Origin of the sequence: Sporosarcina sp. FSL K6-1508 (genome assembly GCF_038007465.1) — a bacterium.
GTDB classification, from domain to species: Bacteria; Bacillota; Bacilli; order Bacillales_A; family Planococcaceae; genus Sporosarcina; species Sporosarcina psychrophila_B.
This window is the reverse complement of the sequence record NZ_JBBOXF010000001.1, coordinates 4,172,360-4,230,030: the sequence shown is the minus strand read 5'-3', so window position 1 is coordinate 4,230,030 and position 57,671 is coordinate 4,172,360. Positions and strand designations below refer to the sequence as shown.

Below are 57,671 nucleotides of genomic sequence, written 5' to 3'. Positions count from 1 at the left end.
ATGATGACTTAGGAAGAACACAGCGGGGAGGCAAAGCGCATGACGCTTGCAAAAACGACACGCATCAACTTCCTCTTCGATTTTTATCAGTCACTTTTGACTGATAAACAGAGACTTTATATGCAACTTTACTATTTAGAAGATCTTTCGCTCGGTGAAATTGCCGGGGAATACGGCGTATCGCGTCAGGCTGTCTATGACAATGTTCGCCGGACGGAAGCAATGCTCGAAGACTATGAAGAGAAGTTGAATTTATTTTCGGAATTCCAGAAACGAGCGGAAATTGTAGATTATCTTGAACAGCTCATAACCGATTCAGATGAAAAGTCGGAAACAATTAGAGAATTGTTAAGTGGATTAAGAAATCATGAGTAGGAGGCTCTGTGCATGGCATTTGAAGGTTTAGCCCAGCGCCTGCAAGGGACGCTACAGAAAATTAAGGGCAAAGGAAAAATCGACGAAGCTGATGTCAAGGAAATGATGCGCGAAGTACGTTTTGCGCTGATTGAGGCTGACGTCAACTTAAAAGTTGTGAAAGAGTTTGTCAAAACAGTAAGCGAACGTGCTGTAGGTCAGGACGTCATGAAAAGCCTTACGCCGGGCCAGCAGGTTGTCAAAATCGTTAAAGATGAACTGACGAATCTGATGGGCGGCGAACAAAATCCCATTCAGTTTGCAAGGAAGTCTCCGACCGTCATAATGATGGTCGGCCTACAAGGTGCAGGGAAAACGACGACTACGGGGAAACTGGCAAGTGTGCTTCGGAAGCGGCACAATAAAAAGCCGCTTCTTGTTGCGGCAGACGTTTACAGACCTGCTGCGATTCAGCAATTGGAAACACTAGGCAAGCAGTTGACAATGCCTGTATTTGCACTTGGAACAGACATTTCACCAGTTGAAATTGTCCGTCAGGCACTTGCAGAGGCAGAGAAAGAACATCACGACGTCGTTATCATTGATACTGCCGGAAGATTGCATGTCGACGAAGAACTGATGCAGGAACTGAAAGATATTCGAGACCTCAGTAAGCCGGACGAAGTGTTCCTGGTTGTTGATGCAATGACAGGGCAGGATGCGGTGAATGTCGCAAAAAGTTTCGATGATACTGTAGGTATAACAGGCGTTGTCCTGACGAAACTTGACGGTGATACACGAGGCGGAGCCGCACTTTCAATCCGTGCTGTTACAGCCAAACCAATTAAATTTGTCGGGATGGGCGAGAAAATGGACGCACTTGAACCATTCCATCCGGAGCGTATGGCATCCCGGATTCTTGGTATGGGTGATGTTATGTCTCTTATTGAAAAAGCGCAAGAGAACGTCGATGAAGAGAAGTCGAAAGAACTTGAACAAAAGTTCCGGACGCAATCATTTACACTCGACGATTTCCTTGACCAGCTTCAGCAAGTCAAAAAGATGGGACCGCTCGACGAACTCTTGAAAATGATGCCGGGTGCCAATAAAATCAAAGGGCTCGATAATGCAAAAGTTGACGAGGGCCAGATGGGTCGCGTTGAAGCGGTTATACAATCGATGACAAAGTCGGAGCGCAATACACCTGAAATCATCAATTCAAACCGCCGCAAGCGGATTGCTAAAGGCTCAGGAACGACCATCCAAGACGTCAATCGGTTGTTAAAGCAATTCGAAGACATGAAAAAGATGGTTAAACAAATGACCGGCATGCAGCAAAAAGGTAAAAAGAAGATGAAAATGCCCGGATTGGATTCGTTTTTTAAATGAAAAGTGCAAAGCGTTCTTTATAAATGAATGCATCTTAATTGCTTCATTTCCTGGGGCAACTGCCTGTGTAGATTACGGTATGCACGAGATTAGATGTGCGTCTCAGTTGAGAATTTAATCATTTATGTACTGAAAATCCGGTTTTTTAGAAAGAATTTTAAGGTGTTAAGAAAAAACACTTTACAAACAACAGAAAGCTTGATAATATACTATCTTGTGTGAAACTATTCGGAGGTGCAAGTAAAAATGTCAGTAAAAATTCGTCTTAAACGTATGGGAGCAAAGAAAACTCCTTTCTATCGTATTGTAGTAGCAGATTCACGTTCACCACGTGATGGTCGTCAAATCGAAACGGTTGGTACTTACAACCCACTTACAAAACCAGCTGAAGTAAAAATTAACGAAGAGCTAGCTCTTCAATGGCTTCAAAATGGTGCTAAACCATCTGATACTGTCCGTAACCTGTTTTCCGACAAAGGCATCATGGAAAAATACCATAACGCTAAACTCGGTAAGTAATCAGGAGGGGTGTACATGAAGCAGCTGATTGAGACAATCGTTAAACCGTTAGTCGATTATCCAGAGGATGTCCGGGTTGCAATGGATGAGCACGATAATCGTGTCATCTATAAACTATCCGTAAATCCCGAAGATATGGGAAAAGTTATCGGAAAGCAGGGACGTGTTGCGAAAGCGATACGAACCATTGTTTATTCAGCAGCAGGCAGTCACCACGGCAAGAAGGTTTATATCGATATTATAGATTGATGCAAAAAAAGGAGGGAGCCTATGTTCCTTCCTTTTTTGTCTATTTAAGTTGAACACATGAATGCCTATATTAATTGAGCGTAGGCGCCTCAAAGGGGTAGCCGTAGCCATAAGACTGGTAGAGAAGCTGCTTGGCTTATGGTGGGAGGTATCCCCGAGCGCCGTAGCGGATTTAATGGAATTCTTTATTTCGGCATATATAAGTTATTCTTATTTAAAATAATGGAAGGTGTGATTTTTATGCAATGGTTCAACGTTGGTACAATTGTTAATACGCACGGTATTCGTGGAGAAGTACGTGTTATTTCACGTACTCATTTCCCGGAAGAACGTTATACGGTGGGCAACAAGCTTGCTTTGTTTATGCCGGATAGTAAGACGCCGATCTACTTGACTGTGGCAAGTCATCGTCAGCATAAGAACTTTGATTTGCTGACGTTTGAAAATCATCCGAATCTTAATGATGTTGAAAAGTATCGGAACGGTATTTTCATGATACCGGAAAACCAACTTGGTGATCTGGATGAAAACGAATTTTACTATCACGAAATTGTTGATTGTACAGTGTTCACGACCGAAGGGATCGAACTGGGTAAAGTAACAGAGATTCTTGAAACTGGTGCAAATGACGTGTGGACAGTAACGCCGGAAAAGGGCAAGCCGCATTACATTCCTTATATCGAAGACATCGTGAAAGAAGTCGATATAGCTAGCAAAAAAATCATTATCGATCCAATGGAAGGACTTCTTTCATGATGAAAATCGATGTCCTTTCGTTATTTCCTGAAATGTTCGAAGGTGTCCTCCATTCCTCGATCATGAAAAAAGCGCAGGCGAATGGTGCAGTCACATTTGGAGTAACTGATTTCCGTGAATACTCTACAAACAAGCACCATAAAGTTGACGATTATCCTTACGGCGGCGGGGCGGGTATGGTCCTTAAACCAGAACCGCTCTTTGCGGCAGTTGAAGCGATATCGGAGGGGGTTGAAAAACCGCCGCGTGTCATTTTGATGTGCCCTCAGGGAGAACGATTTACACAAAAGAAAGCCGAAGAACTTTCTGCTGAAGACCATGTAGTATTCATATGCGGTCATTACGAGGGGTACGATGAGCGTATACGTCAATATCTTGTTACGGACGAGTTATCCATCGGTGACTTCGTTCTGACAGGTGGAGAGATTGCTGCAATGGCTGTGATTGACAGTGTCGTCCGGCTATTGCCAAATGTCTTGGGCAATGTTGATTCACCTGTTCTCGATTCATTTTCGACGGGTTTGCTCGAGTATCCTCAATATACACGGCCATCAAATTTTAACGGGATGGAAGTACCGGATGTACTTTTGTCCGGGAACCATGCGGAAATTGATAAATGGCGTGAAGAACAGTCGCTACTCCGGACATTTGAGCGGAGAAAGGACTTGCTTCAAGACGCGCCACTTACCGATCATCAACGCAAATTGCTGCACCAACTAAATCAAAGAAAAAAATAGTCAGATGACCTTGCGTCGACTTGCACTTTGTGGTACTATCTACTATGTACTTCTATGTTAAGTACATACTTACTGGTGTTCCGCTGCAAAGGCAAGAAGTGTAAGAACATCTGTGGATAGGGAGAGGTTAATTATGCAACATATCATTTCAGAAATCACAAAAGATCAGCTTCGTTCTGATCATCCAGCGTTTCGTGCAGGAGATACAGTTCGTTTGCACGTTAAAATTGTAGAGGGAACGCGCGAGCGTATTCAGCTATTTGAAGGAATTGTTATTAAACGTCGTGGAGGCGGAATCAGTGAAACTTTCACAGTCCGTAAAATCTCTAACGGTGTAGGTGTTGAGCGTACATTCCCTGTACACACACCGAAAATTACTCTACTTGAAGTGACACGCCGTGGTAAAGTACGCCGTGCGAAGTTGTACTACCTTCGCAGCCTGCGCGGAAAAGCTGCACGTATCAAAGAACTTCGATAAAAAATGCAGGAGGCCAACAAACGGCCTCCTTTCTTTTTGCCTCAAATATGAATAGACTGTACAATAAGGACAGAAATATGCGGGAGGCGCTTTGCACATGAATGAAGGAAAAAAGAAAAATGAAACGTGGGAATGGGTAAAGGCGCTTTTAATCGCGTTCGGACTAGCAGCAATTATTCGGGTATTTCTTTTTACACCAATTGTTGTAGATGGAGTATCAATGATGCCGACACTTGAAAATGGGGATCGAATGATTGTCAACAAAATTGGTTATACAATCGGAGAACCAAAACGGTTTGATGTTGTTGTCTTCCATGCACCCGAAGAGAAAGATTACATAAAAAGAGTAATCGGATTACCTGGCGACGAAGTGGAGTATCGTGATGACATTTTATATGTTAATGGCGAGCCGTTCGAAGAACCTTATCTTGACCAATACAAATCGGAAATTGTGGATAGTCCGCTTACTGAAGATTTCAACCTTGAGGAGAAGATTGGGAGCAAGACTGTCCCAGCAGATCATGTATTTGTTATGGGGGACAACAGAAGAAAAAGTAAAGACTCCAGACATATTGGAGCCGTTGCAATCGATGAAATCATCGGCAGCACAAAAGTAGTTTTCTGGCCAATTAAAGATTTTGGATTTATTGACTGACGGGAGGAAATTACAACATGACAATTCAATGGTTTCCCGGACATATGGCGAAAGCGCGCCGAGAAGTAACTGAAAAACTGAAGCTTGTTGACATCGTTTTTGAATTAATCGATGCGAGGCTTCCACTGTCCTCTAGAAATCCGATGATTGACGAAGTCATTCATCAAAAACCAAGACTTCTTATCCTCAATAAGATGGATCTTGCGGATGAAACGGAAACAGCACGCTGGATCCGCTATTTTGAAGCGAGAGGAATTCGTGCAGTAGCCATCAATTCATTTGAAGGAAGAGGGCTTCAAACTGTTATAAAGGCAGCAAAAGAGATTTTGGAACCGAAGTTGGCGAGAATGCGTTCGCGAGGTATTCGGCCAGGCGCGATGCGTGCGATGATTGTAGGGATACCGAACGTTGGAAAATCAACACTTATCAACAGACTTGCAAAGAAAAATATTGCTAAAACGGGTAATACACCGGGCGTTACAAAAGCTCAGCAATGGATTAAATACGAAAAAGAGCTCGAACTTCTCGATACACCAGGTATTCTATGGCCTAAATTTGAAGATAAAGAAGTTGGCTTCAAGCTTGCGCTGACAGGAGCCATTAAAGATACAATCGTCAACATGGAAGACTTGGCAGTGTACGGTCTCCGTTTCTTGGAAGCGAATTATCCGGCTCGGCTTACAGACCGATACGGGCTGACAACCATCGGTGATGAAATACGTCCAATTTTTGATCAAATTGGTGCACTCCGCAAAGTGTACGCTACAGGCGGAGAAGTCGATTATGATAAAGTGGCAGAGCTGATTGTCAGGGATATCCGAAATGAATACCTAGGAAAACTGACATTCGATTTCACAGCACAGCAAGCACAAAACGAGTAGGCCGATGCCGGCACGGAATTCTTTCCGCGGCAATCGGCTTTTTTTTTTTTATGGGTCAGTGTCTTGGCCCTGGGCGCCTTGTGCTTTTCCTTTGTGTCTCAAAAAGTATCGATAGTGGCCGATATAATAGAAAAGAACAGATAAATTGGCAGTTAGCGGAAGGTGATCAATTTGAAAACGATAAAAGAAATCACGGAGCTGTTGAAAACGGTTGACGAACCCGAGTACTGGATGGAAGAACTTGTGCAAGATACAAGGTTGGGCGTGAAAAATGCACTTGCCCGCTGGCAACGCCAGTACGATAAACGAAAAGGCGTAGAGCGGAATCATATGATGAAAATAACGTTTGACGCGTCGTTTGAACCGTTTGAAAGCGCTCTGGTTGCTGGAGTCGATGAGGCAGGAAGGGGGCCTTTAGCGGGCCCTGTGGTCACTGCGGCGGTCATTCTGCCGAGAGAAACACCGGAGCTTGTCGGATTAGATGATTCGAAGACCATTTCAAAAGTGGAAAGAGAGCGGCTTGCAGCACTGATAAAAAGCGTAGCAATCGCTTATTCGGCACACATTCAGCCAGCGGATGTTATAGATAAAATGAATATCTATGCGGCAACAAGAGATTCAATGGAGACAGCGGTGAAGGGGCTTACAGTCAAACCTGATTTCGTCTTAGCGGATGCTATGGTACTCAACACGGATTGTCCCGCAGAATCCATTATAAAAGGCGATGCAAAGAGCTTGGCAATTGCCGCAGCTTCTATCATCGCAAAGACGACGCGAGACGCTATCATGGATGAATTACATGGTGATTTTCCACTTTATAATTTCGCGAAAAACGCGGGGTATGGAACTGTCGAGCATATGCAGGCGCTTGAAAAATACGGTCCGTGCGAACATCACCGTTCAACTTTCGAACCTGTTAAGTCGCTATTGAAAGAAAGGAGAGGGGACCTATGAGTGTTCCTCCTGCGCTAGTATCAGCAGGCCAGTTGACGGCAGGCGCTGTCCAGAACAGACCGCTTGTCTTGAATGAAGGCCAACTGTTTCACGGGCAGATTAAGCAACTTTTCCCGGGACAAATGGCTGAAGTCCAGATTGGCGGCCAAAAGATGATTGCCAAACTAGAAGTGCCCATGAAAGCTGGTGACTCCTATTATTTTCAAGTCAATGCAGTGAAGCCGGAATTGCAGTTGAAAATCATTTCAGGACCGCTTCAAACTGCAGAAGGGCAGGCACGTCAGCTGGGCGGACTTATGGACGCAATGCAATTGCCGAAGACGCAAGAAATGCAATCGCTGCTTGCGTTCGTCATGAAAAATAGGATTCCGATGACAAGGGAGGGCCTGCTGGAGGCCGAATCGTTATTGAAAGGCGTATCACCAGCAGCGTGGAATGAAGCTCTCGCATCGCTTCAGAAAATAATTGAATTGAAATTACCTCTAAATGAAAATATCTTCCGGTCATTTATGGGAGTCGAAACGAAAGAAGGGCTGCATAGCGTTTTAAATTCATTGCGAAATGTGCTGGCTTTTGATAATACGGTTGCCCCGCAGGTCAAGGAAGCCATTCTATCTGCATTGGAGAAGATGGCCAAGCCCTTTGCGCAGGCAACAGGTGGTGCACTTTTAGGCCAATCCATCTTGACATTGCTCGATCGTGCGGAGCCTGCTGAAAACCGTTTTGCTACCCTGCAACTATTGAAAAATGCTGGTGTTTTACCCGATCGGACATCCCTCGCAAACCTGCCGCAAGTGCTAGCTTCATTGCCGTCAAGCGTAAGTGGCAATGCATTACCGACATCACAGCCTGTTCAAACAGGATCACAGGATATTCCCGCTAAAAACATGAACAGGCAGTCTGCTGTTGCACCTCAAGCCACTTCGGTGTCATCGCCAATTGTGTCGCAACTGTTGGCGACGCTCAAACAAATTGGTGATACTCCGACAGCCCAGCAGAAAGTTCCGTTGGAAAGTTTAAAAGCATTGATTTCAGTAGAAACAGGGATGAATACGCAACAAAAGACGCTGCTTACAACAATTATTGACCGTGCAGTAAATACTCAGCCGATAGTTGAATCGCCAACGAAATTCCTTCAGGAGTTCAGTCAGGCATTTACACGGATAACTGCAGAAAATACAATTTCTGCACCCTTCCAGACAACTTCCTCAGCGGATGGTCCCAAAGAACAATTACTTACTTTGCTTGGTCAGCAAGGGACTGATAAGTTGGCGGCCTTCCTGCAGACAGCAGAGCGATCCGACAACCTGTCCATCCAAAAGGCGGTGCAAACGGCAGAAGGTGCAGTGGCTGCAATGATTGACGGAAAAGCTGTAAAAGACGCTTTGCAAACGGTCATTCGTTCATTCGGACTTAACTATGAAGCGGGTTTACTTGGTAAAGAACCGGATTTCGGACGTCTTGCGGAAACCTTAAAACCGCAATTACTCGCCCTTATGCATGATCCATCAGTCTCTGCGGCTCTTCGGGACGCGGCTGAGACGGTCGTCACGAGGATGAACGGACCGCTGTTACAGTCGGGGGAAAATGGCGTGCAACATCAGTTGGTCATGCAAGTGCCGCTAGAGTTTTTTGGCAAGCGTATCGATACGACGTTAGAGTGGAATGGACGAATGAAAGAAGATGGGAAAATTGATCCCGACTTTGCTCGGATTCTTTTTTACCTCGAACTAGAATCGATTGAGAAAACAGTTATTGATATGCAAGTCCAGAACAGGGTTGTAACGGTTACTGTCTTTAATGCAGATGATACGCTTAAGTCGATTGGAGGAGGAGGCATTCTCCAGGAAAAGCTGAAAGAAGGGCTTAAGTCTGCCGGGTACAAATTGTCGGGTGTATTTTTCAAAAATTTTAACGAAGAAGAGAAAACGCTGCTGAAAAAGAACAGTTCCATGAAAGTCGATGGGCAAGGAGTTGACTTCCGTATATGACAGAAGAGCATCATACCCGAAAAGAGGCGGTCGCCCTTTCGTATGAACCGTTTGCGAACGGGGCTCCGAAAGTAGTCGCTAAAGGAAAAGGGAAAATTGCCGAAAATATATTGGAAAAAGCGAAAGTGAATAATATCCCCATTCAGGAAGATCCCAGCCTAGTTGAAATTTTAGGACAATTAAATGTAAATGAATCGATACCTGAAGAATTATACAAAGCAGTATCTGAAGTGTTCGCTTATATTTATCAGATGGATCGTGAACATGCAAAAAAAGGGAAATCTAAAATTTGACATAGATTCGACAAATGTCTACATTCGGCATTCAATTGTGGACATTGTTTGACAAGTTTACTACAATGGATAAGGCAGTAAATTAAAAGAGTTAGAAGTTCGAATGGAGGATGTAAGATGAATATCCATGAATATCAAGGTAAACAGTTGCTAAGAGAATATGGTGTAGCTGTTTCTAACGGTCTTGTTGCTTTCTCTCCTGAGGAAGCGGTAAAAGCTGCAAAGGAACTAGGTACAGACATTATCGTAGTTAAAGCACAAATCCACGCGGGTGGACGCGGGAAAGCGGGCGGCGTTAAGATTGCAAAAAATCTTGATGAAGTTCGTGCTTACGCAAAAGAATTGATTGGTAAGACACTTGTGACTCACCAAACAGGTCCTGAAGGCAAAGAAATTAAACGTCTTCTTATCGAAGAAGGATCTGACATCAAGAAAGAGTACTATCTTGGACTTGTCCTCGACAGCGCAACAGACCGTGTAACGCTTATGGGATCTGAAGAAGGCGGAATGGACATCGAGGAAGTTGCAGAAGCAACACCAGAAAAGATTTTCAAAGAAGTCATCGACCCAGTTGTTGGTTTGACTGGATTCCAAGCACGCCGCATGGCATATAACATGAACATCCCTACACATCTTGTAAACAAAGCTGCGAAATTCATGCTTGGACTTTACCAGGTATTCGTAGAAAAAGACGCATCCATTGTTGAAATTAACCCGCTAGTTGTAACAGCTGGTGACGATGTACTTGCTCTTGATGCGAAATTTAACTTTGACGACAGTGCACTATACCGTCACAAAGACATCTTAGAACTTCGTGACTATGATGAAGAGGATCCAAAAGAAATCGAAGCTTCGAAGTATGACCTTAGCTATATTTCCCTTGACGGAAGTATCGGCTGTATGGTTAACGGCGCAGGTCTTGCGATGGCTACAATGGATACAATCAACTACTACGGCGGATCACCTGCCAACTTCCTTGACGTTGGCGGCAGTGCGACAGCTGAAAAAGTTACTGAAGCATTTAAAATCATCCTTTCTGATAAAAACGTCAAAGGGATTTTCGTCAATATTTTCGGCGGAATTATGAAATGTGACGTTATTGCTGAAGGTGTTATTGTTGCATCAAAAGAAGTGGGTCTTCAAGTACCGCTTGTCGTTCGTCTAGAAGGTACAAATGTCGACAAAGGTAAAGCGCTATTGAATGAATCAGGCTTGAACATCATCGCTGCTGATACTATGGCAGACGGTGCGAAAAAGATTGTAGAACTCGTAGGCTAAGAAAGGCAGGGACAATCGATGAGTATTTTCATTAACAAAGATACAAAAGTTATCGTACAAGGAATTACAGGTGCTACAGCACTTTTTCATACAGAACAAATGCTTGAGTATGGAACGAAAATCGTCGGCGGAGTAACGCCTGGTAAAGGCGGAACAGAAGCGGCGGGTGTTCCTGTTTTCAACACAGTTGAAGACGCAGTTAAAGCAACTGGGGCAAACGTTTCAGTTATTTATGTTCCAGCTCCATTTGCAGCAGATGCGATTATGGAAGCAGTAGAAGCAGATCTTGACATGACAATCTGTATTACAGAACATATCCCGGTACTTGATATGGTCAAAGTGAAGCGCTACATGGAAGGCAAGAAAACACGTCTTGTGGGACCAAACTGCCCTGGCGTTATCACGGCAGACGAATGTAAAATCGGCATCATGCCTGGCTACATTCATACAAAAGGCCACGTCGGAGTTGTTTCACGTTCTGGTACACTGACATATGAAGCTACTCACCAATTAAGCCAAGCGGGCATCGGTCAAACGACTGCTGTCGGTATCGGTGGAGACCCGGTGAACGGCACGAATTTCATCGACGTACTTAAAGAATTCAACGAAGATCCTGAGACATACGCTGTTGTGATGATCGGTGAAATCGGAGGAACTGCTGAAGAAGAGGCAGCTGCTTGGATTAAAGCGAACATGACGAAGCCTGTTGTCGGCTTTATCGGTGGACAAACAGCTCCTGAAGGAAAACGCATGGGCCACGCTGGTGCAATCATTTCCGGCGGTAAAGGGACAGCTGCAGAGAAAATCAAAGCGTTAAATGCAGCGGGTGTTGAAGTTGCGGATACGCCTTCTGTAATTGGTGAAACGTTAATTAAAGTAATTAAAGAAAAAGGTCTGTACGAAAAGTGTAAAACACATTAATATGAGAGATGCAGCGTGCTAGTTTATGCGCTGCATCTTTTTTTAAAATGTATTCAGGGAGGAATTTGATGGAATTGACAGATGCTGAAAGGCGATTGCTGGCGCTCCACTATATGTTTCCGGTGCCTTTGAACAGATTAAAAAGACTTTACGAGACAGACCCCGCTCTCGAAAAGTTGTACATGTACAAAGCAATTGAACTTGCTCAAATTTTAAAAATCTCACTTACAAAAGCAAGTCAATTAAAAGAAAAATTGCTCCGAAACGCCGATACCCCCTATGAAAAGTTATATGAACGGCATGCAATTACCCCAATCCCATTCTCAAATCCCTTATATCCCGACCAGTTGCAACTACTTATCGATCCCCCAGCAGTTTTGTACGTAAAAGGTGATTTCGCATTACTTGCCGAAAAGTTCAAAGTAGCAATCATTGGATCCCGTAAAGCAACAGTGTATTCAAAAGAAGCGCTCCAGCTAATCGTGCCACCGCTTGTGGAAAATAAGGCTGTTATCGTATCTGGACTAGCCAGGGGTGCTGACACGATGGCGCACGAAGCGGCTCTCGAATTTGGCGGCAAGACAATTGCAGTACTGGGGCATGGATTATTCCACCTTTATCCAAAAGAAAACCATGCGCTTGCAGAGAAATTAGCCCTAAATCATCTTCTTGTTACGGAGTATCCACCGTATGTAAGCCCTGAACGTTGGACTTTTCCGATGCGTAATCGTATCATAAGCGGGTTATCAAGCGCAGTCGTTGTCACTGAAGCCGCAGATAAAAGCGGGACAATGAGTACGGTTGAACACGCACTCGATCACGGGAAAGATATCTATGCGGTTCCCGGCTCCATCACATCACTTTTGTCGGCTGGTCCGAATAAGTTGCTGGATGAAGGTGCAAAACCAGTTTGGAACGGGTTCCAAATCGTTGGATCTCTCGTTATCGACGGTTAAATAAAATCCTTTTCTATTGAAAAGGTTGCAATAAAATGAAATGTGGTATACATTTTGCAACAGATATTCTTTTGAGTAAACGTTCAAAAAGAAAGGCGAAAAAGCCGAGGAGTACTAAGAAGCTTTGCCTCCGAGCACCGTAGCGTATTTTTAATACATGAGGAGCATAGGGACAAGTTGACAAGAACGCAGCTTAAGCTCGCCGCGTCCTATGGTAACAACCGTAGGATCCAAATCGAGTATGGCTTCCGACAGCTATTTATGAACTTCTGCTATAGGCGAGATGTCCTGTGCAGGTCCGGACTTTTTGAATTACCTCTTTTGATGAATAAATACGGAACCTCTCTAAGGAGGCAAACACTTAATGGCAGACTACCTAGTAATTGTTGAATCACCTGCGAAAGCAAAAACAATTGAACGCTATCTCGGAAAAAAATATAAAGTGCGTGCATCTCTCGGACATTTGCGTGATCTTCCGCGCAGTCAGATGGGTGTAGACACCGAAAATAATTTTGAACCGAAATACATTACAATTCGCGGCAAAGGCCCGATTCTTCAAGAATTGAAAAAAGAAGCAAAAAAAGCTAAAAAAATCTTTCTCGCAGCTGACCCCGACAGAGAAGGGGAAGCGATTGCATGGCATTTGGCAAACCAGCTCGGTGTAGATATCGAATCAGATTGCCGAGTCGTCTTCAATGAAATTACTAAAGAAGCGATTAAAGAATCATTTAAGAATCCGCGGCCAATTGATATGGATCGTGTCGATGCGCAACAGGCTCGACGTATATTAGATCGTCTTGTTGGTTATAACATTAGTCCGATTCTCTGGAAAAAAGTGAAAAAGGGTTTATCCGCCGGCAGGGTCCAATCTGTAGCACTTCGGATGATTATCGACAGGGAGAATGAAATCAATGCATTTATCCCTGAAGAATACTGGAGTATTTCGGGCCAATTTGAAAAAGACGATACTGTATTTGAAGCGGAGTTCTTTGGCGATGCCAAGAAAAAAGTGAAGCTTACAGACAAAAAACAGGTCGATGCAATTCTAAGTCAATTAGACGGAGATAAATTCGATATTGCAAATGTTGTTAAAAAAGAACGCAAACGAAATCCGGCACTCCCGTTTACAACTTCGTCATTGCAACAAGAAGCGGCGAGGAAGCTGAACTTCCGCGCGAAAAAAACAATGATGCTTGCACAGCAGCTTTATGAGGGAATTAACTTGGGCAAAGAAGGACAAGTCGGTCTGATTACTTACATGAGAACTGACTCAACCAGAATTGCTGATAGCGCAAAAGAAGAAGCGAGATCATTCATTGAAACAATGTATGGCAAAGAATTTGTCGCGACATCTAAGCCGGCATCTAAAAGTACTGCGAAAACGCAGGACGCACACGAAGCAGTGCGCCCGACATCCATCATGCGACCGCCGGCTGCTATGAAAACAGTATTGTCAAGGGATCAACTGCGCCTTTATAAGCTCATATGGGAACGGCTCGTCGCCAGTCAAATGGCGCCAGCTATACTTGACACGGTCGCAGTCGATCTTGTGAACGGCGATGTCCGTTTCAGAGCGAACGGTTCGCAAGTGAAATTCCAAGGATTTATGAAAGTGTACGTTGAAGGCAATGACGATAAAGAAGAAGAGAAAGACCGTATCCTTCCGGCACTTGAAGAAGGGGAGCAAGTGAAGTTTAGTGAAATTGATCCTAAACAGCACTTTACTCAACCACCGCCAAGGTATTCAGAAGCGAGGTTGGTTAAAACGCTTGAGGAGCAGGGCATAGGTCGTCCCTCTACGTACGCGCCGACACTCGATACAATTCAAAAACGCGGATATGTGACACTCGATGCAAAAAGATTCATCCCAACAGAGCTAGGGGGTATTGTCCATCAAGCAGTAGACCAATACTTCCCGAATATTATCGATCTTGAATTTACGGCTCAAATGGAAAAAGAACTCGATGATGTTGAGCATGGCCAGACTAAATGGGTGGAAGTTATCGATAACTTCTATGGCGATTTTGAAAAGCATGTGCAAGTAGCGGATGCTGAAATGGAAAAAATCGAAATCAAGGATGAACCTGCAGGTGAAGACTGTGAAAAATGCGGTTCTGCTATGGTTTATAAATTGGGTCGTTACGGCAAGTTCATGGCTTGTTCCAATTTTCCGGAATGTCGTAATACGAAAGCTATTATTAAGCCAATCGGCGTTACTTGTCCAACTTGTAAAGAAGGACAGGTCGTCGAACGGAAAAGTAAAACGAAGCGTATTTTCTATGGCTGTGACAGGTACCCGGAATGTGAATACGTTTCATGGGATAAACCCATTGCGAGACCGTGTCCAAAATGTGAAAGTACGTTAGTTGAAAAGAAACTGAAAAAAGGTGTACAAATCCAATGTACAGAATGCGATTATAAAGAAGATACACAGTAACAAAGAAAAGCGGAAGCGCCTGTTTAGCCCCGAAAAGCGCTGGAAGGCTTGTGATAAAGGCGTACTTTACCTTTATCAGCAAGACTGAAGCGACTCGAGAGGCTAGGCGCTGGAGTCTGGACAATGGGAAAAGCGTAGGGCGTCGATTGAAAATGAACACAGCCTAAGTTCGCCACATCGTGTGGCAACGGCTGTGTAATCCACTTCCTATGGGCCCGCGACAGGCATAAGGCGGTTTGGCGAAGCGGCGGTTCTTTGCCCGGGAAGGATGCAGTTCAATCCTTTCTAGCCGAAACGACTTATGACCCGAGCATCTGGCGCCCGGAGTCTGGACAATAAGAAAAGCGGAAGCGCCTTGGTCTAGACAAACAGAACTGAAGAAAGAAGGTGTCGGGATGACAACCATTGTAAATGTGATAGGTGCAGGCCTTGCTGGGAGCGAGGCTGCATGGCAAATTGCCAGCCGTGGAGTGAATGTCCGTTTATATGAGATGCGACCTGTAAAACAAACGCCAGCGCACCACACGGACAAATTTGCAGAGCTTGTATGCAGCAATTCATTGCGTGCTAACAACTTGACGAATGCGGTCGGTATTATCAAGGAAGAGATGAGAAGACTCGATTCCCTGATCATACGTGCAGCAGACGCTTGTGCAGTCCCGGCTGGAGGAGCGTTGGCGGTCGACCGTCATGAGTTTGCCGGTAATGTTACAGATACGATTCGAAATCACCCACTAATCGAAGTTATCAATGAAGAAGTGACTGAACTGCCGGATGGCATAACGATTATTGCGACGGGTCCTTTAACTTCTCCAGCACTCGCTGAAGAAATTCGTAAACTAACAGGCGAGGAATATCTATATTTCTACGATGCGGCAGCACCTATCATTGAAAAAGATTCAATTGATATGGACAAAGTTTACTTGAAATCCCGTTATGATAAAGGGGAAGCGGCTTATTTAAACTGTCCCATGAATGAGGAAGAGTTTGAGAGATTCTACAATGCGCTTGTCGCGGCAGAGATTGTACCTTTGAAAGAATTTGAGAAAGAGATCTATTTCGAAGGATGCATGCCGGTGGAAGTACTTGCACAGCGCGGGGCGAAGACACTGTTATTTGGTGCACTTAAACCAGTGGGTCTTGAACATCCTGAAACAGGAGAACTTGCAAAAGCGGTCATTCAGCTTCGTCAAGATGATGCGGCAGGTACTTTATATAACATTGTAGGATTTCAAACGCATATGAAATGGGGCGCACAAAAGGAAGTCATCAACTTAATTCCTGGTCTTGAAAACGTTGAAATCGTTCGCTATGGTGTTATGCATCGCAATACATTTATTAATTCACCGCGTGTTCTGAACGCGACTTACCAGTTAAAGGCGAACCCAAATGTCTTTTTTGCTGGACAGATGACTGGTGTCGAAGGATATGTCGAATCAGCAGGCTCAGGCCTAATTGCAGGCATTAACGCCGCTAATCTTGCACTTGGTAAAGAGCTAATCCATTTCCCACATGAAACGGCGCTCGGAAGCATGGCACGATATGTTACGGAAGCCAATCCCGAAAACTTCCAGCCAATGAACATCAACTTTGGCCTTTTCCCGGAACTCGGCAAACGTGTCCGCACAAAACTAGAACGGGCAGAGCAGCATGCGGAACGTGCTCTAAAAGCAATTGGTGAATTTCAATCAGTGTCATTAACTTGAATAGTTTCTTGCTGAAAGAAGAAGACTGGGGGTAGTCCTCCTAGGCTTCTTCTTTTTATGGTCAAGGAAATTAGTAAGTGTAGTAATAAGAATAAGTTATGATTTTGTTTTGGGGTGGTCGATGCAGATGGATGTGATTGGCATATGGTCGGTCAGTCGCAGTATATGGACGCTTAGCTATGGGATATAATCAGTTCCTAGTTGAATCTTAAATAACACCTCTTTATGCTTGTCAGTTTCTTATGGATATGGACAAATTGTGTCAGAAATACGAACAAATTAAAAGAGGTCAGACTTCTGGTGATTAGAAGGTTGCCGGACGAACATCATTTATTGTATAGTGAATCGTGGATGACTTTCGAATTTCTGAATTAGTCGCTATTTTTTGGTTATTAGTTGACGCGCTTCACTGTAGCATTTTACGTATAATGTGTTATTATTCAAATGACTCATAATATTGTTATTACTTAGCGACTTTCCAAGTAGGGGTGAGTGTATGACAGTACAACCTTCTAGCGTCCGTGATGAATATATTTCATATGTGCGTTTGGAAAAGAACTATTCATTTTACACAGTATTGGAATATGAGAAAGATGTAGATGCATTTTTGTCATTTCTCGAAGTTGAAGGTATAACAGATTTGAATGATGTGGCTTATCCGGAAGCAAGGCTTTATGCCACTGAACTGTATGACCTAGGGTTATCGAGAGCATCGATTTCTAGGAAAATCTCTTCTATTCGTTCCTTTTTTAAGTTTTCGAATGCCCGGTATGGCATTGATGATAGTGCGTTCCGTTCCCTTCATCATCCAAAGAAGGAAGGACGGTTGCCAGCTTTTTTTTATGAAGAGGAACTGGAAGTACTATTTTCCTCCTGTGAGGGAGAAGATAGAAAGTCTCTACGTGACTATGCCCTCCTTGAATTACTCTACGCAACAGGCATAAGGGTCAGTGAGCTGACAGCTATCAAAATGCAAGATATCGATGACCACCTTGGCATTGTTTTGGTCATGGGAAAAGGTCGTAAAGAACGCTATGTGCCGTTCGGAAGTTTTGCTCAATCCGCGCTTGATGCCTATCGTGATAATAGCCGGCTGGATTTGATGAAACAGAAAGACCATGACATGCTGTTCGTCAATTTACGGGGCGATCCTCTGACTGACCGGGGTGTACGCCATATCTTAAGCATGATGATGGAACGCGCGTCACTCCACTCGAAAATCTATCCGCATATGATTCGTCATTCTTTTGCAACTCACCTTCTGGCAGGAGGCGCCGACATGAGAACCGTTCAGGAGCTACTTGGACACAGTCACTTATCTTCAACGCAAGTGTATACACATATAACAAAAGAGCATTTAAGAAAAACATATATGAATACGCATCCGCGAGCATAGGAGGATGATCTGATGGAATTCCATGCAACGACAATCTTTGCCATTCGCCATGAAGGGTCTTGTGCCATGTCAGGCGATGGGCAAGTGACGGTAGGAAATGCAGTCGTTATGAAACATACTGCAAAAAAAGTACGCCGAATCTTTGGCGGTAAAGTACTGGCGGGTTTTGCTGGTTCTGTAGCAGACGCATTCACGTTATTTGAATTATTCGAAGCCAAGTTGATGGAGTACAACGGCAACCTTCAAAGGGCTTCCGTTGAACTTGCGAAAGAATGGCGCGGTGACCGGATTCTAAGGAAGCTTGAGGCGATGTTACTCGTAATGGACAATGAGCAGTTGTTGCTCGTTTCCGGAACTGGAGAAGTGATTGAGCCCGATGATGGCGTTCTGGCAATTGGTTCAGGAGGTCATTATGCGCTTGCAGCCGGACGGGCATTGAAAAAGTATAGTGGGCATTCGCTCACTGCTGCTGAAATTGCCCAAGCGGCACTGGAGACTGCTTCGGAAATATGTGTCTATACAAATGACCATATTATTGTGGAGGTACTCGAATGACAAAGAGACAAGAACTGACACCCAAAGAATTGACTGCTCATCTTGACAGGTACATCATTGGCCAAGACAAAGCCAAGCGTGCAGTGGCAGTGGCAATCCGTAATAGATACAGAAGAAGTCTGCTCTCTGATGAAGAAAAAAGTGAAATCATACCAAAAAATATTCTTATGATTGGCCCGACAGGAGTCGGAAAGACTGAAATCGCGAGAAGAATTGCAAAGCTGGTAAATGCGCCATTCCTTAAAGTGGAAGCGACGAAGTTTACAGAGGTAGGCTATGTAGGGCGAGATGTCGAGTCAATGATAAGAGATTTAACTGAAGCGGGCATTCGGATCGTTAAGGAAGAACAGCGTGAAGCTGTGAAAGAACATGCGGTTATTCTTGCAGAAGAACGGCTTATTGAATTACTTGTTCCTGAAAAAAAGAAAATGGGCGGTATGCAAAATCCGTTCGAAATGCTTTTTGGCCAAAAAGTGGAACAGGAAGAGCCTGATTATGCAGAAGTAGCCGAAGTGAAGCGTAAACGTTCTGAGATTGCGACAAGCCTTAAAGCAGGGGAACTTGAAGAGCACATGGTCACTGTTGAAGTTTCTGCGCAGCAACCATCTATGTTTGACGCATTACAAGGTTCGGGTATGGAACAAATGGGCGCGAATATGCAAGACGCACTTTCTTCTCTTGTGCCAAAAAAGACCATCAAGCGGAAGATGAAAGTGAAGGAAGCCCGAATTGCACTTGAAGCAGAAGAGGCTGACAAACTGATTGATCATGATGAAATTTCAAGGCGGGCCATCGAATTGACAGAGCAGTCCGGAATCATCTTTATTGATGAGATGGACAAAATCGCTAGCCGTGGCGGCAGTTCGTCAACAGATGTTTCTCGCGAAGGTGTACAGAGGGACATTTTACCAATCGTTGAAGGCTCGACTGTGTCGACGAAGTACGGTACAGTTAAGACCGATTTCATCTTGTTCATTGCGGCTGGGGCTTTCCATATGTCAAAACCTTCCGATATTATTCCTGAGTTACAGGGACGATTTCCGATTCGGGTGGAACTGGAAAAGCTTACAAAGAACGATTTTGAACGCATATTAAAAGAACCTGATTTTTCTCTTATCCGTCAATACGAAAAATTGCTCAATACGGAAGAAGTCGTTTTGGATTTTACTGAAGAGGCAATCAGCAGACTTGCTGAGATAGCATTCGAAGTGAATGATGATACTGAGAACATTGGGGCTAGACGGCTTCATACAATTCTGGAGAAGTTGCTTGAAGAGCTTTCGTATGAAGCGGCTGACATTGGGCCGGCAACGATCAAAATAACACCAGCTTATGTCGATGAGAAGTTGAAAAGTATCGCAAAAAACAAAGATTTGTCACAATTTATCCTGTAATTGAAACGTTTTAGTTTATTTAATGATTAAAAACCTTTAGAATATTCTTTAAACGATTAGCAAGTATCTTGAGGAGGAAAAAAGAAAATGAATTTATTATCAAAAACACGTCAAATTAACGCAATGCTACAAGAATCAGCAGGTAAACCGGTAAACTTTAAGGAAATGGCTGAAAAGCTTAGCTCCGTTATTGATTGTAATGCGTTTATCGTAAGCAGAAAAGGGAAATTACTTGGTTTGGAAATACATCACCAAATTGAAAATGAACGCATGAAACAAATGTTCATAGACCGCAAATTCCCTGAAGAATATACAAACCGCTTGTTTGAAGTGAGAGAGACTTCTTCTAACTTGGATGTGGACAGCACGCATACTGTTTTCCCGGTTGAAAATCGTGAGCTATTCAAAGAAGGCTTGACAACGATTGTTCCAATCATCGGCGGCGGTGAACGTCTTGGTACACTAATCTTGGCAAGACTTAAAGATGAGTTCCAAGATGATGATTTGATCCTTGCGGAATATGGCGCAACAGTTGTTGGAATGGAAATCCTACGTGAGAAATCCGAGAAAATTGAAATCGAAGCACGCAGTAAAGCAGTTGTTCAAATGGCTATCAATTCACTTTCTTACAGTGAACACGAAGCGATTGAGCATATTTTTAATGAACTTGACGGCAATGAAGGCTTGCTAGTCGCTTCTAAAATTGCAGACCGTGTTGGCATTACGCGTTCGGTAATCGTGAATGCGCTACGTAAACTAGAAAGTGCTGGCGTTATCGAATCTCGTTCACTTGGAATGAAAGGGACGTATATCAAAGTCCTAAACAATAAATTCCTTGAAGAGCTTGAAAAACAAAAATCATAAGTGTATAATAGGCATTTCGACACCTCTTCCGGTTTCAGGAAGAGGTGTTTTTGTATGTGGAGTAAAAAATAATAGCAGAAAACGGACTTGGATTGAGTGAGAATACACAGAAATTATAGTTGAATAGTGACTTTGGTAGTAGAAAGGGGGTTTTAAATACTTTTTAATAATAAAATGGGTTATTTTGGACTAACGGATATTATTCTTCTTATATAGACAAGAATCACCAAAATCCGATACAATGAGAGTATTGATTTAAAACGCTAGTTTAATACTTTTTAAGAATATAACAGTTTTGTTTCATCAATAGAGGGAATAAGAGGTGGAAACAATGAATATATTTGGATCGACAATTACGCAATTGGAGCGAGGACTAGATTTTTCTGCTACTAAAGGGAAAGTGATTTCGCAAAATATAGCAAATATCGATACTCCTAATTATAAGGCGAAAAATGTCAGTTTCGAAGAAGTTTTTGCAAATGCTAAAGCGAATACGTTAGAAGCCTACAGAACAGACAAGCGACATATCGATTTCAAATCAACCACGACACAACCCGGAGTTTTCAATTACTCGAATCTGCGTTATCGGCAAGATGGAAACGGTGTGGATATGGATAAGGAACAGGCTGATCTTGCAGCTAACCAAATTTACTATAACGCGGTTGTAGACCGTATTAACGGGAAGTTCAGTACACTGCAAAATGTTATTAAAGGAGGTCGGTGACGATGACGATTTTTCATAGTTTGAACACGTCCGCATCTGCATTGACCGCTCAACGCATGCGGATGGACGTCATTTCATCCAATATGGCGAACATTGATACAACACGCGGAAAAATGGTTGACGGGGAATGGCAGCCGTATCGACGTAAATCTGTTACTTTTCAACCGCAAGAAGGGCAATTCTCATCCATGTTAAACGCTGCGATGGGTAATCAGGTAAAAGGATCGGCAGGATATGGTGTGACGGTTTCGAGCATTAAAGAAGATACCGAAACACCATTTAATCTTGTCTTTGATCCTTCACATCCAGATGCAAATGATGAAGGATATGTTTCAATGCCGAATGTCGACCCACTGCGGGAGATGATTGACCTTATGTCTGCTACACGTTCTTATGAAGCGAATGTTACGGTGATCAATGCCAATAAATCAATGTTGATGAAAGCTCTTGAAATCGGTAAATAATGATTCTGGAAGGAAGTTACTTAAATGGCCATACAATCAATTTTTAATCCTACGCAATCAGCAGGGATGCTTAAGATAGAAAATCAAGTGAAAACAGTGCCAACACCATATGAGGCACAGCAAACTTTTGGTAGCTTTTTAAAAGATGCTATTCAAGAAGTGAATAATAAGCAGTATGAATCGGATGTAATGACAGAGAAATTAGTACGCGGCGGAGACATCGAACTTCATGATGTCATGATTGCTTCTCAAAAGGCTTCGATTGCGTTAAATGCAACGATGGAAGTGCGGAACAAAGTAATCGAAGCATATCAAGAAATCATTAGGATGCCTGTTTGATTGCATACGCCATTCAAGTTGGACCGCATTTTTGAATTACGTAAGCTGACCGGGGGATTACAATGAATGAAAGATTGACGAAGATCAGGGCGGATATTCAAACGTATTGGTCAAGTCGTACCAAAAAGCAAAAAGTTACTTATATCGGATCTGCAGTAGCTGTTATTCTAATCGCGGCTTTACTGACTATCTATCTATCTAGGACGGAATATGTACCGCTCTATTCGGATGTATCCCGGGCAGAGATTGGGCGAATTAAAGAACAGTTGGACTCCCAAGGGGTGAAAAGTAAGGTTGCGCCAGGTGGGACATCGATACTAGTGCCTAAAGAAAATGTGGATTCCTTACTTGTCTCCCTTGCGGCAGAAGGCTTTCCGAACTCTGGCATGATTGATTACTCATTCTTTGCTCAAAACGCGGGATTCGGAACGACGGATAACGAGTTCAATATGATTAAACTCGCTTCGATGCAAACCGAGCTTGCGAACCTGATTAAAGGGATCGAAGGCGTGAAAGATGCAGATGTGATGATCACATTGCCTACAGAGAGCGTTTTCTTGAACGAAAACACTCAACAGGCAAGTGCATCAATCATGTTGAAAACTGACGCGGGACATACATTCACTGAACCACAAATTACTGCACTTTATAAACTGGTATCAAAAAGTATGCCGAATCTGTCGACGGATGATATTGTCATCATGAACCAGTACTCCGAGTATTTTGATTTGAAGGCTACCGATACTGCGTATGGACCAAGCATAACGGACCAGATGACGCTCAAAAAAACGATCGAACGAGATTTACAACGTCAAGTACAGATGATGCTTGGAACAATGATGGGACAAGATAAAATTGTAGTCTCGGTCACAACGGATATCGACTTCCAGCTTGAAAACAGGGAAGAAAATCTTGTGACGCCTGTTGACGAGGAAAGTATGGAAGGAATCGCACTTAGTGTGCAACGCCTCACTGAATCATTTACAGGAAACGGCCAAGCAGCAGGTGGGACTCCGGAAGCGGAGGATCCTACAGATAATAGAACGGGTTACGTAGAAGGGCAATTTTCAAACGGTGATTATGAAAAAATCGAAGAAACGGTTAACAATGAAGTTAATCGAATTCGCAAGGAAATTGTCGAAAGCCCGTATAAAATACGTGATATCGGAATCCAGGTAATGGTGGAACCGCCTATAGCAGACGATTCAACGTCAATGCCGCAAGGATTGCAAGAGGATGTCCAACGCATCCTTGAGACAATAATTCGGACTTCCATTGACAAAGAGGCTGCTGGAGAACTGACCCAAGCGGAACTTGGTGATAAAATCGTCGTTTCGGTTCAGCCTTTCAATGGGAAAATGGTCGACGTATCTGAACCGAAGTCTGCAATACCATGGTGGATTTACGTGATTGGTGGGGTACTTCTTCTTGTCATCGGAATTCTTATATTTATGTTCTTCAGAAGTCGACGGAATGCAGAAGAGCTGGAAGAAGAACTGATTATGGAAGAGCAACTCGTATCGTTTGATGTGAATGATATTAATACAGAGCTGGAAACAGAAGGAACTGTCCGCAGAAAACAACTCGAGAAGATGGCAAAAGAAAAACCAGAAGAGTTTGCCAAACTATTGCGTACATGGATAGCCGAGGAATGACGGAGGGATGAACTGTGGTTAAAAAAGAAAAAGGCATGACAGGAAAACAAAAAGCAGCACTTCTGCTCATTTCCCTCGGCCCGGAAGTATCGGCGGCAATCTATAAACATTTGAACGAAGATGAGATTGAACGGCTAACGCTTGAAATCTCAGGTGTTAAAAAGGTTGAATCCTCCGTAAAGGAAGAAATCATCGAAGAATTCCATAACATCGCACTTGCTCAAGATTATATCTCGCAAGGCGGTATTGGTTATGCGAAGACGGTTCTTGAAAAAGCACTTGGCAAGGAACATGCGCAAGCAATTATTAATCGTTTGACATCTTCGTTACAAGTGCGGCCTTTTGATTTCGCAAGGCGAGCAGATCCATCACAAATTCTAAATTTCATTCAAAACGAGCATCCGCAAACCATTGCGCTTATCTTGTCATACTTAGAGGCCGAACAGGCTGGAATGATTTTATCATCATTACCCCAAGAAGTGCAGGCGGATATTGCGAGAAGAATCGCGACGATGGATTCAACTTCACCGGAAGTAATCAGTGAGATCGAAGCTGTACTTGAGCGGAAGCTGTCTTCAACGGTAACGCAAGACTACACAGAAACAGGTGGCGTTGATGCAGTCGTCGAAGTGCTTAACGGAGTCGACAGAACAACTGAGAAAACGATTCTTGATGCACTTGAGATTCAAGATCCTGAACTTGCCGAAGAAATTCGCAAACGGATGTTTGTCTTCGAAGATATTGTTACATTGGACAACCGTTCGATTCAACGTATTATTCGTGATTGTGAGAATGAAGATCTCATTCTTTCATTGAAAGTTTCCAGTGAAGAAGTGAAAGAAGTTTTGTTCAGGAATATGTCCCAACGGATGGCCGAATCATTCCAAGAAGAAATGGAAGTCATGGGACCTGTCCGATTGAAGGATGTGGAGGAAGCCCAATCTCGTATTGTAGGCATTATTCGAAGACTTGAGGAAACTGGTGAAATCATAATCGCTCGTGGCGGAGGAGATGACATCATTGTCTAATGTATTTCGTTCTTTGAATACGATATTGGAAAATGGAGAAACGAAAGAAATATCCATACGCAGCCTTTCTGTTTCACAGGAGGTCAATAAGGAAGCGAGTTTATCACTAGATTCCGTCCTTGCTGAACGGGACCGCTTGTTGAAAGAGACCAAAACGATAAATGAGCAAGAGAAAGCGGCAATTGAACAATTGAGACAAACGGCAACAGAAGAGATTTCAGTCATGCAAGCCGCTTGGCAAAATGAAAAAACGATACTTCAGCAACAAGCATACGACGAAGGGTTTCAAATCGGTTACGAAGAAGGTCACAACAAATCATTGTCGGATATGACAACTTCTATTACCGCTTCAAATGAAACAACGGAGCTATCAATTCAAAATGCACGCCAATATCTTGAGAGTCAAGAACGAGTCATCCTTGATCTTGCAATGCTTTCTGCTGAACGGATTATTGGAGAAATACTTCAAGATGATGAGGAAGTTTATTTATCGGTTGTTAAAAGAGCCTTAAAAGAAACACGTGAAATGAAAGAAATTAAACTGTATGTATCTCTCGACTATTTTCAACTTGTTTCCGATAATCGAACTGAACTCGCATCGATATTCCCACCAAATGTGCCATTTCTTATTTTTGTAAATGAAGAATTTGAAACCACTGAGTGTTATATCGAAACAAATCATGGACGTATTGTTGTCAGCATTGATGACCAGTTAAACGAATTAAGGGAGAAACTCATCGGTATCATGGAAAGTGGTGATTGACGATGAAAAAAGCGGAGGAATTGATGACTGTCATTCCCAATGTTAAGACTTTCAAGAAACTTGGACGTGTTGTCCGCGTTGTCGGTCTAATGATCGAGTCACAAGGACCTGAAAGTTCAATCGGGGATGTTTGTCATATCCATTTAAATAATACTGGCCGAGAAGATTCGGTTATTAAAGCGGAAGTTGTCGGATTCAAGGAAGAAATCGTCATTCTGATGCCCTATACAAACATTCGTGATATATCCAGCGGATGTCTTGTCGAAAGTTTAGGGAAACCTCTTGAAATCAAAGTGGGCATGAGTTTAATGGGGAAAGTACTTGATTCGATGGGCAACCCAATTGATAATAGTATGCTTCCAAGAGGGTTGACTACTGTAAGAACTGAACAAGACCCACCTAATGCGCTCACTCGTCCACCTATCAGCGAGAAGTTATCTGTAGGCGTTAAGGCGATTGATGGAATGTTGACAGTCGGAAAAGGCCAGCGTGTCGGAATTTTCGCTGGCTCTGGCGTTGGGAAAAGTACATTGCTTGGAATGATTGCTCGCAATACAACAGCTGACTTAAACGTCATTGCACTTATCGGGGAGCGTGGGCGGGAAGTCCGCGAATTTATCGAACGTGATCTCGGACCTGAAGGAATGAGCAGATCGATTGTTGTTGCGACAACGTCTGATCAGCCTGCACTTATGCGTATTAAAGGAGCCTTTACCGCAACTGCAATCGCAGAGTATTTCAGGGACAAAGGGATGAACGTCATGTTGATGATGGACTCTGTCACTCGTGTTGCAATGGCCCAGCGCGAAATAGGACTTGCCGTTGGAGAACCACCGGCTACACGGGGGTATACCCCTTCAGTCTTTGCTATCCTGCCGAAATTATTGGAGCGTACAGGTACCAATGAGTATGGTTCCATTACGGCATTCTATACGGTTCTTGTAGACGGTGATGATATGAATGAACCAATTGCCGATGCGGTCCGGGGAATCTTAGACGGACATATTGTACTCGATCGGACACTTGCGAACAAGGGACAATATCCCGCAATCAACGTATTGAAGAGTGTTAGTCGGCTTATGAACCATATTGCAGAGCCCGAACACGTAAAATCAGCAGAAAGATTGCGAGAGCTTTATTACACGTATGATAAATCCGAAGATCTTATCAATATCGGGGCTTATAAGCGCGGGACTTCAAAAGAAATTGATCAAGCGATTGAATTCGAACCGCTTATCACAAATTTTTTGAAACAAGGTTTTAAAGACAATATCTCAATAGAAGATAGTATTGCTGAGCTCGTTTCACTCGGTGCCGGAGGCGGTAGCATATGAAGCCTTATAACTATCGCTTTGAAAAAGTATTGACGTTTCGTGAGCAGGAAAAAACCGAAACTGAAGTTGAATTCAAAGGTTCGGTTGAAGCGTTCGAAACAGTTGCTACTCAATTATATGATTTGCTGAAAAAGAAAGAAGATACCCTCACTGAGCAGCAAGTGAAAATGGCGGTCGGTTTTTCGGTCAATGAAATTCATTACTATGCTCGATTCATTGGCAGTTTAGAGAAACGGATTTCGGAGGTCCAACAGCAAGTAATGCAAGCCCGTTCAAAAATGAATTGGTATGAAAATAAACTCTTAGAAAAAACACTTGAAGTTCGCAAGTTTGAAAAAATGAAGGAAAAAGATCGTGAACATCATCGCGCTGAAATGGAACAGCTGGAAGCGATTCAGCTAGACGAATTGTCGACGCTGAAGTTCCGCAGAAGAGAAAACGGGTGAGAATGTGGCGAAAAAGACCAAACAAACAATAGAAATAATCAAGGCTGAAAAAGAAGGTAAAGGTGGAGCGTTCCAAATCCTCTTACTTTGGATAATCATCCCTCTTCTATTTACCACGGCGCTAGTCTTGATTCTTGCTAAATTCGCAGATGTAAATGTTTTTGATGAGGCAAAGAAGTGGACTAGTAATTTACCCTTTACTTCGGAGAAGAAAGAAGAAGATCCGGGTGTTGGTAATCTGGTCCTCGAAGAGCGAGTCGTGACGATGCAGGCAGAAATTCAAGAAAAAGAAGCCCAACTCTTCAAGGTTCAACAAGATCTCGATAAGTCAGCCAATGAAAACGAGAAGTTACTAATTGAGCAAGAAAAGCTTCTAGACGAAATCGCAGTACTGATACGCGAAAAAGATGATTCAAAGCGTAACTTTAAGGAAATTGTAAATACATTTGAGAAGATGTCTGCCAAATCTTCGGCACCTGTCATTGTGAAAATGAGTGACGCAGAAGCGATACGGATTTTGACTAACTTAAAACCGGATATCCTTGCGTCAATTCTCGAAAAAATGTCGCCGGAAGATGCAGCAAAATATACAACGATGATGACTAAATAAAAGAAAGCTTGCGCCGATACTATTGAAGGGAGGTGAATAAGTGAACATCGCATCATTACAAGCATTAGCTGGGAATAACATGCAAACTTCAACAAATAACATGCAATCGGGTCAACCTGTATCAAGTTCATTTGGATCGGTTTTCAGCAGTATTGCGGGAAAAGTCCCATTAGTTGTCGTTACCGTAAAAGAAGAAACTGGCGGCGAGATATCTGATGAAGCGATAATGGAACTATTTAATGCTACATCTTTAGAAGAGCTTAAAGCTGCGATTACTAGTTTAAAAGAAAATGGAACTCGTGATTTGGATAGTGAAGTCGACTCAATTTCTTCTCTAGGCGATTTAGAGGAGATTGCAAGCTTACTAGATCTTGATCCAAAACAATTGATCGAAAGTTTACTACCACTACTACAGGAAGCTGGTCTTGACGAGGATGAACTGTCAGTGGTCGCAAATACGAATGATTTTTGGACAGTGTTGAATGTTATTGACAAAGTAGCACCTCAATTTTTTAAACAATTGACGGATGCGCTTGAAGGAAAAGGTGAAATACCGAAGAAACAGGCAGTTGAGCTATTGACCTTGTTAAAAACAGCGGAACTGGTAGCACCGAAAACAGACTTACTCATGAAACAAGAACAGCAGGTTTTTACGCTCCAAGGCTCTCTTGCAACAGCGGCTAAACATTGCGAAAATCTACTTATTTCCAGTAATTCTGCAAAGTCTAGCATGGTACAATGGATGGAGTCGAAAAATATAGGACGATTTGTCGTTCAGGCAGATACAGGTCGAACAATGACAGATGATGGGCCAATGAAAAATGGTCTTGAACCTTCATTACTTGTCAAAGGAATCAAGGAGATACAACAACAGCCAGTATTATCTGCAGTAGTTACTGTCATGGAAGAAGAAACTGTAAAAAATAGTTCTGAACCATCGTCAACAACAGCAAATTCTAAAGAACCATTGCAACAAGCTGTTAGTAGCGCTTTAGGTACTGTTTTAGCGGTGAAAGGTGAACAAACGCTTGCTGAATTGGAAAATCGCAACAACTCTCGTAATGAGACATTGATCAAAGAGATGCAAAACATTTTTAAACGTTCGAATTTTGGGCAAACAGGTGGAACGAACCGACTTCTTGTCAAATTGTATCCTGAACATCTCGGCCAAGTACGAATTGAATTGCTTCAGATTAATGGTGTCATGACAGCACGGATTCTTGCATCAACTGCACTGGGGAAAGAAATGCTTGACAGTCAGCTACATCAGCTTAGAAGCGCATTCTTGCAACAGAATTTGCAAGTTGAGCGAATCGATATTTCTCAGACACTGCAAGATATATCCAAAAATGAACGTGAACAAGCATTTAATCAGCACTTCAGAAAAGAAGGACAGGATACAGAAGAGCAACATGAACAAAATGACGAAGAAGAAATGACATTCCAAGAGTATATGATCGAGTTGGAGGCGTAAGAGATGATTGAAGGACAAAAAGCGATTTCAGCATCAGATTATTTAGTGAATAAACAGCGGGATGAGCGTAAAACTGGCGATGGAGTTATGGGGAAAGATGATTTTATGAAATTACTTATTGCCCAATTGCAAAACCAGGATCCGACGAACCCGATGAAGGATAACGAGTTTATCGCACAAATGGCTCAGTTCTCGGCACTTGAACAGACGATGAACTTATCGAAGTCATTTGATAAATTCGCCGAAGCGCAAAATCAGTCACAACTGATTCAATACAACAGTTTTGCAGGTAAAGAAGTTCGTTGGCATGAACTGAAGTTAGATGATAACGGCAATGCGGTTGTAGATGTGGATGGAAAACCCATTGTAGACGAAGGAACCAATCGTATCGTGTCAGTGAAATATGATAATGGCTCTGTGACATTCATTATGGATGACGGGAAAGAGTTGACTCCAGGTAATATTTCGGAAGTGATGTCTGGTTCAGGTGGAACAAATAGTCTTGTTGAAGCAAGCATGCTTATTGGCAAGTTCGTTGGCTACATGGACGGCGAGGAAGAGAAACAAGGTAAAGTAGTATCAGTTGCGAATAAAGATGGAAAACTTCAATACATTTTAGAAGACGGAACACGGATTGAAGGCAAGAAATTCACCTCGATAAGCGAAAAAGAAGAAATGATGGAATGATGATATGGATAAATTAAATTTACATCGAATACCATCGCAATCACTTATACACCAAGGACAACCAGTCAAACCGACGCAAAACCCGAAACAATCATTTCTAGAACATTTGAATAAAGCAATACAGCCTGTTGAACTTAAAATTAGTAAGCACGCCTCCGAGCGCTTGACAGAACGGAACATCCATATATCAGATGCCGAATGGGCGCATGTCAATGAAAAGGTGAACGAAGCAAAGGCCAAGGGGATTAAAGATTCACTTGTTTTGATGGACCAAGCAGCACTCATTATAAGTGCGAAGAATTCAACCGTCATAACAGCAATGGATCGCATGGAAGCAAAAGATCAATTATTTACGAACATCGACGGCACAATCGTGCTTAGTTAAATTGGCAGGACCTTTATGGATGCCATCGGCCGCTGACTGATAGATGCAGCCATACTTTTTGAAATCGAGAGGGGAAAAATATAAATGTTACGCTCAATGTATTCAGGTATCTCAGGTCTACGAAACTTTCAAACGAAATTAGACGTGATTGGTAACAATATCGCTAACGTCAACACATATGGATTTAAAAAAGGTCGTACAATCTTTAAAGATTTAATTTCACAAACAGTGGCGGGAGCTTCAGGTCCTGGAGATAGTCGTGGTGGTGTCAACCCAAGACAAGTAGGACTAGGATCCCAAATTGCGGCGATTGACACGCTTCATACAGGTGGATCTACGCAGTTTACGGGGAATACGTTAGATCTTGCGATTGCAGGGGACGGATTCTTTCAAGTATTGAATGGTAATGAAATGTTGTATACAAGAGCTGGGAATTTCTATATGGACAGTGAAGGTGACCTAGTTGATGGCGAGGGAAGATATATTCAGGGGATGCAGGGTAAACCAGGCGGTGCTGCTGTTCCGCCCACTGGAGAAATGGAATTACCTGTTACTGGCGGAACCATTGGAACAATCCAAATACCTAAATCAGCAACCTCTATGTCCGTAGGGCAAGATGGGACAGTTTATTTTGTTGATACAACAGCAGCAGGTAAAGCGTTAATAGCAACTGCTGAAAATGCTTTTAAACTACAAGAAGCAACACTGAAAACAGCTATTAAAACTGCGGAAACGAATTTAAAAGCCGCTAAAGAAGCGAACCCGGTTGTTCCAGCTACTGTAACTGCTGCTGAAACTGCTCTTGCAGGTGCTAAAACAGCATATGATGCTGCCAAAGCTCCAGTAGACAAGGCAATATCGGACAACAAAGCTGTACTTCAAGTCGCTGGTAAACTTCAAATTGCAACCTTCTCGAACCCAGGTGGACTTGATAAGGTAGGCGGTAACTATTTCCGAGTTTCAGCCAACTCAGGAAATCCAAATCCTGGCTTTGGTTTAGATCAAGGTTTTGGTAAATTAGAATCAGGTTTCCTAGAAATGTCTAACGTTGACCTTGCAGAAGAATTTACAGAAATGATTGTGGCACAACGTGGTTTCCAAGCAAACACGCGGATTATTACGACGTCGGATGAGATTTTGCAAGAGCTTGTGAACTTGAAACGATAGTATAGGATAATATGGGATGCCAGGTGCTGCTACAATTTGGGGAAGGACACAAATGGATGTCAGTACCTGGCGCCCACAAACATAGCTTCACTAGAAAAGGAGGGTCGGGCCGGCTCTGTGCCCGGCCCCTTACATATGATTCGAGTTTCACGCCTAAACGGCATGGCGTTCACATTGAACGCTCTGTACATAGAGAAAGTCGAGTCATTTCCTGACACGACGATTACCCTTACGACAGGAACGAAATACGTTGTCCTTGATACGGCTGATGAAGTGAACAGTCGTATCATTGAATTTTATAAGGCGGTCCAGTTGTTATCAAATCCGCATATACGAGGTGAAGAAGATGAAGAATAAAGTAATGACAGTATCCCTTATTATACTAGTTTGCATCACACTTATCGGTGTAGTTGGACTCATACTCGTTATGCAGCTAAACAAAGATGATGAAGCGAAAGAGCCGACGATTGATGATATTATCGAGTCCTCGGTTGATATCGAAGAAATTACGACGAACCTTGGCAATCGGCAATTTATTCGCATCACCTTGAAAATCCAGACGGACAATAAGGAAGCGGCTGAAGAACTAGCAAAAAGAGATTTCCAAGTGAAAAATATTGTCATTCAAGAGCTTTCTGAAATGACAGCGAAAGATCTCGAAGGGAAAGCAGGAAAACAAGCTTTCGAGGATGCCTTGAAATCACATCTGAACCCGCTTATGCAAAATGGGGAAGTTCAGAAAGTCTATATCGTTTCTTACATTATTCAATAACTCTATAAGTTGAATTAAAGATTACCTTGAAATCCGCTCCGGCGCTCAATATTTATGCAGGTATTTAACTGTTCAACTTATATAGTCAAGCATTTGCACTAGAGTCAGATACCGGGAGGTGACCATATGGCCGGGGATATATTATCCCAAGGTGAGATCGACGCATTATTGTCCGCGATTTCAACAGGGGAAATGTCTGCAGAAGACATGAAAAAAGAAGATGAGCCTCGGAAAGTCAAGGTGTACGATTTCAAACGTGCCCTTCGGTTTTCTAAGGATCAAATTCGCAGTTTGACTCGGATTCACGAGAACTTTGCAAGGCTATTAACGACGTACTTTTCAGCACAATTGCGCACATATGTCCAAATTAACGTCGCGTCAGTCGATCAAATTCCTTTTGAAGAATTTATCCGCTCTATTCCGAACATGACGTTAATTAATATTTTCGAAGTTCCTCCGTTAGATGGTAATATCCTAATGGAAGTTAATCCAAACATTGCCTATACGATGCTCGATCGCATGATGGGTGGAGTCGGAGCAAGTCCAGGTAAAGTCGATAATTTGACTGAAATTGAAATGAAGATTATGACTAGTTTATTCGAACGTTCTTTTGATAATCTGCGTGAAGCGTGGTCAGGCATCATTGACATCGATCCATTCCTGACAGAGATTGAGGTAAATCCGCAGTTTCTTCAAATGATATCTCCGAATGAAACGGTTGTTGTTATATCATTCAATATTATTATCGGAGAATCGAGTGGGATGATTAATATTTGTATCCCGCATGTTGTCCTTGAGCCAATCGTCCCAAACTTATCGGTCCGCTATTGGATGCAGACCAATAAGAAAGAACCGACAGTAGAGCAAAGTGTCGTTCTTGAAAAACGTTTGAAACAAGCACCTTTGTCAATAGTCGCTGAGCTGGGTAATGGGCAGATGACCGTTGAAGATTTCCTTTATCTTCAAGTGGGAGATGTTATTAAGCTAGACCGTAAAATTGAAGATCCGCTTGTCGTAAAAATTGGTGATTTACCGAAATTCACTGCACAGCCTGGACATTTGAGAAATCGAATGGCTGTTCAGATAATTGATACACAGATCGGAGGGGATGAAGATGATGAGTGATAATATCCTTTCACAGGAAGAAATTGAAGCTTTATTACGGGGGGAACCTTTGGCGAGCGATGAGCCCGCGGACTCCTCTACTAAAGAAATAGTAACCTCAGATTATTTGAATGATATGGAAAAAGACGCACTTGGTGAAATCGGCAATATCTCTTTTGGTAGTTCAGCAACAGCATTATCTGCATTGCTCGGACAAAAAGTCGACATAACGACACCCACCATTTCGGTTGTCGATAAGGACGGGTTGGAAGAAGAATTCATCCATCCATATGTAGCTATTAAAGTGGACTATACAGTAGGACTTAGCGGTATGAATTTACTAGTTATTAAGCAAAGTGACGCGGCAATCATCGCGGATCTTATGCTAGGCGGTGATGGTTTAGAACCGAATATGGACCTTGGAGAAATCCACTTGAGCGCGGTTCAGGAAGCGATGAATCAAATGATGGGTTCCGCTGCGACATCAATGTCGACGCTGTTTAATAAAAAAGTTGATATTTCACCGCCTTCAATTGATTTAATGAATGTCCTGGAGGACAAAGGTCGAGAACTTATTCCGGAAGATGATTTATTGATAAAAGTGTCGTTTTCTCTTAAAGTAGGCGACCTTATCGATTCGAATATTATGCAATTACTTCCATTAGGATTTGGAAAGAAATTAGTTGAATCTCTCATGGGCGGTGACGCAGAAGAAGAAACTGCAGCGGTTGCGGAGATGACTCGACCGACAGAACAGCAACCATCTCAATTACAACAGCCGACGCAACAGCAACAAATACCGCAACAGCCTTATGGACAAAACGATTTTGGCCAAGGGATGCAACAACCGGCTTATGATCCACAATATGCACAACCTGCCCCTCAACAGCAGATGCAAATGCGGCCGCAACAACCGCAAGTACAAGTCCAGCAGGCACAGTTTGCAAACTTTGAAAGTCCATCTTTAAATAAGTCAGAGTCCAATAACTTGAATATGCTTCTTGATATTCCATTATCAGTAACGGTGGAACTAGGCAGAACAAAACGTTCCGTTAAGGAAATTCTGGAAATGTCGAGCGGTTCCATTATTGAACTGGACAAACTTGCGGGTGAACCGGTTGATATTTTAGTGAACAACCGTCATATCGCAAAAGGAGAAGTTGTCGTTATTGACGAAAACTTCGGTGTACGAATCACAGATATTTTAAGCCAAGTAGAACGCTTGAACAATTTAAGATAATTTAACGGGGGTAATGACAATGGGTAGACGTATATTAATAGTGGACGACGCAGCTTTCATGCGCATGATGATTAAAGATATTTTGACGAAAAATAATTTTGAAGTTGTTGGAGAAGCGGCAGATGGTGTTCAAGCCATTGAAAAGTATATGGATTTAAAACCGGATCTTGTCACGATGGATATTACGATGCCGGAAATGGATGGCATTGCAGCTTTAAAAGCGATTAAAGAAAAAGACCCATCTGCAATGATTATTATGTGTTCAGCAATGGGACAGCAAGCGATGGTTATCGATGCGATTCAAGCAGGCGCAAAAGACTTTATCGTCAAACCGTTCCAAGCGGATCGTGTTGTTGAAGCAATCGAAAAAGCATTAGGTTAATCGAGGGATGAAATCATCGTTTGTACAAAAGTACTTGTCAGCTCTCATTTTGGTCATCCTCATCGTAAGCCAAATGCCATATGCATCCGTCTACGCAGACACCGACACTGATCCGAACAAGCCGGTGTCCGATTTGTTTGATAAAGAACCGAAAACTGATGTCGATACAGATACCGACGTTGAGAACAATAAGGATGCAATAACACCACCTGCTACTGATCTTCCCGCAGATAAATCAGACGTCGGTTCCTCGGCGGGGGATTACATAAAAACGTTATTCGCTTTGCTATTCGTTCTCGGGTTATTATTCGGGCTTCTGAAGTTCGTCAACCGGAAAAACCGACTCTATGACAAAACCCGACTTATGAAAAATATGGGTGGTATCTCGCTTGGACAGCATAAGTCGATTCAACTGGTCGTTATAGGAGAATCTTATTACGTTATCGGGGTTGGAGAGGATATTCGGTTGTTGAAAGAGATTACGGATCCCGATGAAATCGACAAACTAGTTGAATTCTACGAAGGTGATAATGCGGAGACAACAACCGGTATGCTCAATCGAATACTTGCTAAAGTGACAGGGAAATCGAAAAGCGATTCGAATGTCAAAACGGAAGAATCACCTGACTTTAGCAACATTTTTCAATCGAGGCTTGAGGAGATGAAAGAAGAGAGGAAACGGCATATCAGCCGGTTGACAGAAAAGGAGCGCAACCGAGATGAATGATATTGCCCAATTTTTTTCGGACAGTGATCCGTCGAATGTATCGACATCTATCAAAATGATGTTGCTTCTGACTGTCTTGTCACTAGCGCCGGCTATTCTAATTTTAATGACGTCATTTGCGAGGATAGTCATCGTTCTGTCATTCGTCAGAACTGCTCTTGCCACGCAGCAGATGCCTCCAAACCAAGTAATAGTCGGTCTAGCGCTTTTTCTGACGTTTTTCATTATGGCTCCAACATTTCAGCAAGTGAATGATAATGCGCTGACTCCGTTATTTGCAGAAGAAATTTCACTTGACGAAGCCTATGAAGAGGCAAGTATTCCGCTTAAAGAGTTTATGAGTAAACATACACGGCAGAAGGATTTGGAGTTATTTCTCCGCTACAATAAAGCAGATCGGCCCGAATCTCTTGAAGACATTTCGCTCACGATGTTAGTTCCTGCATTCGCTTTAAGTGAAATTAAAACGGCGTTTCAAATGGGTTTCATGATTTTCATTCCATTTTTAGTCATTGACATGATTGTAGCAAGTATTCTTATGTCGATGGGGATGATGATGTTACCGCCAGTTATGATTTCATTGCCATTTAAAATATTGCTATTCGTCCTTGTTGATGGATGGTATCTCATTATTAAATCATTACTGCAAAGTTTTTAGGAGGGGTTTTGAATGACGGATGAATTTGTCATAGCGATAGCTGAGCGTGCGATTTGGGTCATTCTTTTGGCTTCAGGCCCCCTCCTTATCCTTGCACTTGTGACAGGGCTTGCCGTCAGTGTTTTTCAGGCAACTACACAGATTCAGGAACAGACACTGGCATTCGTGCCTAAAATTGTTGCAGTTCTAGTAGGGATTGTCTTTTTCGGACCTTGGATGCTGGCAAGAGTTACAACGTTTGCAGCTGATATCTTTGAGAATCTTGGACGGTATGTCGGGTGATTAAATGGAAGAACTAGTCCCTTCATTAGCCGCTTATTTACTAATTCTGACCCGAGTTACTGCTTTTTTTGTAACACTTCCATTATTTTCTTATCGTGCAATACCGACTACTCAACGTATTATTTTTGGTGCATTGCTTGCATGGGCGATGGTCTATACAGTCGACATGCCCATACTAGAGATTGATGGTGCGTACTTTTTATTAGTCGTGAAAGAGGCAATGACAGGATTATTCATTGGAATTCTCGCGTTCATTGTTATGGCTGCAATTCAAATTGCCGGTGGTTTTATTGATTTCCAAATGGGGTTTGCTATTGCGAACGTTATTGATCCGCAAACAGGAGCACAATCCCCGCTTCTAGGTCAATTCTTTAACTCATTAGCAATTCTCTTATTGCTGGCGTTAAACGGGCATCATATGTTGTTGGATGGTATCTTTTATAGCTATCAATTCATTCCAGCGGACCAATTATGGCCGGCTTTTGGTCAAGAGCGACTGGTCGATTTCGTGATTCGGACCTTTGCAACCTCATTTGCAATCGCCTTCCAAATGTCAATTCCGATCGTTGCGACCTTATTCCTTGTAGATTTGGCGCTTGGAATCACTGCAAGAGCAGTGCCGCAATTAAATATATTCGTTGTGGGATTCCCAATTAAAATCGGTGTAAGTTTCATCGTTCTGTTTATTATGATGGGTGTCATGATTCAAATGATGAAGAAATTATTTGAAGTGATGATAATTAGTATGAGGGACTTGATGATAATTCTTGGAGGTGGCTAGTATGATGTTGCGGCTTGATCTGCAATTCTTTGCAGGAGAAAAGACCGAAAAAGCCACTCCAAAAAAACGTCAAGATTCCCGGAAGAAAGGCCAGGTTCTAAAAAGCCAGGACGTTACGAGCGCAATTCTGCTGCTTTCCGTGTTCCTTTTCCTGTTTTTTGGCGCAGGATTTATGAGGGACCGCTTTTTTGTGTTCTTCCATCAGTCATTTACTGAATACATCACGCTGTCAAAGTTAGATGAGGACCAGGCAATGCTGATTTACGGAGACGTATTGATTCAAATGGCATTTATATTATTGCCTGTGATGCTTATTGCTGTTGTTGCAGGTATAGCCGGAAACCTATTCCAATTTGGTTTACTTTTTACTGCGGAACCGTTGAAAATGGATTTAAAGAAATTAGATCCAATTAAAGGTCTTAAACGGATTTTTTCAATTCGTGCCATTGTTGAATTAATGAAGTCCTTACTGAAAATATCATTTATCGGTACAACTACGACGTTAATTGTACTATCAAATATTGATAAAGTACTAGGGCTCGCATTTAAAAGCCCCTGGGATGTATTAACGACTGTCGGGCAACTTGCGGCATTGATGGGAATAACAGCAGCATTTGTTTTGTTATTTATATCCATCCTAGATTTCATGTACCAAAAATTTGACTATGAAAAAAATCTCCGGATGTCTAAACAAGATATCAAGGATGAATATAAAAACTCTGAAGGGGATCCTATTATAAAATCCCGGATTAAGCAGCGTCAACGTGAAATGGCAATGAGACGCATGATGCAGGAAGTGCCCAACGCAGATGTTGTCATCACGAACCCGACTCATTATGCGATTGCACTAAAGTATAAGGATGGGGATATGGATGCACCGATTGTTGTGGCAAAAGGTGTCGATTTCGTCGCTCAAAAGATTAAATTGATTGCCGCCGAACATGATATCGTCATGGTAGAAAATCGGCCTCTTGCCAGATCACTCTATGATGATGTTGAAATAGGGGGAAGGATTCCAGAAGAGTTCTTCAAGGCGATAGCCGAAATACTTGCATATGTGTACAGAATTCAACGCAAAATCTGACTTTATCAGAAGAAAGTAGGGATGACATGAAATTTAGAGATATAGGGGTACTCGCTGCGGTAATAATGATCGTTGCGATGCTTGTCATCCCGCTTCCACCATGGCTTTTAAGTTTCTTGATTATTATAAATATTACCCTTGGACTTTTAGTTCTTTTAACAGCCATGAACATGCAGGAAGCGTTACAATTTTCAATTTTCCCTACCTTATTACTCCTTCTTACGCTTTTCCGTCTTGGCCTCAACGTTTCAACTACGCGGGCGATTTTATCAAACGGAGATGCGGGCGGTGTTGTAGAAACGTTTGGGACATTCGTTACAGGAGGTAATATCGTTGTCGGTCTCGTTATTTTCGTCATCCTTGTCATTATTCAGTTTATCGTCATTACAAAAGGTGCGGAACGGGTATCTGAAGTGGCAGCTCGTTTCACGCTAGATGCGATGCCGGGGAAACAGATGAGTATCGATGCGGACTTGAATGCCGGTATGATTTCTGAAACTGAAGCGCGAACGAGACGTGAAAAAGTTAGTAATGAAGCAGACTTTTACGGAGCAATGGACGGGGCAACAAAATTCGTTAAAGGAGATGCAATTGCCGGTATCATTATCGTTATAATCAACCTGCTCGTCGGGATGATTATCGGGGTTGCTCAAATGGGTCTTCCTTTCGCGGAAGCAGCTGTTCTCTTTTCACAATTGACAGTCGGCGATGGTATTGTTTCTCAAATTCCAGCACTTCTCATCTCGACTGCAACAGGTATTGTCGTAACACGCGCTGCCTCTAAAGGTAATCTCGGTTCTGATATTACAACCCAGCTACTTGGACAGCCGAAACTACTTTACGTTGCTGCTGCAACCGTTTTGCTGCTCGGTCTTGCTACACCTATTAACGATATATTTACAATTCCGATTGCGCTTGCGCTTGCAGTCGGGGCATATATAATGTCCCATAAAGTTGCAGAAGATCCTGAGGAATTACTGGAGATGGAAGAGGATCTTGAAACGGAGGGTCTGAAGAGTCCTGAAAATGTTGTCAATCTGCTTAATGTGGATCCAATCGAGTTCGAATTCGGTTATGGACTTATCCCTCTCGTCGACGCTACTCAGGGTGGCGATTTACTTGATCGTGTTGTTATGATTCGAAGGCAGCTGGCAATTGAGCTGGGTCTTGTTATTCCAGTCGTCCGTATAAGGGACAACATTCAGTTACAGCCGAATGAGTACAGAATCAAGATTAAGGGAAGTGAATTAGCAAGAGGTGAATTACTTCTTGACCACTATCTAGCGATGAGTCCAGGCGGGGATGATTCGATTGAAGGCATTGATACAATCGAACCATCATTTGGTCTTCCAGCCAAATGGATAACGGAAGATGTGAAAGAAGATGCAGAGATTCTTGGTTATACGGTTGTTGACCCACCGAGTGTTGTGTCAACACATCTGACAGAAGTGATTCGTGCGAATGCTGCGGATTTGATTGGCCGTCAGGAAACGAAACAACTTGTCGATCATGTGCGTGAAACTTTCCCGATTCTTGTCGATGAGCTTACACCTACGCCGTTATCAATTGGTGAAATTCAAAAAGTACTTGCAAAGCTACTGAACGAGCATGTCTCAGTAAGGAACTTGCCAATCATCTTTGAAACTCTTGCGGATTATTCGAAATACACATCAGATGTCGATGTCTTAACCGAATATGTTAGACAGGCCCTTGCAAGACAAATAACAAATCAGTACGCATCAGCCGGCCAATCGCTTAAAGTACTGACTGTATCCGGTAAAATCGAAAAAATGATTGCAGATAGTATTCAACAAACGGAACAAGGAAATTATCTATCTCTCGACCCGCAGCATTCTCAAGAAATCCTCGAGTCGATTGCAGGGGAAGTAGAACGCGTGGCATTGATGGATCAATCGCCGGTCATTCTTTGTACGCCGGCAATCCGCATGTATTTGAGACAAATAACAGAACGATACTTCCCTCAAATTCCTGTATTGTCATACAATGAACTCGAAGCTTCCATTGAAGTCCAAAGTGTCGGGGTGGTGGATATCTGATGAAGATGAAAAAGTATACGGCGGAGACAATGGTAGACGCCATGAAAAAAGTTCGCATGGATTTTGGTGATGATGCGATTATCCTGAGCTCGAATGTTGTTAAATCAAAAGGATTCCTTGGTTTATTTAAAAAGAAATCCGTAGAAGTTGTTGCGGGTTTCGATGAACCGGTTGCAAAAATAGACGACACAGTTCTTTCTTCTTTGTCACCAAGTATTGAAAAAGAAGACAGCACATCTATTGAATTTAAAAAAGAAATGATTGAAATGAAAAAAATGTTGAAGGACATGCAGCAAGCAGCTGCACATTCCCGTTTTCCGGATGAAGTTAAACCATTACTCTCACATCTCGAAAAACAGGGATTATCCGCAAAATTCATCACTCAATTAGGTGAGGGTCTTTACAAGAGGATGAAAGCAGAGAAAAAAGATCTTTCCAATGAAGAGCAGCGTATCATTGTCGAACAAATCTTAGAACGGGAAATGGATGATTTGCCTTTTGGGGGCATCTCTTTCAATAAAAAATTCATTAACGTGCTTGGACCAACGGGGGTTGGCAAGACCACAACAATTGCCAAAATTGCAGCCCGGGCTCTTCTTGAAAAAAAACAAAAGATTGGTTTTATTACGACTGACACATATCGAATTGCAGCAATAGAGCAGCTCCGCACCTACGCGAACTTGTTACAAGCCCCGGTAGAGATTGCGTACAACAGTAAGGATTTTGAAAAAGCAATCGAAAACCTGGCTGATCGTGATTTGATTTTTATTGATACGGCAGGCCGAAATTACAAAGAGGCTAAATTTGTAGAGGATTTGACACGTCTAATCGATTTTTCACTCGATATGGAATCATTTCTTGTACTATCTATGACGTCTAAAGAAGAGGATATGCGCACAATTATTGAACAGTTCAATTCATTTCCGGTCGAAAAATTCATTTTCACAAAAATGGATGAAACAGGATCGATCGGTCCGATGTTCAATTTGATGAAGGACTATGGCATTGGAACTGCATATTACACTGATGGTCAGGAAGTACCTGAAGATATTACCGAAGCGGACAGCTTGAAACTTATAGAGTTATTAGTAAAGGATGCCTATGATGCGTGATCAGGCAGAAACACTCAGGCTCAAGATGCTGAAGTCCCAAGGAAAACTAGCAAGATCTATTGCCATTGTCAGTGGTAAGGGCGGTGTTGGGAAATCGAATTTCTCAACGAATTTTGCTCATGCCCTTTTGGCTAAAGACAAGAAAGTAATCATTATTGATATGGACATTGGAATGGGCAATATTCATATTCTTTTAGGGTTGACTCCTCAAAATAGTTTAAGAGATTATTTACTTAACAAAGTAGAAATAGACGATGTGGTAAATGATGCGCCTGGAGGTTTGTCATTCATTTCTGGGGGTTCTGGGCTCGATATGGTCATGGAATGGTCAAAAGATATGTTCGATAGGTTGATTCAAGCTTTTGAACATCTACAGCAAAGATATGATTTCATCTTGTTTGATATGGGAGCGGGCGCTACGCAACGTTCGATTGAATTGCTTGTTGCTGTTGATGAAATCATTGTTATCTCAACGACTGAACCAACATCAATTACAGATGCTTACTCAATGATGAAATTCATTTGTCTGCAAGATCCCGATAAGGCATTCAGCATTGTCAGTAACCGTGTTTCAAAAGGGGATGACGGCAATGATACTGTAACGAGACTTCAATATGCCATGCGGAAGTTCCTTGGGAAAGAGACTAAGATTCTTGGCTTCCTGCCTGAAGACCCAGCAGTTCACAAAGCTGTGCTTGCACAGGAGCCATTTTTGCTCCTGTTTCCAAAAGCACCTATATCTAAAAGGATGATGGCAATTGCTGAGACTTTTGTCAGTCCGAGTTCGGAAGAGGAGTTTAAACAAGGCGAAGGATTCCTCGGTAAAATGAGAAGCATATTTGCGAAAGGACGTGGATGATTTGAATACAGGCAATCTTAAGAAAGCGCTTGTTGTGGATGATTCGGCGTTTATGCGAAAGCTCATATCTGATTTTCTCTCGGGGCATCCCGGCATTGAAGTGATTGGGACCGCCCGCAATGGCAAAGAGGCAGTCGAAAAAGTGAAATCTTTAAAGCCGGATGTAGTGACTATGGATATTGAAATGCCAATTATGAATGGACTCGAAGCACTAAAAGAAATTATGTCGAACTACCCAGTGCCAATCGTAATGTTGTCAAGCACGACGGAAATAGGGGCAGAAAATACGATGCTCGCTATGGAATATGGGGCAGTTGACTTCGTTGCGAAACCAGGCGGGGCAATATCCTTGAATCTTCACGAAGTGAAGGAAGAGATTTTAGGGAAAGTCATTGCCGCTTCGGATGTAGAGATGTCTACGCTAACAAGAAAGATGACGAGTCGACGATTGCCGCGGCCGAATAGTTCACGATCCACCGTTAATCCGGTTGCGAGCGTAACTGAAACAGTCGCCTTTTCTGCTAATCAAAGTCAGCTAATGAACATTTCTAAAAATAAGATTTCCAAAACAGGTAAAACATTTGTTATAATAGGCACATCGACAGGGGGACCTAGGGCACTGCAAGAAGTGCTGACGGGTATACCTGCTTCATTCGGTGTTCCAATTCTCGTTGTTCAACATATGCCTCCAGGCTTTACAAAATCCCTTGCAGATAGACTGGACGGTCTTTGTGCTATTCATGTAAAAGAAGCGGAAGATGGCGAGTTGCTTGAAAACGGCACAGCCTATATTGCGCCGGGTGGAAAACATCTTAAAATGATAAAAAAAGGTTTGACTTACTGCGTCCGACTGGATTCGGTGGATCCCCCGCGTATGGGACATCGGCCATCTGTTGATGTTCTTCTCGAGTCAGCTGCCGAGAACAACGAGTTGAACTTTTTGACCGTTATTATGACAGGCATGGGGTATGACGGAAAAAAAGGTATGGAAGTATTACGGAAAAACGGCAAAACAATCACCCTTGCTGAATCTGCAAAGACATCAGTCGTGTATGGTATGCCAAAAGCAATAAAAGAAGCTGGTTTTGCTGATAAAGTTGTAGATTTACACGACATATCAGAAACGATAATTGGCATCATAAAGTCTTAAAGGAGGCGTCACGATGGATACAGATCAATATTTGGAAATGTTTATTGATGAGAGTAAGGAGCATCTGCAAGCGTGCAACGAGCATCTATTGGAACTTGAGAAAAACCCGCAAGATCTTGCCATTGTAAATGAAGTGTTCCGATCCGCCCATACGTTGAAAGGGATGTCTGCCACAATGGGATATGAAGACATCGCCGATCTTACACATATGATGGAAAATGTATTGGATGCAATCCGTAATTCGAAGATTCGTGTCACAACTGAAATTTTGGACGTTGTTTTTCAAGCTGTCGACTATCTTGAAGAGATGGTCATGGATATCGCTTCAGGCGGAACAGGTAAAAAAGATGTCAGTAATCTTGTAGAATCATTGAATAGAATTGAGGTAGGCGGTGCTGCAGCTGAAACTGCTGCAACGGTTGTACTAGACGATAAAGTCAGTCAACAAGGTCCTCTCAATTACGATGGTTACGAAATGACTGTCATTAGTCAATCGTTTGAACAAGAATTTAACGTATTTGAAATTACCGTTCAATTGCGTGAAGATTGTTTGTTGAAGGCAGCAAGAGTATATATGGTATTTGAAATACTGGAAAAATCCGGTGAAATCGTCAAGTCTGAACCGAAAGTGGAGCAACTTGAAAATGAAGACTTCAAAGAAACGTTTACAGTAGCACTTATTACAAAAGAAGATGCGGATGCATTGAAAGCGAAAGTAATGAAAGTGTCCGAAATTGAAAATGTGACAGTCAGTCCTGTTACAAATGATTATCTGATGCGTGAAAATGATGAAGAAACCACTAAAGAGACAGAAATGATAACGCCGATTAGTATCGATATAGACGTCAACAAAGGTGCGAATGTACAAAAAGAAAAGCGCAACTCAGGCGTACAGTCCGGCAACAAAACAATTCGTGTGAATATTGATAGACTTGATATCCTTATGAATCTGTTTGAAGAACTAATCATTGATCGGGGCAGGCTTCAATCGATTGCAAGTGAAATTCATAACGCAGAATTGAATGAAACGGTCGAACGGATTACGCGCGTATCTGGTGATTTACAAACGATTATCCTGAACATGCGCATGATCCCGGTAGAGACTGTATTCAATCGCTTCCCTAAAATGGTAAGACAGTTGGCGCGTGATCTTAACAAAAAAGTCGAGCTTGAAATTATTGGAGCTGAAACTGAACTGGATCGGACTGTTATCGATGAAATCGGAGATCCGCTTGTTCACTTAATACGTAATGCACTTGATCACGGGATTGAAAGTCCAGCTGAACGGCTTGCAAAAGGTAAGCCAGAAGAGGGGACAGTGACACTACGTGCATACCATTCCGGCAATCACGTATTTATCGAGCTTGAAGACGATGGAGCGGGCGTTAATCGTGAACGTGTTCTTGCTAAAGCAATTAAAAGTGGTATCGTTTCAGTAGAAATGGCCGAAACATTAACAGATCGTCAAGTAGCTGAACTCATTCTAGCATCAGGTTTCTCAACGGCCGAAAAAATTTCAGATGTATCTGGACGGGGTGTAGGGCTGGATGTCGTCAAAACTACGATTGAATCGCTTGGCGGATTTATGTCAATTGAATCGAAAGAAGGTCAAGGCTCATTATTTCAAGTACAGCTTCCATTAACATTGTCTATCATTTCCGTAATGCTAGTGGAATTAGAAAAAGAAGTGTTTGCAATTCCGTTGTCATCAATCATTGAGACAGCCATCATTCAGACATCAGAGATTATGAATGCACACAATCAGCAAGTAATCGATTTCCGCGGCAATATCATCCCACTCTTAAATTTGGCGGAAATTTTCGAAATACCAGAACGAAATAGCGAGTCGAACGGCTATCAGTCGGTGGTTATTGTACGTAAAGGTGAAAAGTTAGCAGGACTGGTTGTCGATTCATTCATCGGGCAACAGGAAATCGTGTTGAAATCGCTTGGTAATTATTTGCAAAACGTGTTCGCGATATCCGGTGCAACGATTCTTGGAAATGGACAAGTTGCACTCATTGTTGATTGCAATGCGTTGATTAAATAAGCGGGAGTGAAAGAATATGACTGACAAACTCGATCAAAAAGAAATGAAAGCAATCATTTTTCAATTGTTGGATATGGAATATGCAATCAGTGTAGATATCGTTCAGTCAATCGAGAAAGTGCTTTCGATTACCCGAGTTCCCAAGACACCGGCTTACGTTAAGGGGGTCATTAACCTAAGGGGGATCGTTACACCGATTGTCGACTTACGTGAGCGGTTCGGGCTCACTCCAAAAGAGATGGACGATAGTACAAGAATAATTATCGTGACATTGGACGAATATGATGTTGGGCTCATTGTCGACTCTGCGAATGACGTCCTTGACATTCCAGTGGATTCTATTGAACCGCAACCGGAAGTTGTGGGTTCCATCGAATCGGACTTCATTTCCGGTGTTGCTAAAGTTGAAAAACACCTTCTCGTCATGCTCAATCTTGATAAAGTTCTTGAGCCCGTGAAGCGGGTGACGACAGATGAATTCTGAAAACCCGATTACCGATATGCATCTTGATGTATTGAAAGAAGTCGGTAATATTGGAGCTGCGCATGCGGCAACTTCATTGTCGCAACTGCTTGAACGTAAAATCGACATGCATGTTCCCAATGTCAAACTTGTTTCATTCGATGAAATGTTTGACCTTGCTGGAGGTGCTGAAACGATTGTAGCTGGAATCTTCCTCCGAATTGAGGGAGATTTGTCAGGCAGTATGTTTTTTGTTCTGCCATTGGAATCTGCAAATCACTTTATTCGAAGATTAATTGGGGACGAGACATTCAATTTTTCTTCTCCTGATTTACCTGAAATTGGAATTTCCGCGATGCAAGAACTTGGCAATATTCTTTCCGGTTCTTATTTGTCTGCACTTTCTGATTTTACAGGCTTGAAGATTTATCCAACCGTACCTTCACTAAGTGTTGATATGGTTGGTGCAATCGTTAGTTTTGGATTGATTGAAGTATCCCATCATAGCGATGAAGTCATTGTCATTGACACGCAAATTCGCGAAGAAGGTGAGGATGGGATTTCAAATATTGACGGTCACTTTTTCCTGCTTCCGGATCCTTCGTCTTATGTTACAATTTTCCGTTCACTAGGTGTGATGTGAGATGATGACGTTGAAAGAGGTAGTCAGAGTAGGAATAGCAGATATGAATATCGTCAAGGAACCGATGACAATTCGTACCTCCGGACTGGGCTCATGTGTCGGAGTCGTATTGTATGATGAGAAGAGAAAAGTTGCAGGTATGGTACATATCATGCTTCCGGATTCCAATCTTGGCAAATCGGACCGCGTAAATGTAGCTAAATTTGCGGATACGGGTATTTATGCGCTGATGGAATTACTTAAGGCGGAAGGTGTCAGGCCAATGGCGTTGAAGGCTAAAATTGCTGGCGGTTCACAAATGTTTCAATTCGGTTCGAGCGATACGATTCGCATAGGCCCGCGAAACGTTGAAGCTGTTAAAAATGAATTGAACCGATTGTCCATTCCAATCATTGCCGAGGATACGGGTGGTTCTAGTGGACGAACAATCGAATTCAATCCCACGCTATCAATACTTAATGTCCGGACAGTAAACTTAGGCACAAAAGAAATCTGAAAATAGAGCGGAAGAATTAGGCCGCCGAACAATTAAGCATGGCGGCTGATCATTTCAGGCGCCTTTTTTCGTGTTTCTTTGCTATAATATGAGTAACTATGACGGAATCATCATGGAAAGTGAGGGATTCGATGTCTAAACAGGATTTGATGGAGGAAGAAGTATATTGGGACCTGTGGATACGTAATCGTGATCCCGAAGCAGGAGACATACTTGTCCGTAAATACACACCGCTTGTCAGCTATCATGTACAACGGATTAGCTCGGGACTGCCGCGTAACGTTTCCCGCGACGATATAATGAGCCTTGGACTTCAAGGTCTATTCGACGCATTGACGAAATTCGATCCAGGCAGAGATTTGAAGTTTGATACGTATGCCTCTTTCCGTATTCGGGGCACAATCATCGACGGTTTGCGAAAAGAAGATTGGTTACCGCGTTCTTCAAGGGAGAAATCCAAAAAACAAGAAGAAGAGATTATGAGACTTGAACAGAAGTTACAGCGCCATGCGACACCAGAAGAAATTGCCGATCATATGGGGATAAGTGTAGACCAAGTCTATCAGACTGTGCATGAACATTACTTTTCGAATGTCCTTTCCATTGATGAGAAAATTAATGACGATGACGATGAAGGACAAAAATCATTCGTCCTGAAAGATGAAGGTGTTAGAACGCCTGAACAAAAGACAATGATGACCGAATTGATTGGCGACTTGGCTAATAAGATTAAAGAACTGAATAAAAATGAACAGCTCGTGCTAAATTTTTTCTATACAGAGGAAATGACGCTGACGGAAATTGGTGAAATTCTGGGCCTCTCCACTTCTCGGATTTCTCAAATCCACTCGAAGGCACTGTTTAAACTTCGCAAACTATTGGCTTCTGAAATAGTCGATGGAGGGATATTATGAGTCTAAAAGGAATAGAATTGCAAATTGCGATACCCAAGACTTTTGAGGCAGGAAAAGTGGCAGAGCAAAAACACCAGCAGACTCAATTAAACCTGGATCATGCTAATTCCCTTATGGACCGGCAAACGCTGAAAGGCAAAGAAACCGTTTTGGAGTCTGAAGATACTGCTAAGACCGCTGCAGATGGGACGCGGCAGGAACAAAGTCAGCTGCAAGAAGGAGAACGACAACAAAACGAAGAGGAAAAGAAGACGGTACATCCTTATAAGGGTGCGTTCGTTGACTTTACAGGCTAATAGAGATGACAACGATTTTTCTAGTATTTTTATTCATCATCCAAATAATATGTTTTTATTTTCTAGCATTGCTATACACTAAAGTTTCTAAATTTGATGATCTTGAAAAGAAGCAGCGGAAGCTGATGGCTGAAATGGATGACTCGATTGGCGCATACTTATCCGAGTTAAAAGACGAGAATGAGCGTTTAATTGAACAGCTAACAATACGCGTTCAAGAGCCTTCCAGCCCAAAAGTAACAAAGGGCAATGAGCCTGCTCCTGAAGAAAGTGCAACATTAAAAGACTACGAACCTGTAATGGCCGTTACTATGCCTAAAATTCCAGTCCAGCTCGCCATCAAATCATATAATGCGGTAGCGACAGGGCAGGGGCATAACCCGGAAGAAACTACTGTAGCACCGGTAGCGATGGATGCGAGGACACAGGCAATCAGGCTGCATGATGCGGGTCAAACGATTGAAGAAATTGCTAAGAAATTAGGCAAAGGGCGCACAGAAATCGAGTTAATTTTGAAATTCAGATAAAGCAAGTTGCAATAAAAAAAACTCTGTGGTATATTATCAAGTGGTATTACTACACACGTGCACGGACGTCAGGAATGGTGCCGAGAGGTCGTTTTGGCGGATGAGGTACACGGAGGGAATTAAACCAAAACAGGAGGAATAAAAAATGTCAGTTATCTCAATGAAACAACTGCTTGAAGCCGGAGTACACTTCGGTCACCAAACACGCCGCTGGAACCCGAAAATGAAGAAATTCATCTTCGTGGAACGTAACGGAATCTACATCATCGATCTACAAAAAACGGTGAAAAAACTTGAAGAAGCTTATGCATTCATGCGTCAAGTTGGTGCTGATGGCGGTAAAGTTCTATTCGTCGGTACTAAAAAACAAGCACAAGATGCAATTAAAGAAGAAGCTGAACGCGCTGGAATGTATTATATTAACCAACGCTGGCTTGGTGGAACACTTACAAACTTTGGCACAATCCAAAAACGTGTTGCACGTATGAAACAAATCGAGAAAATGGAAGAAGACGGTACATTTGACGTACTTCCTAAAAAAGAAGTTGGACAACTTAAGAAACAACACGAACGTCTTGTGAAATTCCTTGGCGGAATCCGTGATATGAAAGCAATTCCGGATGTTATGTTCGTTGTTGACCCACGCAAAGAACGCATCGCGGTTGCTGAAGCGATCAAATTGAACATTCCACTAGTTGGAATCGTTGACACGAACTGTGATCCAGACGAAATTGACTACATCATTCCTGCGAATGATGATGCAATTCGCGCAGTACGTCTATTGACTAGCAAAATGGCTGATGCTTTGCTTGAATCAAGACAAGGCGAAGACGAAGAAGCGACTCAAGAAGAAACGGTAGCTGCAGAGTAAATCCAGTAAATGAAAAGACGATAAGCGGCTTATACCCTTATCGTCTTTTTTCGGAATTGATGGCATAAATAGGAGGAATGGAAAAAATGAAAATTACAGCGCAAATGGTTAAGGAATTACGAGAAAAAACAGGTACAGGTATGATGGATTGTAAAAAAGCGTTAACTGAAGTAAATGGTGATATGGAGGCGGCAATTGATTACCTTCGTGAAAAAGGACTTTCCAGCTCAGCGAAGAAAGCGGACCGTATCGCTGCTGATGGTACAACATCTATTCATGTAAACGGTAACGAAGCAATTATCCTTGAAGTGAATGCTGAAACAGATTTCGTAGCTAAAAATGAAGGTTTCCAAACACTGGTAAGTGAATTGGCTGAACACCTACTTGCTACAAAACCTGCAACGGTGGAAGAAGCAATCGAGTCAATTCTTCCGAACGGCTTGTCAGTAGCGGATCACATTTCAAATGCTGTTGCTAAAATTGGTGAGAAAATTAGTCTTCGCCGTTATGAAATCCGTACAAAAACAGATAACGATGCTTTCGGTCCTTATTTGCACATGGGCGGACGTATCAGTGTCTTGGTTATCCTCGAAGGATCGACAGATTCTGATGCTGCAAAAGATGTTGCGATGCACATTGCTGCATTAAACCCTAAATATGTTTCACGTGACGAAGTTTCTGCGGAGGAAGTTGAACACGAACGTAAAATCCTTACAGAACAAGCACTTAATGAAGGCAAACCGGAAAACATTGTAGCTAAAATGGTCGAAGGCCGTATCGGTAAATATTTCGAAGAAATTTGTGTACTTGATCAGGCATTTGTTAAAAATTCCGATCAAAAAGTTGGTGACTTCGTGAAATCAACTGGCGGTACTTTGAAAGAGTTTATCCGCTATGCGGTTGGTGAAGGTATCGAAAAACCTGAAGATAACTTCGCTGACGAAGTTATGAATCAAGTTAAAGGTAACTGAGCCGGTATAGAATAACAAATGGGGAACACATGCGTGTGTTCCCCATTTTTCAAGAGCTAAGGAAGTATAAGATTTTCAACATGGAACAATGTCTAGCTCCAGGCGCCAACCCCTCGGAGGCTTACAGGCTCTGATCCTCGAAAGCCGTTTTGCTGTTAGAGGGATTGAACTGCATCCCTCCTTGCAAACCGTCTTATGCCTGTCGGGACTGGACGGCGCCTTGCGCTTTTCTTAAGAAAACAGAGTAGATGGAGGGTACAAATGAGCATCCCAAAATATAAACGCATCGTCTTGAAATTAAGTGGAGAAGCCCTTGCTGGTGAAAAAGGCTTTGGTTTATCGCCTGAGGTCATCAAAACGGTTGCAAAACAAGTAAAAGAAGTTGTCGATCTTGAGGTCGAGGTTGCGGTCGTCGTTGGAGGCGGAAATATTTGGCGCGGAAAAGTCGGCAGTGAAATGGGAATGGATCGTGCGACAGCGGATTACATGGGCATGCTTGCTACAGTCATGAATTCCCTCGCTCTACAGGATTCCCTTGAAAAGCTTGGCGTGGAAACCCGTGTATCTTCATCAATTGAAATGAGACAAGTCGCGGAACCATACATACGCCGCAAAGCTATCCGGCATCTTGAAAAGAAAAGGGTCGTTATTTTCGCGGCAGGGACAGGAAATCCGTATTTCTCAACAGATACAACAGCGGCTCTCCGTGCGGCTGAAATAGAAGCGGATGTCATCCTTATGGCGAAAAATAATGTAGATGGTGTCTATTCCGCTGACCCGGCAAAAGATAAAAATGCAGTCAAATATTTAGAACTATCGTTCTTGGATGTCATTAACCAGGGGCTTGAAGTAATGGATTCCACAGCTTCAACTCTATGTATGGACAATGATATTCCACTCGTAGTATTCTCTATTATGGAAAATGGAAATATTAAGAGAGCTGTCCTAGGTGAGCCAATCGGGACGGTCGTCAGGAGGAATTTGTAATGGCTAACGAAGTAATGGATCAAGCGAAAGAACGTATGGAAAAAGCAATCGGGGGATATACGAGAGAATTAGCCTCCATTCGTGCAGGACGTGCAAATGCAGCAATGCTGGACAGGTTAACTGTCGAGTATTACGGCGCCCCTACCCCGATAACACAAATGGCTGGTATTTCAGTACCAGAAGCTCGTCTTCTTGTCATTCAACCCTACGACAAAACAATTCTAGCTGATATTGAAAAAGCAATTATGAAATCAGATATCGGAATCACACCTTCTAATGATGGTAGTGTTATTCGCCTTGCTGTTCCAGCGTTGACAGAAGATCGCCGGAAAGAGCTTGTGAAATCTGTGAAAAAAGAATCAGAAGATGCAAAAATCGCGATTCGTAATATCCGTCGTGATGCAAATGAAGATTTCAAGAAACTCGAAAAAAGTAGCGAGATAACTGAAGATGAACTACACCGTTATGGTGAGGAAATTCAAAAGTTGACAGATGCGCAAATCGTAAGAATCGACGAGATCGCAAAAGATAAAGAAAATGAAATCATGGAAATCTGATAGAAGAACTTTCTATATTCCGAGACGTCCTAATTTCAGGACGTCTTTTTCATTGCATAAGAAACTATAAAATTCTTGGACTGTGGAAAGCTTGTAAAAGGTGATAGTACACGTCCAGACTTCAGCGCCTCTGAACGGGCGCCTTGCACTTTTCTTATTCAAACAGCAATAAAAAATGAAATTAACCGTCTAATTTGTTACGATAGAGTATGTACTTGCTCTGTAAAGTAGCTGAGTGGAGGAAACGACATGCTGGAAAAACTTTTTGGGAAAAAATCTGTGGTGTCAGAAGACTCAATTTCTGACCGGATTGCGCACGTTAAAAGCAGGCATATCCCTGCCCATGTTGCGATTATTATGGATGGCAATGGCAGATGGGCGAAACAACGTAATTTGCCAAGAATTGCAGGTCATCATGAAGGGATGAAAAAGGTCCGTATAATAACGCGCATTGCAAATGACCTTGGCGTACAAGTGCTAACACTTTACGCTTTCTCCACAGAAAACTGGAAACGGCCAAAACTCGAAATAGATTTCTTGATGAAACTTCCTGGAGAGTTTCTTAGCACCTACCTCCCCGAACTAATCGAGCAAAACGTAAAAGTTGAGATGATTGGAAACTTTGACATGTTGCCAGATCATACAAAAAAAGCAATTAGTAAAGCAATTGAGGAAACAAAGCACAATGATGGTTTAACACTGAACTTTGCCATGAATTATGGAAGCAGGCTGGAACTTGTCGAATCTGTAAAAGAAATTGCAACACTTGTAGTGGCGGGTTCAATTAAAGCTGAAGATATTGACGAATCACTCATCGGTTCACATCTAATGACTGCTCATTTGCCGGAACCGGATTTGCTGATTCGAACAAGCGGTGAAGTCAGGCTGTCCAATTTCATGTTATGGCAGCTCGCATATGCCGAGTTTTCATTCACGGATGTATTGTGGCCGGATTTTGATGCACTGTGCATGTTGAATGCAATCGAAGAATTCCAAATGCGTAATAGACGTTTTGGAAGTGTGGAAGGGAATGGGGACGTTTGAAACAGAGGATACTAACAGCAATCGTTGCACTAATCTTTTTCGTTCCGCTAGTCGTTATAGGAGGATTGCCCTTCACGATTGCAGTTTATGCGATTGCAACAATCGGTCTATACGAATTATTACGAATGAAGGATATCCAACTATTTTCAGTCGAAGGTATTTTGACATGGGCTACGCTTACTATCTTACTTATGCCTACGAGTTGGAGCAACAAAGTTTTCGAAACGGTTGGTTACACAAAAATCGAAATGACATTTGCTATCGTTCTTATTTTATTGATTTATACAGTTATTGTTAAAAATCGATATACGTTCGATCATGCGGCTTTTTCTGTTTTGAGCGTATTATATGTCGGAATTGGGTTTTATTATTTGATTGAAACAAGATTGTTTGGAATTGAATATGTCGTTTACGCCTTGATGGTAATCTGGGTTACGGATTCTGGGGCATATTTTGTGGGGAGAAAAATCGGGAAGCGAAAGCTTTGGCCGGAAATCTCTCCAAATAAGACAGTCGAAGGTTTTGTAGGAGGAATATTGTCTGCAGTTGTTTTTGCTTGCGTATTCCAATACATTTTCCCGATCGCTTCTACATATACCATACTTATTATTGTTACGATCATTGCATCGATTATCGGGCAATTGGGCGATCTTGTCGAATCGGCACTAAAAAGGCAGTATGGAGTTAAGGATTCAGGAAAGCTCCTGCCAGGGCATGGAGGAATACTGGACAGATTTGATAGTCTCCTTTTCGTATTGCCGCTACTTCATTTTCTGCACTTCGTAGGATAACGGAAAGGGTGTCTTCTATATGACAAAAAAAATAAGCTTACTGGGAGCTACAGGTTCCATCGGTACGCAGACACTCGATATCATCAGTTCGAATCCGGATAAATTTAAGCTCGTATCTTTTTCGGCTGGTTTGAATATCGATAGAGTAAGAGAAATTGTTTCCGCGCACCATCCGAAAACTGTGTCTGTGATAAGACGTGTTGATGCCGAGGTGCTGCAAACAGAATTCCCGAACATCCATTTCGTTTATGGCGATGAAGGTCTTGTTGAAACTGCGGCGCATACAGGTGCTGATGTATTACTTAACTCCGTTATTGGTAGCGTTGGTCTTAAACCAACACTTGAAGCAATCCGCGCAGGCATTACAATTGCCATTGCCAATAAAGAAACGCTAGTCGCAGCAGGCGATATTGTTATGAGCGAGGCTCGGAAATACAATGTTCCAATTTTACCTGTTGATAGTGAACATTCGGCACTTTTCCAAGCGTTGAATGGAGAAAATCCCAAAAGTATTAGCCGGCTCATCTTGACTGCCTCGGGCGGTAGTTTCAGAGACTTAACCCGTGAAGAACTTTCAAGCGTGACGCTCGAACAAGCTCTTGCACATCCCAATTGGTCGATGGGCAATAAATTAACAATCGACTCGGCGACAATGATGAACAAGGGGCTTGAAGTGATTGAAGCACATCATCTGTTTGCAATGCCTTATCACAAAATCGATTGCCTGCAACATAAGGAGAGCATCATCCATTCGATGATTGAGTTCGAAGATACAAGTGTCATGGCACAACTGGGTTCGCCAGATATGCGAGTGCCAATCCAGTATGCGCTGACATATCCCGACCGAATTCCGATGAAAAATGCGAAACCCTTGCGTCTTGAGGAAATTGGAAAACTACATTTCGAGAAAATGGATCTTGTCCGCTTTAAAGCACTGGCTCTTGCATATGCTGCTGGTAAAGAGGGCGGAACGATGCCAGCAGCGATGAATGCGGCGAATGAAGTGGCTGTAGCGTTGTTCATGAAAGGGCGTATTCCATTTATACAAATCGAAGACATCATTGAACGCGTAATGGAGGCACATCGAACAATTTCAGTTCCAGATCTCGAAGCGATATTGGAAACCGATTCGCTTACTCGAAAATTAGTGTATGCTATGGTAGAATGAGTTGTTTAGAAACGGCCTAACAGGTCAGTGAAGGTGGTTTTTTATGGAAACCGTTATTGCGTTTATTATTATATTCGGTTCTTTGGTCTTTTTTCATGAACTAGGGCATTTCCTGTTCGCGAAAAAGGCTGGAATTATGGTGCGTGAATTTGCAATTGGATTCGGACCTAAAATTATTGGGATTCAAAAAGGTGAAACGTTATATACAATCCGGCTTCTGCCCCTTGGCGGTTATGTTCGGATGGCAGGAGAAGACTTTGATACGGTTGAATTACAGCCTGGTTATCGTGTAGGTCTTTTGATCAATGCAGAGAATGAAATTGAAAAAATTTATTTGAATCGTAATGTTGCGAATCCTGATGTGCTTTTCCTTGAAACGGAATCCTCTGATTTGGAAAAGGAACTGTTCATCGAAGGGTATGATGAAGAAGGACAGCTTGTTCGTTATAACGTATCTAGAAAAGCGATTATCTTTGAGAAGGGGCAGAAAACACTTATTGCTCCGTATGATCGCCAATTCGAATCGAAGTCTGTTGGTAGCCGGGCTATGACCATCTTTGCAGGTCCGTTGTTTAACTTTATCCTCTCGTTTTTCATTTTCCTTGCAATCGGTCTGTTACAAGGAGTTCCAACATATGAACCCATTATTACGGATGTAGTCAGTGATGGTCCCGCACAAGCGGCTGGAATGCAAGATGGAGACTTCATTAAAGTGGTTGACGGCAAACCGATCGACACATGGCAGGAGTTTGCTGCTATCATCCAAGAAAGTGCCGGCGTACCTCTTCAATTTGAAGTGGATCGTAATGGAGAGTCGGTGACATTGGATGTTGTTCCGGCTACAGTTGAAGAGGCAGGAACAGAAATTGGCCAAATCGGTGTACGCTATACGAGCCCTGTGTTGAAAAATCCAATAAAAGCAGTGCAGTATGGTGCTGAAGAAACCATTGTCTGGATCAAAAGAATTGCGGAATTACTCGGCATGCTTGTAACAGGTAAATTTACACTCGACGCATTATCAGGACCAGTGGGCATTTACAAAGCGACGGAGGAAGTTGCGCAGTACGGCGTATACCAACTCATGAACTGGGCTGCAATTTTAAGCATCAACTTAGGTATCATGAACTTATTACCATTGCCTGCGCTTGACGGTGGAAGATTGTTGTTCTTCTTGTTTGAAGCAATTCGCGGTAAACCAATTGACAAGCAAAAAGAAGGAATGGTCCACTTTGTTGGAATTATGCTCTTGATGGTACTCATGCTTGTGGTGACCTGGAATGATATCCAACAATTTTTCTTTTAGTAAAAAAAGCGGAAACGGTCGTTACAAATACGCAGTCAAAGGTCGCCACTTCTTGTGGCAACTAAGAGGGATGCAGTCCAATCCCTCTAGGCTGACATATATCCTGGACGTTTGACCGCTATAGAATAGGCAATAAAACGAGATTTCCAATAACATTACTTGAGGTGGGCACATATATGAAACAATCACGAACGTTCATACCTACAATGCGTGAAGTACCTTCCGATGCAGATATAAAATCACATCAGCTTCTCTTGCGTGCAGGTTTTATCCGACAAAATACAAGCGGGATTTATTCTTTCCTTCCTTTAGGCAAGAAAGTGCTTCAAAAAATCGAAGCAATTATTCGGGAAGAAATGGAAGCCGTCGAAGCTGTCGAAGTGTTCATGCCCGCCATGCAACAGGCTGAACTGTGGCAGGAAACCGGAAGATGGTATTCGTATGGTCCTGAACTGTTCAGATTAACTGATCGGCATAAAAGGGAATTTGCACTTGGTGCGACACATGAAGAAGTAATCACTTCTCTTGTCCGCGACGAAGTGA

At 42.5% G+C, this 57,671-nt stretch carries 64 protein-coding genes (1 of these 64 cut by a window edge); all 64 read left to right on the top strand.

Annotated features, from left to right (window positions below):
- The first annotated feature begins 39 nt into the window (after positions 1-39).
- A complete protein-coding gene (locus tag MKZ11_RS21710; protein ID WP_340796427.1) occupies positions 40-375 on the top strand; it encodes a putative DNA-binding protein in 336 nt (111 codons plus the stop codon).
- Between the two features lie 12 nt (positions 376-387).
- Positions 388-1,743 (top strand): signal recognition particle protein, encoded by a 1,356-nt coding sequence (gene ffh, locus MKZ11_RS21705; protein ID WP_340796426.1) that lies wholly within the window; start codon positions 388-390, stop codon positions 1,741-1,743.
- A gap of 246 nt (positions 1,744-1,989) precedes the next feature.
- Positions 1,990-2,262, top strand: a complete 273-nt coding sequence (rpsP, locus tag MKZ11_RS21700) for a 30S ribosomal protein S16 (protein WP_340796425.1) — start codon at positions 1,990-1,992, stop codon at positions 2,260-2,262.
- A gap of 15 nt (positions 2,263-2,277) precedes the next feature.
- On the top strand, positions 2,278-2,511 hold the full coding sequence (locus MKZ11_RS21695; protein ID WP_340796424.1) for a KH domain-containing protein: 234 nt from the start codon (positions 2,278-2,280) through the stop codon (positions 2,509-2,511).
- A 240-nt stretch (positions 2,512-2,751) separates the two neighbouring features.
- On the top strand, positions 2,752-3,267 hold the full coding sequence (gene rimM, locus MKZ11_RS21690; protein WP_340796423.1) for a ribosome maturation factor RimM: 516 nt from the start codon (positions 2,752-2,754) through the stop codon (positions 3,265-3,267).
- Positions 3,267-4,004: a tRNA (guanosine(37)-N1)-methyltransferase TrmD gene (gene trmD / locus MKZ11_RS21685; protein ID WP_340797081.1), complete on the top strand. Its 738-nt coding sequence runs from the start codon at positions 3,267-3,269 to the stop codon at positions 4,002-4,004. Before rimM ends, trmD begins: the two co-directional genes overlap by 1 nt.
- Before the next feature lie 133 nt (positions 4,005-4,137).
- Positions 4,138-4,482, top strand: a complete 345-nt coding sequence (gene rplS / locus MKZ11_RS21680) for a 50S ribosomal protein L19 (protein WP_340796422.1) — start codon at positions 4,138-4,140, stop codon at positions 4,480-4,482.
- Positions 4,483-4,579: 97 nt separating this feature from the next.
- On the top strand, positions 4,580-5,137 hold the full coding sequence (gene lepB, locus MKZ11_RS21675) for a signal peptidase I (RefSeq protein WP_340796421.1): 558 nt from the start codon (positions 4,580-4,582) through the stop codon (positions 5,135-5,137).
- Positions 5,138-5,154: 17 nt separating this feature from the next.
- Positions 5,155-6,018, top strand: coding sequence for a ribosome biogenesis GTPase YlqF (gene ylqF / locus MKZ11_RS21670; RefSeq protein WP_340796420.1), 864 nt, complete (start codon positions 5,155-5,157; stop codon positions 6,016-6,018).
- Between the two features lie 162 nt (positions 6,019-6,180).
- Positions 6,181-6,972, top strand: coding sequence for a ribonuclease HII (locus MKZ11_RS21665; protein ID WP_340796419.1), 792 nt, complete (start codon positions 6,181-6,183; stop codon positions 6,970-6,972).
- Positions 6,969-8,963, top strand: a complete 1,995-nt coding sequence (locus tag MKZ11_RS21660; RefSeq protein ID WP_340796418.1) for a hypothetical protein — start codon at positions 6,969-6,971, stop codon at positions 8,961-8,963. Before MKZ11_RS21665 ends, MKZ11_RS21660 begins: the two co-directional genes overlap by 4 nt.
- Positions 8,960-9,256: an EscU/YscU/HrcU family type III secretion system export apparatus switch protein gene (locus MKZ11_RS21655; protein WP_340796417.1), complete on the top strand. Its 297-nt coding sequence runs from the start codon at positions 8,960-8,962 to the stop codon at positions 9,254-9,256. The genes MKZ11_RS21660 and MKZ11_RS21655 overlap by 4 nt, the downstream gene beginning before the upstream one ends.
- Positions 9,257-9,373: 117 nt before the next feature.
- Positions 9,374-10,534, top strand: a complete 1,161-nt coding sequence (gene sucC / locus MKZ11_RS21650) for an ADP-forming succinate--CoA ligase subunit beta (protein ID WP_340796416.1) — start codon at positions 9,374-9,376, stop codon at positions 10,532-10,534.
- Positions 10,535-10,552: 18 nt separating this feature from the next.
- Positions 10,553-11,455 (top strand): succinate--CoA ligase subunit alpha, encoded by a 903-nt coding sequence (sucD, locus tag MKZ11_RS21645; protein WP_340796415.1) that lies wholly within the window; start codon positions 10,553-10,555, stop codon positions 11,453-11,455.
- Positions 11,456-11,523: 68 nt separating this feature from the next.
- Entirely contained in the window at positions 11,524-12,411 is an 888-nt protein-coding gene (dprA, locus tag MKZ11_RS21640) for a DNA-processing protein DprA (RefSeq protein ID WP_340796414.1), read from the top strand.
- Between the two features lie 364 nt (positions 12,412-12,775).
- Entirely contained in the window at positions 12,776-14,848 is a 2,073-nt protein-coding gene (topA, locus tag MKZ11_RS21635; protein ID WP_340796413.1) for a type I DNA topoisomerase, read from the top strand.
- A gap of 395 nt (positions 14,849-15,243) precedes the next feature.
- Entirely contained in the window at positions 15,244-16,554 is a 1,311-nt protein-coding gene (gene trmFO, locus MKZ11_RS21630) for an FADH(2)-oxidizing methylenetetrahydrofolate--tRNA-(uracil(54)-C(5))-methyltransferase TrmFO (protein ID WP_340796412.1), read from the top strand.
- Between the two features lie 496 nt (positions 16,555-17,050).
- Positions 17,051-17,950: a tyrosine recombinase XerC gene (locus MKZ11_RS21625; protein ID WP_340796411.1), complete on the top strand. Its 900-nt coding sequence runs from the start codon at positions 17,051-17,053 to the stop codon at positions 17,948-17,950.
- A gap of 9 nt (positions 17,951-17,959) precedes the next feature.
- Complete coding sequence (gene hslV, locus MKZ11_RS21620) at positions 17,960-18,505, top strand: ATP-dependent protease subunit HslV (RefSeq protein WP_340797080.1); 546 nt, start codon at positions 17,960-17,962, stop codon at positions 18,503-18,505.
- Positions 18,502-19,899 carry an ATP-dependent protease ATPase subunit HslU gene (hslU, locus tag MKZ11_RS21615; RefSeq protein WP_340796410.1) on the top strand — a complete coding sequence of 466 codons (1,398 nt, stop codon included), beginning with the start codon at positions 18,502-18,504 and terminating at the stop codon, positions 19,897-19,899. Before hslV ends, hslU begins: the two co-directional genes overlap by 4 nt.
- A gap of 87 nt (positions 19,900-19,986) precedes the next feature.
- A complete protein-coding gene (codY, locus tag MKZ11_RS21610) occupies positions 19,987-20,763 on the top strand; it encodes a GTP-sensing pleiotropic transcriptional regulator CodY (RefSeq protein ID WP_340796409.1) in 777 nt (258 codons plus the stop codon).
- A 331-nt stretch (positions 20,764-21,094) separates the two neighbouring features.
- Positions 21,095-21,487, top strand: coding sequence for a flagellar basal body rod protein FlgB (gene flgB / locus MKZ11_RS21605; RefSeq protein ID WP_340796408.1), 393 nt, complete (start codon positions 21,095-21,097; stop codon positions 21,485-21,487).
- Between the two features lie 2 nt (positions 21,488-21,489).
- Positions 21,490-21,951 carry a flagellar basal body rod protein FlgC gene (flgC, locus tag MKZ11_RS21600; RefSeq protein WP_340796407.1) on the top strand — a complete coding sequence of 154 codons (462 nt, stop codon included), beginning with the start codon at positions 21,490-21,492 and terminating at the stop codon, positions 21,949-21,951.
- 24 nt (positions 21,952-21,975) lie between these two features.
- Positions 21,976-22,290 carry a flagellar hook-basal body complex protein FliE gene (gene fliE / locus MKZ11_RS21595; protein ID WP_445327012.1) on the top strand — a complete coding sequence of 105 codons (315 nt, stop codon included), beginning with the start codon at positions 21,976-21,978 and terminating at the stop codon, positions 22,288-22,290.
- Positions 22,291-22,352: 62 nt separating this feature from the next.
- Entirely contained in the window at positions 22,353-23,945 is a 1,593-nt protein-coding gene (fliF, locus tag MKZ11_RS21590; RefSeq protein ID WP_340796406.1) for a flagellar basal-body MS-ring/collar protein FliF, read from the top strand.
- A 14-nt stretch (positions 23,946-23,959) separates the two neighbouring features.
- Positions 23,960-24,973 carry a flagellar motor switch protein FliG gene (fliG, locus tag MKZ11_RS21585; RefSeq protein ID WP_340796405.1) on the top strand — a complete coding sequence of 338 codons (1,014 nt, stop codon included), beginning with the start codon at positions 23,960-23,962 and terminating at the stop codon, positions 24,971-24,973.
- On the top strand, positions 24,957-25,736 hold the full coding sequence (fliH, locus tag MKZ11_RS21580; RefSeq protein WP_340796404.1) for a flagellar assembly protein FliH: 780 nt from the start codon (positions 24,957-24,959) through the stop codon (positions 25,734-25,736). Before fliG ends, fliH begins: the two co-directional genes overlap by 17 nt.
- A gap of 2 nt (positions 25,737-25,738) precedes the next feature.
- Positions 25,739-27,070: a flagellar protein export ATPase FliI gene (fliI, locus tag MKZ11_RS21575; protein WP_340796403.1), complete on the top strand. Its 1,332-nt coding sequence runs from the start codon at positions 25,739-25,741 to the stop codon at positions 27,068-27,070.
- Complete coding sequence (fliJ, locus tag MKZ11_RS21570; RefSeq protein ID WP_340796402.1) at positions 27,067-27,516, top strand: flagellar export protein FliJ; 450 nt, start codon at positions 27,067-27,069, stop codon at positions 27,514-27,516. The genes fliI and fliJ overlap by 4 nt, the downstream gene beginning before the upstream one ends.
- 4 nt (positions 27,517-27,520) lie before the next feature.
- On the top strand, positions 27,521-28,126 hold the full coding sequence (locus tag MKZ11_RS21565; RefSeq protein WP_340796401.1) for a MotE family protein: 606 nt from the start codon (positions 27,521-27,523) through the stop codon (positions 28,124-28,126).
- Positions 28,127-28,166: 40 nt separating this feature from the next.
- On the top strand, positions 28,167-29,600 hold the full coding sequence (locus MKZ11_RS21560; protein ID WP_340796400.1) for a flagellar hook-length control protein FliK: 1,434 nt from the start codon (positions 28,167-28,169) through the stop codon (positions 29,598-29,600).
- A gap of 3 nt (positions 29,601-29,603) precedes the next feature.
- Positions 29,604-30,287 carry a flagellar hook assembly protein FlgD gene (gene flgD / locus MKZ11_RS21555; RefSeq protein ID WP_340796399.1) on the top strand — a complete coding sequence of 228 codons (684 nt, stop codon included), beginning with the start codon at positions 29,604-29,606 and terminating at the stop codon, positions 30,285-30,287.
- 4 nt (positions 30,288-30,291) lie between these two features.
- Positions 30,292-30,672, top strand: a complete 381-nt coding sequence (locus MKZ11_RS21550; RefSeq protein ID WP_340796398.1) for a TIGR02530 family flagellar biosynthesis protein — start codon at positions 30,292-30,294, stop codon at positions 30,670-30,672.
- 84 nt (positions 30,673-30,756) lie between these two features.
- Positions 30,757-31,839: a flagellar hook-basal body complex protein gene (locus MKZ11_RS21545; RefSeq protein WP_340796397.1), complete on the top strand. Its 1,083-nt coding sequence runs from the start codon at positions 30,757-30,759 to the stop codon at positions 31,837-31,839.
- 135 nt (positions 31,840-31,974) lie between these two features.
- A complete protein-coding gene (locus tag MKZ11_RS21540; RefSeq protein ID WP_340796396.1) occupies positions 31,975-32,196 on the top strand; it encodes a flagellar FlbD family protein in 222 nt (73 codons plus the stop codon).
- Entirely contained in the window at positions 32,186-32,611 is a 426-nt protein-coding gene (gene fliL, locus MKZ11_RS21535) for a flagellar basal body-associated protein FliL (protein WP_340796395.1), read from the top strand. Before MKZ11_RS21540 ends, fliL begins: the two co-directional genes overlap by 11 nt.
- 126 nt (positions 32,612-32,737) lie before the next feature.
- Positions 32,738-33,736 carry a flagellar motor switch protein FliM gene (fliM, locus tag MKZ11_RS21530; protein ID WP_340796394.1) on the top strand — a complete coding sequence of 333 codons (999 nt, stop codon included), beginning with the start codon at positions 32,738-32,740 and terminating at the stop codon, positions 33,734-33,736.
- The gene (fliY, locus tag MKZ11_RS21525) at positions 33,729-34,955 is read left to right on the top strand and encodes a flagellar motor switch phosphatase FliY (protein WP_340796393.1); all 1,227 of its coding nucleotides are present in this window, start codon (positions 33,729-33,731) and stop codon (positions 34,953-34,955) included. Before fliM ends, fliY begins: the two co-directional genes overlap by 8 nt.
- Positions 34,956-34,974: 19 nt before the next feature.
- Positions 34,975-35,337: a response regulator gene (locus MKZ11_RS21520; protein ID WP_340796392.1), complete on the top strand. Its 363-nt coding sequence runs from the start codon at positions 34,975-34,977 to the stop codon at positions 35,335-35,337.
- Between the two features lie 7 nt (positions 35,338-35,344).
- Positions 35,345-36,064, top strand: coding sequence for a flagellar biosynthetic protein FliO (locus MKZ11_RS21515; protein WP_340796391.1), 720 nt, complete (start codon positions 35,345-35,347; stop codon positions 36,062-36,064).
- On the top strand, positions 36,057-36,722 hold the full coding sequence (fliP, locus tag MKZ11_RS21510; RefSeq protein ID WP_340796390.1) for a flagellar type III secretion system pore protein FliP: 666 nt from the start codon (positions 36,057-36,059) through the stop codon (positions 36,720-36,722). Before MKZ11_RS21515 ends, fliP begins: the two co-directional genes overlap by 8 nt.
- Before the next feature lie 12 nt (positions 36,723-36,734).
- Positions 36,735-37,004, top strand: coding sequence for a flagellar biosynthesis protein FliQ (fliQ, locus tag MKZ11_RS21505; protein ID WP_340796389.1), 270 nt, complete (start codon positions 36,735-36,737; stop codon positions 37,002-37,004).
- Between the two features lie 4 nt (positions 37,005-37,008).
- Positions 37,009-37,785 carry a flagellar biosynthetic protein FliR gene (gene fliR / locus MKZ11_RS21500; RefSeq protein WP_340796388.1) on the top strand — a complete coding sequence of 259 codons (777 nt, stop codon included), beginning with the start codon at positions 37,009-37,011 and terminating at the stop codon, positions 37,783-37,785.
- Position 37,786: 1 nt separating this feature from the next.
- A complete protein-coding gene (gene flhB / locus MKZ11_RS21495) occupies positions 37,787-38,869 on the top strand; it encodes a flagellar biosynthesis protein FlhB (RefSeq protein WP_340796387.1) in 1,083 nt (360 codons plus the stop codon).
- Between the two features lie 26 nt (positions 38,870-38,895).
- Positions 38,896-40,926 (top strand): flagellar biosynthesis protein FlhA, encoded by a 2,031-nt coding sequence (flhA, locus tag MKZ11_RS21490; RefSeq protein ID WP_340796386.1) that lies wholly within the window; start codon positions 38,896-38,898, stop codon positions 40,924-40,926.
- Positions 40,926-42,038, top strand: a complete 1,113-nt coding sequence (gene flhF, locus MKZ11_RS21485; protein ID WP_340796385.1) for a flagellar biosynthesis protein FlhF — start codon at positions 40,926-40,928, stop codon at positions 42,036-42,038. The genes flhA and flhF overlap by 1 nt, the downstream gene beginning before the upstream one ends.
- Entirely contained in the window at positions 42,022-42,897 is an 876-nt protein-coding gene (locus MKZ11_RS21480; protein WP_340796384.1) for a MinD/ParA family protein, read from the top strand. The genes flhF and MKZ11_RS21480 overlap by 17 nt, the downstream gene beginning before the upstream one ends.
- The gene (locus MKZ11_RS21475; protein ID WP_340796383.1) at positions 42,878-44,047 is read left to right on the top strand and encodes a protein-glutamate methylesterase/protein-glutamine glutaminase; all 1,170 of its coding nucleotides are present in this window, start codon (positions 42,878-42,880) and stop codon (positions 44,045-44,047) included. Before MKZ11_RS21480 ends, MKZ11_RS21475 begins: the two co-directional genes overlap by 20 nt.
- Positions 44,048-44,060: 13 nt before the next feature.
- A complete protein-coding gene (locus MKZ11_RS21470; RefSeq protein ID WP_340796382.1) occupies positions 44,061-46,097 on the top strand; it encodes a chemotaxis protein CheA in 2,037 nt (678 codons plus the stop codon).
- Positions 46,098-46,113: 16 nt separating this feature from the next.
- Entirely contained in the window at positions 46,114-46,581 is a 468-nt protein-coding gene (locus MKZ11_RS21465; protein ID WP_340796381.1) for a chemotaxis protein CheW, read from the top strand.
- Positions 46,571-47,203 carry a chemotaxis protein CheC gene (locus MKZ11_RS21460; protein ID WP_340796380.1) on the top strand — a complete coding sequence of 211 codons (633 nt, stop codon included), beginning with the start codon at positions 46,571-46,573 and terminating at the stop codon, positions 47,201-47,203. Before MKZ11_RS21465 ends, MKZ11_RS21460 begins: the two co-directional genes overlap by 11 nt.
- Position 47,204: 1 nt before the next feature.
- Entirely contained in the window at positions 47,205-47,699 is a 495-nt protein-coding gene (locus MKZ11_RS21455; RefSeq protein ID WP_340796379.1) for a chemotaxis protein CheD, read from the top strand.
- Between the two features lie 131 nt (positions 47,700-47,830).
- Positions 47,831-48,613, top strand: a complete 783-nt coding sequence (locus MKZ11_RS21450; RefSeq protein WP_340796378.1) for a FliA/WhiG family RNA polymerase sigma factor — start codon at positions 47,831-47,833, stop codon at positions 48,611-48,613.
- Entirely contained in the window at positions 48,610-48,909 is a 300-nt protein-coding gene (locus MKZ11_RS21445) for an RNA polymerase subunit sigma (protein ID WP_340796377.1), read from the top strand. Before MKZ11_RS21450 ends, MKZ11_RS21445 begins: the two co-directional genes overlap by 4 nt.
- A 5-nt stretch (positions 48,910-48,914) precedes the next feature.
- Complete coding sequence (locus MKZ11_RS21440) at positions 48,915-49,436, top strand: hypothetical protein (protein WP_340796376.1); 522 nt, start codon at positions 48,915-48,917, stop codon at positions 49,434-49,436.
- Between the two features lie 145 nt (positions 49,437-49,581).
- On the top strand, positions 49,582-50,307 hold the full coding sequence (gene rpsB, locus MKZ11_RS21435; RefSeq protein WP_067211184.1) for a 30S ribosomal protein S2: 726 nt from the start codon (positions 49,582-49,584) through the stop codon (positions 50,305-50,307).
- 86 nt (positions 50,308-50,393) lie between these two features.
- Positions 50,394-51,278: a translation elongation factor Ts gene (gene tsf / locus MKZ11_RS21430; protein WP_340797078.1), complete on the top strand. Its 885-nt coding sequence runs from the start codon at positions 50,394-50,396 to the stop codon at positions 51,276-51,278.
- A gap of 261 nt (positions 51,279-51,539) precedes the next feature.
- Positions 51,540-52,265, top strand: a complete 726-nt coding sequence (gene pyrH / locus MKZ11_RS21425) for a UMP kinase (protein ID WP_340796375.1) — start codon at positions 51,540-51,542, stop codon at positions 52,263-52,265.
- On the top strand, positions 52,265-52,822 hold the full coding sequence (gene frr / locus MKZ11_RS21420; protein ID WP_340796374.1) for a ribosome recycling factor: 558 nt from the start codon (positions 52,265-52,267) through the stop codon (positions 52,820-52,822). The genes pyrH and frr overlap by 1 nt, the downstream gene beginning before the upstream one ends.
- Positions 52,823-53,071: 249 nt before the next feature.
- Positions 53,072-53,866: an isoprenyl transferase gene (locus tag MKZ11_RS21415; RefSeq protein WP_340796373.1), complete on the top strand. Its 795-nt coding sequence runs from the start codon at positions 53,072-53,074 to the stop codon at positions 53,864-53,866.
- Positions 53,863-54,657, top strand: a complete 795-nt coding sequence (locus MKZ11_RS21410) for a phosphatidate cytidylyltransferase (protein ID WP_340796372.1) — start codon at positions 53,863-53,865, stop codon at positions 54,655-54,657. Before MKZ11_RS21415 ends, MKZ11_RS21410 begins: the two co-directional genes overlap by 4 nt.
- Before the next feature lie 19 nt (positions 54,658-54,676).
- Positions 54,677-55,825, top strand: a complete 1,149-nt coding sequence (locus tag MKZ11_RS21405; RefSeq protein ID WP_340796371.1) for a 1-deoxy-D-xylulose-5-phosphate reductoisomerase — start codon at positions 54,677-54,679, stop codon at positions 55,823-55,825.
- A gap of 43 nt (positions 55,826-55,868) precedes the next feature.
- Positions 55,869-57,128, top strand: a complete 1,260-nt coding sequence (rseP, locus tag MKZ11_RS21400) for an RIP metalloprotease RseP (RefSeq protein ID WP_340796370.1) — start codon at positions 55,869-55,871, stop codon at positions 57,126-57,128.
- A gap of 176 nt (positions 57,129-57,304) precedes the next feature.
- On the top strand, positions 57,305-57,671 hold the 5' end (the start) of the coding sequence (locus MKZ11_RS21395) for a proline--tRNA ligase (RefSeq protein WP_340796369.1). It continues 1,340 nt past the right edge of the window; 367 of the gene's 1,707 nt are visible here — the first part of the coding sequence; its start codon is at positions 57,305-57,307; its stop codon lies off the right edge, out of view.

Excerpts from the sequence above, each read along its gene's own strand:
- flhA (WP_340796386.1), top strand. The coding sequence starts at position 38,896 with ATGAAATTTAGAGATATAGGGGTACTCGCTGCGGTAATAATGATCGTT.
- MKZ11_RS21515 (WP_340796391.1), top strand. The coding sequence starts at position 35,345 with ATGAAATCATCGTTTGTACAAAAGTACTTGTCAGCTCTCATTTTGGTC.
- MKZ11_RS21550 (WP_340796398.1), top strand. The coding sequence starts at position 30,292 with ATGGATAAATTAAATTTACATCGAATACCATCGCAATCACTTATACAC.
- MKZ11_RS21445 (WP_340796377.1), top strand. The coding sequence starts at position 48,610 with ATGAGTCTAAAAGGAATAGAATTGCAAATTGCGATACCCAAGACTTTT.
- MKZ11_RS21440 (WP_340796376.1), top strand. The coding sequence starts at position 48,915 with ATGACAACGATTTTTCTAGTATTTTTATTCATCATCCAAATAATATGT.
- flhB (WP_340796387.1), top strand. The coding sequence starts at position 37,787 with ATGATGTTGCGGCTTGATCTGCAATTCTTTGCAGGAGAAAAGACCGAA.
- fliF (WP_340796406.1), top strand. The coding sequence starts at position 22,353 with ATGAATGAAAGATTGACGAAGATCAGGGCGGATATTCAAACGTATTGG.
- lepB (WP_340796421.1), top strand. The coding sequence starts at position 4,580 with ATGAATGAAGGAAAAAAGAAAAATGAAACGTGGGAATGGGTAAAGGCG.
- ffh (WP_340796426.1), top strand. The coding sequence starts at position 388 with ATGGCATTTGAAGGTTTAGCCCAGCGCCTGCAAGGGACGCTACAGAAA.
- MKZ11_RS21415 (WP_340796373.1), top strand. The coding sequence starts at position 53,072 with ATGCTGGAAAAACTTTTTGGGAAAAAATCTGTGGTGTCAGAAGACTCA.
- topA (WP_340796413.1), top strand. The coding sequence starts at position 12,776 with ATGGCAGACTACCTAGTAATTGTTGAATCACCTGCGAAAGCAAAAACA.
- MKZ11_RS21480 (WP_340796384.1), top strand. The coding sequence starts at position 42,022 with ATGCCTATGATGCGTGATCAGGCAGAAACACTCAGGCTCAAGATGCTG.
- fliY (WP_340796393.1), top strand. The coding sequence starts at position 33,729 with ATGAGTGATAATATCCTTTCACAGGAAGAAATTGAAGCTTTATTACGG.
- MKZ11_RS21625 (WP_340796411.1), top strand. The coding sequence starts at position 17,051 with ATGACAGTACAACCTTCTAGCGTCCGTGATGAATATATTTCATATGTG.
- MKZ11_RS21710 (WP_340796427.1), top strand. The coding sequence starts at position 40 with ATGACGCTTGCAAAAACGACACGCATCAACTTCCTCTTCGATTTTTAT.
- fliP (WP_340796390.1), top strand. The coding sequence starts at position 36,057 with ATGAATGATATTGCCCAATTTTTTTCGGACAGTGATCCGTCGAATGTA.
- flhF (WP_340796385.1), top strand. The coding sequence starts at position 40,926 with ATGAAGATGAAAAAGTATACGGCGGAGACAATGGTAGACGCCATGAAA.
- rseP (WP_340796370.1), top strand. The coding sequence starts at position 55,869 with ATGGAAACCGTTATTGCGTTTATTATTATATTCGGTTCTTTGGTCTTT.
- MKZ11_RS21655 (WP_340796417.1), top strand. The coding sequence starts at position 8,960 with ATGACAGAAGAGCATCATACCCGAAAAGAGGCGGTCGCCCTTTCGTAT.
- fliE (WP_445327012.1), top strand. The coding sequence starts at position 21,976 with ATGGCCATACAATCAATTTTTAATCCTACGCAATCAGCAGGGATGCTT.
- fliH (WP_340796404.1), top strand. The coding sequence starts at position 24,957 with ATGACATCATTGTCTAATGTATTTCGTTCTTTGAATACGATATTGGAA.
- MKZ11_RS21470 (WP_340796382.1), top strand. The coding sequence starts at position 44,061 with ATGGATACAGATCAATATTTGGAAATGTTTATTGATGAGAGTAAGGAG.
- fliR (WP_340796388.1), top strand. The coding sequence starts at position 37,009 with ATGGAAGAACTAGTCCCTTCATTAGCCGCTTATTTACTAATTCTGACC.
- frr (WP_340796374.1), top strand. The coding sequence starts at position 52,265 with ATGGCTAACGAAGTAATGGATCAAGCGAAAGAACGTATGGAAAAAGCA.
- rpsB (WP_067211184.1), top strand. The coding sequence starts at position 49,582 with ATGTCAGTTATCTCAATGAAACAACTGCTTGAAGCCGGAGTACACTTC.
- fliM (WP_340796394.1), top strand. The coding sequence starts at position 32,738 with ATGGCCGGGGATATATTATCCCAAGGTGAGATCGACGCATTATTGTCC.
- MKZ11_RS21405 (WP_340796371.1), top strand. The coding sequence starts at position 54,677 with ATGACAAAAAAAATAAGCTTACTGGGAGCTACAGGTTCCATCGGTACG.
- rplS (WP_340796422.1), top strand. The coding sequence starts at position 4,138 with ATGCAACATATCATTTCAGAAATCACAAAAGATCAGCTTCGTTCTGAT.
- MKZ11_RS21465 (WP_340796381.1), top strand. The coding sequence starts at position 46,114 with ATGACTGACAAACTCGATCAAAAAGAAATGAAAGCAATCATTTTTCAA.
- flgB (WP_340796408.1), top strand. The coding sequence starts at position 21,095 with ATGAATATATTTGGATCGACAATTACGCAATTGGAGCGAGGACTAGAT.
- sucD (WP_340796415.1), top strand. The coding sequence starts at position 10,553 with ATGAGTATTTTCATTAACAAAGATACAAAAGTTATCGTACAAGGAATT.
- MKZ11_RS21545 (WP_340796397.1), top strand. The coding sequence starts at position 30,757 with ATGTTACGCTCAATGTATTCAGGTATCTCAGGTCTACGAAACTTTCAA.
- hslU (WP_340796410.1), top strand. The coding sequence starts at position 18,502 with ATGACAAAGAGACAAGAACTGACACCCAAAGAATTGACTGCTCATCTT.
- fliL (WP_340796395.1), top strand. The coding sequence starts at position 32,186 with ATGAAGAATAAAGTAATGACAGTATCCCTTATTATACTAGTTTGCATC.
- MKZ11_RS21695 (WP_340796424.1), top strand. The coding sequence starts at position 2,278 with ATGAAGCAGCTGATTGAGACAATCGTTAAACCGTTAGTCGATTATCCA.
- pyrH (WP_340796375.1), top strand. The coding sequence starts at position 51,540 with ATGAGCATCCCAAAATATAAACGCATCGTCTTGAAATTAAGTGGAGAA.
- MKZ11_RS21455 (WP_340796379.1), top strand. The coding sequence starts at position 47,205 with ATGATGACGTTGAAAGAGGTAGTCAGAGTAGGAATAGCAGATATGAAT.
- MKZ11_RS21540 (WP_340796396.1), top strand. The coding sequence starts at position 31,975 with ATGATTCGAGTTTCACGCCTAAACGGCATGGCGTTCACATTGAACGCT.
- fliI (WP_340796403.1), top strand. The coding sequence starts at position 25,739 with ATGAAAAAAGCGGAGGAATTGATGACTGTCATTCCCAATGTTAAGACT.
- codY (WP_340796409.1), top strand. The coding sequence starts at position 19,987 with ATGAATTTATTATCAAAAACACGTCAAATTAACGCAATGCTACAAGAA.
- MKZ11_RS21660 (WP_340796418.1), top strand. The coding sequence starts at position 6,969 with ATGAGTGTTCCTCCTGCGCTAGTATCAGCAGGCCAGTTGACGGCAGGC.
- dprA (WP_340796414.1), top strand. The coding sequence starts at position 11,524 with ATGGAATTGACAGATGCTGAAAGGCGATTGCTGGCGCTCCACTATATG.
- fliQ (WP_340796389.1), top strand. The coding sequence starts at position 36,735 with ATGACGGATGAATTTGTCATAGCGATAGCTGAGCGTGCGATTTGGGTC.
- flgD (WP_340796399.1), top strand. The coding sequence starts at position 29,604 with ATGATTGAAGGACAAAAAGCGATTTCAGCATCAGATTATTTAGTGAAT.
- trmFO (WP_340796412.1), top strand. The coding sequence starts at position 15,244 with ATGACAACCATTGTAAATGTGATAGGTGCAGGCCTTGCTGGGAGCGAG.
- fliJ (WP_340796402.1), top strand. The coding sequence starts at position 27,067 with ATGAAGCCTTATAACTATCGCTTTGAAAAAGTATTGACGTTTCGTGAG.
- tsf (WP_340797078.1), top strand. The coding sequence starts at position 50,394 with ATGAAAATTACAGCGCAAATGGTTAAGGAATTACGAGAAAAAACAGGT.
- trmD (WP_340797081.1), top strand. The coding sequence starts at position 3,267 with ATGAAAATCGATGTCCTTTCGTTATTTCCTGAAATGTTCGAAGGTGTC.
- rpsP (WP_340796425.1), top strand. The coding sequence starts at position 1,990 with ATGTCAGTAAAAATTCGTCTTAAACGTATGGGAGCAAAGAAAACTCCT.
- sucC (WP_340796416.1), top strand. The coding sequence starts at position 9,374 with ATGAATATCCATGAATATCAAGGTAAACAGTTGCTAAGAGAATATGGT.
- MKZ11_RS21520 (WP_340796392.1), top strand. The coding sequence starts at position 34,975 with ATGGGTAGACGTATATTAATAGTGGACGACGCAGCTTTCATGCGCATG.
- MKZ11_RS21460 (WP_340796380.1), top strand. The coding sequence starts at position 46,571 with ATGAATTCTGAAAACCCGATTACCGATATGCATCTTGATGTATTGAAA.
- MKZ11_RS21450 (WP_340796378.1), top strand. The coding sequence starts at position 47,831 with ATGTCTAAACAGGATTTGATGGAGGAAGAAGTATATTGGGACCTGTGG.
- ylqF (WP_340796420.1), top strand. The coding sequence starts at position 5,155 with ATGACAATTCAATGGTTTCCCGGACATATGGCGAAAGCGCGCCGAGAA.
- flgC (WP_340796407.1), top strand. The coding sequence starts at position 21,490 with ATGACGATTTTTCATAGTTTGAACACGTCCGCATCTGCATTGACCGCT.
- rimM (WP_340796423.1), top strand. The coding sequence starts at position 2,752 with ATGCAATGGTTCAACGTTGGTACAATTGTTAATACGCACGGTATTCGT.